A 57,671-nucleotide genomic window follows, 5' to 3' on the forward strand; every position below is an offset into this window, starting at 1 on the left:
CAACGGGCTTCACGGCGATGGTCCTTTTTCTCCTGAAAGAGCAGGTACAGTGCCGGCCGGTGATTTAATCTCCATGTGCTACTCAGGACAGTACTATCGAAATGAGATGATGAAAAAACTGGTTGGTCAAGGGGGATTAATGGCTTATCTTGATACGAATGATGCGATAGAAGTAGAAAAGATGATCAAACACGGAGATCAGAAAGCCAAGGTGATCTATGATGCTATGGCTTATCAGGTTGCTAAAGAAATAGGCAGCATGAGTGCTGTGCTTGAAGGCCACATTGATGCCATTTCGTTGACCGGCGGATTGGCTTATGGGAAAAAGTTTGTAGAAGAAATTAAGAAAAGAGTAAGCTGGATTGCAGATGTGCTCGTCTACCCTGGCGAAAATGAGCTTGAAGCTCTTAACGAGGGGACACTTCGAGTATTAAATAAAGAAGAGCTGCCAAAGAACTATCCTAATTTTGCAGAATAAAAAGGAGTCGTGAACGATGCCTGATGAATATGATTTAGTCGTACTTGGCGGGGGGACTGGCGGTTATGTAGCAGCCATTCGCGCGTCAAAGCTCGGGTTAAAAGTTGCAATAGTCGAAAAGAGAGAAATGGGAGGCACTTGTCTTCATAGAGGCTGTATACCTTCTAAAGCGCTGTTAAGAAGTGCGGAAGTTTTTCGACAAACGAAAGAAGCGGATGCATTTGGCATAACGGTAGAAACTCCAATACTTAATTTTTCTAAAGTGCAGGAACGGAAGCAGGCAATCGTTGATACGTTACATAAAGGCGTGCAAGGATTGATGAAGAAAGGAAAGATCGATATGTTTGAAGGCTTTGGAAGGATCCTTGGCCCTTCGATCTTTTCTCCATCGGCAGGAACCATTTCTGTTGAATTAAACAGCGGTGAAGAAAATGAAATGATAGTGCCAAAAAATGTCCTTATAGCTACAGGTTCCAGCCCAAAAACACTTCCGGGATTGGAAATAGACGGTGAGTATATTATGACTTCCGATGAGGCCCTTCATATGAAAGAATTGCCCGACACTATGATTATCGTGGGTGGCGGTGTTATCGGAATTGAATGGGCATCAATGTTGGCAGATTTTGGGGTTGACGTAACGGTGCTGGAGTATCTTCCAGGTATTCTTCCGACAGAAGATGAAGAAATTGCCAAGGAAATGCGAAAGCAGATAAGCAAAAAAGGAGTCAACATTGTAACAGACGCAAAAGTGCTCACAGACACACTTAAAAAGGATGGACAAGTATCTATCGAGGCAGAAGTAAACGGGGAAAACAAGCTATTTCAGGCGGACCGCATGCTCGTTTCTGTAGGACGTTCTGCAAATGTGTCAAACATTGGACTTGAAAATACCGATATAGAAGTAGAAAATGGTGTTATTAAGACCAACCAATATTACCAGACAAAAGAATCCCATATTTATGCGATCGGTGATGTTATCGGAGGAATGCAGCTGGCTCACGTAGCATCACATGAAGGCATAACAGCTGTAGAACATATGGCAGATAAAAATCCTCATCCTATGGATTATGACCAGGTACCAACTTGTATTTATTCAAGCCCGGAAGTTGCGAGTGTAGGATTAACACAAAAGCAGGCCGAAGAACAAGGATATGAAGTAAAGGTTGGCAAGTTTCCATTTAAAGCCATAGGTAAAGCTTTAGTTTTTGGAGAAACAGATGGTTTTGTTAAGATTATAGCCGATAAAAAGAGCGATGATTTGCTGGGTGTTCATATGGTCGGTCCGCATGTGACAGATATGATTTCAGAAGCAGGTCTGGCTAAAGTACTAGATGCTACACCTTGGGAAATTGCAGAAAGCATACATCCACATCCAACGCTTTCAGAAGCCATTGGAGAAGCTGCAATGGCAGTAGACGGCAATCAAATACATGGTTAATTAATGAAGGAGGGATTCCTGTGGCTGAGAACCGCCATAAATCATTAGGCTTAAGTGATGAAAGAGTATTAGAAATGTTTCGAACGATGCTGCTTGCAAGAAAAATAGATGAACGTATGTGGCTTCTGAACCGTTCGGGAAAGATTCCGTTTGTCATCTCTTGTCAGGGTCAGGAAGCTGCCCAGGTTGGCGCATCTTTTGCATTAGATCTTGAAAAGGATTATGCTCTGCCCTACTACCGGGATATGGGGGTAGTCCTTGCTTTTGGAATGACGGCAAAAGATTTAATGCTGTCAGGATTTGCGAAAGCAGAAGATCCTAACTCAGGAGGACGCCAAATGCCTGGACACTTCGGCCAGAAGGAGAACCGGATTGTAACAGGATCCTCGCCAGTTACTACTCAAGTTCCACATGCGGTGGGAATTGCTCTCGCAGGCAAAATGGAGAAAAAAGATTTTGTAACTTTTGTCACTTTTGGTGAAGGTTCTTCCAACCAGGGAGACTTTCATGAAGGTGCGAACTTCGCAGGTGTTCACAAGCTGCCTGTCATATTTATGGTAGAAAACAATAAATATGCTATTTCTGTTCCGGTATCCAAGCAGCTGGCCTGTGAAAAAGTATCAGACCGTGCTATAGGATATGGAATGCCTGGCCATACAGTAGATGGAAATGACCCTCTTGCTGTTTACGCAGTTGTAAAAGAAGCAGCAGACAGGGGACGCAGGGGTGAGGGACCGACTTTAATTGAAGCCGTTTCTTACCGTCTTACTCCTCATTCCAGTGATGATGATGACCGCACATACCGTGAACGTGACGAAGTTGCTGAGGCTAAGAAAAAGGATTCTATTGTAACTTTTGCCAACTACTTAAGAGAGCAGAAGATTCTTACAGAGGAAAAAGAGGCAGAATTAAATAAAGAATTGGATGACTTAGTAAATGAGGCAACAGAATATGCGGAAAATGCAGCATACGCTGAAGCTGAATCTGCAATGAATTATGTATATGAAGAGTAAGGAGGGGACTTTTGCATGGCTGTAATTTCTTATATTCAAGCTGTTACCCAAGCATTAAAGGAAGAAATGGAGCGAGATGAGAAAGTATTCGTACTTGGAGAAGATGTAGGAAAAAGAGGCGGGGTTTTCCGTGCCACAGATGGATTATATGACCAGTTTGGTGAAGATCGTGTGTTAGATACACCATTGGCTGAATCAGCGATTGCCGGAGTAGGTATTGGTGCAGCAATGTATGGCATGCGTCCGGTAGCTGAGATGCAGTTTGCCGACTTTATTCTGCCTGCAGTGAACCAAATTATCTCTGAAGCTGCGAAAATTAGATACCGCTCCAACAATGACTGGTCTGTGCCAATGACCATACGTGCTCCTTATGGAGGAGGAGTTCATGGGGCTCTTTACCATTCTCAGTCCGTTGAAGCTATATTTGCCAGCCAGCCTGGACTTAAAATTGTCATGCCTTCCACACCATATGATGTTAAAGGACTGCTGAAAGCATCGATACGGGATAATGATCCTGTTCTGTTTTTTGAACATAAGCGGGCTTATCGCTTAATTAAGGGTGAAGTTCCTGATGAGGATTATACACTTCCTATAGGTAAAGCTGATGTGAAAAGAGAAGGCTCTGATATAACGGTTATTACCTACGGTTTATGTGTGCATTTTGCTCTGCAGGCAGCTGAAAAGCTAGCAGAAGAAGGTATTGATGCTCATATCTTAGATTTAAGAACGGTGTATCCTCTTGATAAAGAAGCGATCATTGAGGCGGCTTCAAAAACTGGGAAAGTACTCCTTGTCACAGAAGATAATAAAGAAGGCGGGATAATCTCAGAAGTATCAGCGATTATCAGTGAAAACTGCCTGTTTGACCTGGATGCACCTGTAAAACGTCTTGCCGGACCTGATGTACCTTCAATGCCTTATGCTCCAACAATGGAAAAATATTTCATGATGAATCCTGATAAAGTAGAAAAAGCTATGCGAGAACTTGCGGAATTTTAATAGAAGGAGGAGCTGCCCGTGGGATTAGAAAAAATCAATATGCCTCAGCTTGGTGAAAGTGTAACCGAAGGAACTATAAGTTCCTGGCTCGTTCAGCCCGGCGATCAAGTAAAGAAGTATGATCCAATTGCAGAGGTAATGACAGATAAAGTAAATGCAGAAGTTCCGTCTTCATTTACAGGGACGATCAAAGAAATTATAGCTAAAGAAGATGAAACTATCGCTGTCGGAGAACTAATGTGTTATATCGAAGTTGAAGGGGCAGGCTCGGAAAAACAGGAAGACAAGGAATCAAAAGCCGAACCCGTAACGGAAGACCCTGTCTCTGAACCGAAAGAGCAGAAGGATAAGAAAAAACAGCCGGCAGCAAGTAAAGACAGTAAAAAGAGATATTCTCCAGCGGTTATGACACTTGCCCAGGATCATGATATCGATCTGCAGCAGGTGGAAGGATCGGGACGCGACGGGAGAATAACGAGAAAAGATATTGAAAAAATAATCGCCAGCGGTGAAATGCCTAAATCCGAAGCTCAACCGGCCCAGCATCAACCTGAAGAAGTAAGTGAACCTTCTGCACCTGTAGAAAAAACTTCTGCTGGTGTTCAGACTGAGAATGGAGACATCGAAATCCCGGTAACGGGTGTACGAAAAGCGATTGCCAACAATATGGTGAAGTCCAAAACTGAAATCCCTCACGCCTGGATGATGGTTGAAGCGGATGTGACAGGTCTTGTAGAGCTTAGGAATTCACTCAAAAATGAATTTAAACAAAAAGAAGGCTTCAGCCTGACATTTTTCTCGTTTTTCGTCAAAGCTGTGTCTCAAGCTTTAAAAGAATATCCACAGTTAAACAGCATGTGGGCGGGAGATAAGATTATCCAGCGAAAAGCAATTAATTTAAACATTGCTGTAGCAAAGGAAAATGAATTGTTTGTTCCAGTTATTAAAAACGCGGATGAGAAGAGCATTAAAGGAATTGCAAAAGATATTACCGATCTGGCTGCTAAGGCACGCCAGGGCAAGCTTACTTCTAAGGACATGGAAGGTGGAACGTTTACCGTTAATAATACGGGGTCCTTCGGTTCGGTTCAGTCCATGGGGGTTATTAATCACCCGCAAGCTGCCATTCTTCAGGTAGAATCCATCGTGAAGAAACCTGTCTACCAGAACGGTATGTTTGGAGCAAGAGATATGGTTAACCTCTGTCTTTCACTTGATCACCGAATACTTGACGGTTTAGTTGCAGGGAACTTCCTGGCAAGGGTTAAAGAGATACTGGAGAATATGAGTAAAGAGAATATATCAGTTTATTAAGAGGCTGGAATAGAAGCCCGACTGATTAAAACACGTGAGATCAGATATGAAAATCTTGATTTCACGTGTTTTTATGTTTATTAGCACAGTAATTGAGATCTTAGGGGTGAGGTCAATTATTTATTTCAAGAAGGAATTTCCTTTCTTTTAAGTTAAGTTAGCTGATTTCCTTTCATAACAAACCTTTTTGCCCTCTATACAAATCATTCCCCTGCCTTTAAACTGAAGCTAATTCATTTTAAAAAAAGGGGGAGTTTTTATGACAGCTGAAAAAAAGCAGAAGAACGAAAAGCCATCTTCATTTAAAACAATGGAGGAAGAAGTGGAATACCTTCGGATGGAGAATGCTTATTTAAAACAGTTAAATGCCATAGTAGAAGAAGAAAAACAAAAGACTTTGAATAATAAGAAATCCAGGTGGCATTTGTAACGGTACTTGGCTTTAAACCAACTGTATTTCCAGATTACTTTAAAAGGAATGTTACAAAAAAGAATTCTCGTATCACTTAAATTGAAAGCCTTAAAAAAACTTGGTAAACTGTGGATAGTACTTAAAGAAAAGGGGCCATTTACATGGATTTTAATATTTATATGAATGATGTTGTAAGTAAAGCCAGAGAAGAAATTACTCAAGCTGGTTATCAGGAATTAACAACACCTGAAGAAGTAGATCAAGCATTAAATAAAGAAGGAACTACGTTAGTTATGATTAATTCAGTTTGCGGCTGTGCTGGTGGAGTTGCGCGTCCGGCAGCAGCACACGCGGTCCATTACGATAAACGACCTGATCAGCTTGTTACTGTTTTTGCGGGACAGGACAGAGAAGCTACAGAGAGAGCGCGTGAGTACTTTGAAGGTTATCCGCCATCATCCCCATCTTTTGCTCTATTAAAAGACGGCAAGATTCAAACTATGGTGGAAAGACATGATATTGAAGGTTTTGAACCTATGGAAGTGATTGGTAAACTACAGCGCAATTTTGAAGAATACTGTGAGGAATTGTAAGAAATAATGAAAATGTGGGGATCTTTGTTCTACACAAAGGTCCTCTTTTCTTTCGTAGACGAGGTGAAAAAATTCATTGAAAATAGGTTATAGAACGGTTAAGACGGCGATCGGAACTCCTCTGGCCATATGGATCGCTCAGCTTTTGGAACTGGAGAATTTTGCTTCAGCTGGGATTTTGACGATTCTATGTATCCAGATTACAAGAAAACGTTCCTTTCTATCCGCATGGCATCGGTTTGCCGCTTGCGTTATCGCCATGGTCTATTCTTTTTTATTTTTTGAACTATTAGGATATAATCCTATATCCATAGGGCTTATGCTATTTTTATTTATTCCTACTACTGTATGGTTAAAGGTGACTCCGGGTATTGTTACGAGCTCGGTTATTATCCTGCATCTATATTCAGCACAGGCGATTGGCCTGTCTATTATATGGAATGAACTGCTTTTGATCACTGTTGGGATCGGAACAGCTTTATTATTAAATGTATATATGCCGAGTCTTGAAAGCAAGCTTGAAAGTTACCAAAAGGACATCGAGGAAAATTTCTCTGTCATCCTAAAAGAAATCGCAAGCTTCCTTCGGGATGGAAACGAAGGATGGACAGGAAAAGAAATTACCGAAACAGCAGCATTAATAGAAGAAGCGAAGTCTATGTCCTTTCGTGACGTAGAGAACCATTTGTTAAGAAGCCATAATCCTTATTATCATTACTTTCATATGAGAACAAAGCAATTTGAGCTGCTTGAGCGCATGCTTCCTTTAGTCACCCGGATTTCTGGCACTCATGAGAATTCAGTGAAAATTGCCGAATTTTTTGAAGAGCTGTCTGAAGGAGTAAATCCAGGAAATACGGCATTAATTTACTTAAGGAAACTAAAAGAATTAAGAGAATCATTTAGAGATAAGGATCTGCCGGCAACGAGAGAAGAGTTTGAAATTCGGGCAAGTTTGTTCCATCTGCTCAATGAAATTGAACAATATTTAATTATAAAACGCTCATTTAAAAAGAGTGATGTATAGGAGCCGATCGAAAGAGGGATACTTTGAAAAAAGGATGACCCGCTCATGCTTCTGCTCCAGACAATGATGTTGTTTTTCTCTTTGTTTGTACCTCCTGTCGTCACAGGAGAAACGCTTACGATCGTAAATAAATCGACCCATGAACTGGTGGTTTATCAGTATGGAGAACAAATCTATAAAGCTGAAGTATCCACAGGCAAGACGGAGGAACTGACACCGGAAGGGGAATTTACGTTCAAAGTAAAAGCTGTCGATCCATATTATCGAAAAAAGGATATCCCGGGAGGCCATCCTGATAACCCGTTAGGCAGCCGCTGGATAGGGTTTGATGCTAAAGGCTCAGACGGCAGGATTTATGGTGTACATGGAACGAATCGGCCATCATCGATCGGCAAGTCTGTTTCCGCTGGATGTATTCGTATGAATAATAAGCAGGTAGAAAAGCTCTATACAATTGTAGAAGAAGGTTCAAAAGTAATTATTGTAAAAGATAATTCAAACTATGAAGAGATTTATAACAGCTGGGAAAGAAAACAATGGGACGCTATGTTCTCACAAGTTTTATCGAAAGAAAAACCGAGAGCCTGAAAAAGGCTCTCGGTTTTGTTTTATAAGCGCCGATTTACAAAAAGAAGCTTGCGCCTGCCAGAAGGCTTGATAAAAACATAGACAGAATCATTAAATAAATAATAATTTTCATCCGTTTTTCACGTTTTGATTTTTTCTTAGCCAAGGTATAAAACCTCCTTCGTCACCTACTAACGTTATTTTAAAGGAATTCTAACATTTGGACAAGGGGGAGGAATAGTTTAAAATAAAATTGTGAATTTCAATAATATTTTGAAACGTAAGCGCTTTATATATGTGTTATCCTAGAAATAGACCTTTATTAAGGGGGCAGTATTATGAATGAAGCTACAGGAAAAACAGGCAAAGAAAAATGGAAAGAGGATATTCTAAAAATCACTAAGAGATTTCCGGAAAGAAAAGATAAGTTTCAGACAAGTTCTGAAATCTTAATTGACAGCTTATACAGTCCGGAGGCTCCTGATACAGGTTACGAAGAGAAGCTTGGTTATCCTGGTCAATATCCATATACGAGAGGCATCCAGCCAACGATGTACAGAAGCCGTTACTGGACGATGCGGCAATATGCCGGATTTGGTTCAGCTAAAGAAACGAATAATCGTTTCCGTTACCTGCTTAAGCAGGGCCAGACAGGCTTATCAGTTGCTTTTGACCTGCCAACACAAATTGGTTATGATTCTGATGACCCTATGGCTGAAGGAGAGGTCGGTAAAGTAGGAGTGGCGATAGACTCTCTTGAGGACATGGAAACGCTTTTTAATCAAATTCCGCTTGATCAAGTAAGCACATCGATGACGATTAATGCACCCGCCTCCATATTACTGGCCATGTATATTGCAGTTGGCGAAAAGCAGGGAGTGTCTCCTGAAAAGCTGACAGGAACGATTCAGAACGATATTTTAAAAGAGTATATTGCGAGGGGTACATATATTTATCCGCCAAAACCATCTATGCGCTTAATTACTGATATCTTTGCTTACTGTCAGGAGAACCTGCCAAAATTTAATACGATTAGTATTTCCGGTTATCATATCCGTGAAGCTGGGTCAACGGCCGTTCAGGAAGTGGCATTTACCATTGCTAACGGTATGGCTTATGTAGATGCGGCAATTGAAGCGGGTTTAGAAGTAGACCAGTTTGCTCCTCGTCTCGCTTTCTTCTTCAATGCACACAACCAGTTCTTTGAAGAAGCAGCTAAATTTAGAGCCGCCCGAAGAATTTGGGCAAAAATAATGAAAGAACACTATCAGGCAGCAGATCCTAAGAGCTGGAAGATGCGCTTTCATACTCAGACAGGAGGCAGCACCCTGACAGCTCAGCAGCCAGATAATAATATCGTTCGGGTAACTGTTCAGGCTTTAGCAGCCGTTATGGGAGGCACACAAAGTCTGCATACGAATTCCAGAGATGAAGCTTTAGCGCTTCCAACGGAGGATTCCGCACGTATTGCATTACGCACCCAGCAGATAATCGCCCAGGAAAGCGGTGTAGCTGATACAGTTGATCCCCTTGGTGGCTCCTATTATGTGGAAGCGCTCACAGACAAAATAGAAAAAGAAGCAGGGGAATACATCGATCGAATCCAAAAAATGGGCGGTGCCGTTCAAGCAGTTGAAGAAGGATATATGCAGAGGGAAATCCATCAGGCAGCCTATGATGCTCAAAAGCGAATTGAATCTAAAGAGGATATAGTAGTCGGCTTAAATGAATATAAGCTTGATGAAGAAATTAATCCCGACTTGTTAAGAGTAGACGAACAGTTGGAGCATGAACAAGTTGAAAAGACTAAACAAGTGAGAAACAGCCGTAATCAACAAAAAGTAGATGAATGTTTACGGAATTTAAAGAGAGCTTCAAACAGCCGTGAAAACGTCATGCCACATATTGTGGAAGCCGTAAAAGCATATGCAACTGTTGGTGAAATAGCTAATGTTTTCAGAAATGAGTTTGGAGAATATACGGGGATGTAGGAAGGTGACTAGGGAATGAAGCAACCAATACGGGTACTTATAGCAAAACCAGGACTGGATGGACATGATCGCGGCGCCCTTATTATCGCTCAGGCTTTGCGTGATAATGGAATGGAAGTTATTTATACGGGGCTGAGACAATCTCCTGTTCAAATCGCGAGGGCGGCTGTTCAGGAAGACGTCGATGTCGTTGGGCTGTCATCACTTTCAGGAGCCCATAAGTCTCTCTTTCCTAAAGTGGTGGACGCCCTTTCTAAAGAAAATGCATCAGATATTCCTGTCATTGGGGGAGGAGTAATTCCGGCAGAGGATATTCCCTTCCTGGAGGAGAGCGGGGTCCAGAAAGTCTTTACGAGCGGGACACCGACGGATGCGATTGCTGTTTATATCAAACAATTAATTCATAAGGAAACACCAGTGCCACCCAAAAAAATCTCTCATATTGGGATAGCGGTAAAACAAATTGAAACCGCATTGCCTTTTTATCAGCATACGCTCGGCCTGCAGCTTGAAGCGGTAGAAGAAGTTTCATCTGAGCAGGTAAGGGTTGCCTTTTTAAAAATTGGAGAAAGCAGGTTCGAGCTTCTCGAGCCGACGAGTGAAGAATCGCCGATACAAAGATTTATTGATAAAAGAGGAGAAGGAATTCATCACATCGCGCTAGAAGTGGATGATATTACTCTAAGGCTTAATCAATATGAAGAAGAAGGGGTTCCTCTCATTCATAAGGAACCTAAAAAAGGAGCACACGACAGCCAGGTGGCCTTTCTGCACCCCTCAGCTGCAGGAGGCGTTTTGTTTGAACTGTGTCAGCCAAAGCAGGAGGATTAGTTGAATGGATATTTATGATAAAATCAGCGAGTTATATGACAAAAGAAGACAGATCCAGCTCGGAGGTGGCGATGATCGGATTGACAAGCAGCATGAAAAAGGAAAGTGGACAGCCCGGGAACGGATTGAATATTTACTTGATGAAGAAACATTTATTGAATTAAATCCGTTTATCGAACACCGTCATGATGACTTCGGCATGAATGGCAAGCAGGCCCCAGGGGAAGGAGTGGTCACAGGGTTCGGTAAAATAAACGGGCGTCCTGTTTATTTATTTGCTCAGGACTTTACGGTTTTTGGCGGAGCGCTTGGTGAAATGCATGCGAAAAAAATCGCCGCGGTTATGGACTTAGCTGTAAAAAATGGCACCCCATTTATTGGTTTAAATGATTCAGGTGGAGCTAGAATCCAGGAAGGGGTTTCTTCTTTAGACGGTTATGGACAAGTCTTCTATCGTAATTCGATTTATTCTGGAGTCATTCCGCAGATAAGCGTTATAATGGGTCCCTGTGCGGGTGGAGCCGTATACTCTCCAGCTATTACAGACTTCGTAATTATGGTAGAAAAGACATCTCAAATGTTTATTACGGGACCTAAAGTTATCGAAACAGTAACCGGAGAAAAAATAAGCTCTGAAGATTTAGGCGGCGCACACATTCATAACACGTTAAGCGGGAATGCCCATATTAAAGCTGAAGATGAAGCTGCTGCTCTTGATGCTGTAAGAAACTTAGTGGGTTATCTTCCGTCAAACAGCAAAGAAAAACCTCCGCTTGCGGAAGTTCAAGAGGGCGAGGATTTGCGGCCTAATCTCGCAGATAAAGTTCCGTTTGATTCGATCCGCCCTTATGATGTCAGAAAAGTGATTGAAGAAGTAGCGGATGATCATTCATTTTTTGAAATTCATAAAGATTTCGCTAAAAATATCGTCGTCGGGTTTGCCAGGTTAAAAGGGCAGACAGTTGGGCTTGTAGCGAATCAGCCGAAATATATGGCTGGCGGCCTCGATATTAATTCAAGTGATAAAGCGGCCAGATTTATTAGATTCTGTGATTCCTTTAACATTCCGTTGATTACTTTTGAAGATGTCACCGGTTTTTTCCCTGGCATAAAACAGGAGCACGGAGGAATTATCCGGCATGGCGCTAAGATTTTATACGCTTATTCAGAAGCTACAGTACCAAAGCTGACCGTCATTACTCGTAAAGCTTACGGTGGAGCTTACGTAGCTTTAAATAGTAAATCTATCGGAGCAGACCTTGTGTTTGCATGGCCGAATGCAGAAATTGCGGTTATGGGTCCTGAAGGTGCAGCAAATATTATTTTTGCTAAGGAAATTGCCGAGAGCGATAAACCTGAAGAGACAAGACATGAGAAGATCAATGAATACAGAGAAAGATTCGCCAATCCTTATGTAGCCGCAGGACTTGGAATGGTCGATGACGTGATCGATCCGCGGGAAACAAGAGTGAAGCTTATCCAGGCCCTTGATATGCTCAAGGACAAACATGAAGAGCGTCCATATAAAAAACACGGAAATATTCCACTCTAATTGACAGGTCACAAACATTTAAGCTAACGTACTTAATGGAGTGATATTGAAAGGGGCCTTACTTTAATGGTGGAAATTAATAAAAAAAGAGTCTTAGAAGAATTTTTAGAGCTCGTACAAATTGATTCAGAGACAAAAGATGAAGGTAACATAGCGAAAGTATTAACGAAAAAGTTTGAAGACCTGGGTTTAGAAGTGCTCGAGGACGACGCTGAATCTGTCACAGAACATGGGGCAGGGAACTTGATTTGCAGTCTTAAAGGCAGTAAAGAAGGTGTAGACACCATCTATTTTACTTCCCATATGGATACAGTAGTACCGGGAAAAGGTGTAAAGCCTTCTGTGAAAGACGGGTATGTTGTAACTGATGGTACTACAATCCTCGGTGCGGATGATAAAGCAGGGATTGCTGCAATTCTTGAAGCCATTCGTACGCTAAAAGAGCAGAAAATTGAACATGGCGACCTGCAGTTCGTGATTACCGTGGGAGAAGAAAGTGGTCTTGTGGGTGCAAAAGCACTTGATCGTAAAAACTTAACAGCCAAGTACGGTTATGCCATCGACAGTGATGGGAAAGTTGGTAATATTATCGTTGCTGCACCGACACAGGCGAAGATTAAAGCGATTGTTAAAGGTAAAACAGCCCATGCAGGAGTTGCGCCTGAAAAAGGAATCTCCGCTATTACTCTTGCCTCAAAAGCCATTGCAAAAATGCCTTTAGGCCGTATTGATAAGGAAACTACAGCTAATATCGGGAGATTTGAAGGCGGACAGCAGACAAATATCGTTTGTGACCAAGTGGAAATTATTGCCGAAGCACGCTCTCTCGTAACAGAAAAAATGGAAGCACAAGTAGAAAAAATGAAAGAAGCCTTTACGGAAACTGCTGAAGAAATGGGTGGAGAAGTAGAGCTGGACATTCAAGTCATGTATCCCGGATTTAAGCATCAGGCTGGGGACCAGGTTGTTGAAGTAGCAAGAAACGCGGCTGGAAAAATCGGAAGAGACAGTGAACTTCTGACAAGCGGCGGAGGAAGCGATGCGAATATTATTGCTGGATTTGGTATCCCGACCGTTAACCTGGCCGTTGGATATGAAGAAATTCACACGACCAATGAAAGAATGCCCATTGAAGAGTTGGAAAAAGCGGCTGAGCTTGTAACTTCGATCATTGAGGAAGCAGCAAATCAGTAAAATCAAAAGAATTTCGCACCCCTCGGAAAAGGTTTATCCTCCGAGGGGTTATTTTTTCCCTGCTAGCCACATGCCTTTATGAACTGAAATATATATATGGTATAATTTAAGAACGAACGTTCGAAAAAAGGAAGGATTGCCATGACAAAGTGGTACCCGAAGAATGGACGGGTTATCTTTCACGTCGATATGAATAGTTTCTACGCTTCTGTTGAAATGGCGTACGATCCCTCTCTCAAAGGAAAACCGCTGGCCATTGCAGGTAATCCCGAGGAGCGGAGGGGGATAGTGGTTACGAGCAGCTATGAGGCGAGAAAATATGGTGTAAAAACCACAATGCCTGTTGGGGAAGCAAGGCGTCTTTGTCCGAGCTTAATTGTACGAAGGCCTAATTTTGAAAGATATAGAGCCGCCTCAAAGGAAATGTTTAAAATTTTATCCGAAGTGACAGAGATCATACAGCCGGTTTCCATTGATGAAGGCTATATGGATATAACAGACTGTCATGAAAAGGGATCGCCGCCTGAACTCGCCCAATATATACAGAACCGCATACATGATGAACTTGACCTTCCATGCAGCATTGGAATAGCTCCAAATAAATTCCTTGCTAAAATGGCATCAGATATGAAAAAACCAATGGGCATAACGATTTTAAGAAAAAGGGACCTCCGAGAAAAACTATGGGTGCTTCCAATTGAAGAAATGTATGGAGTTGGGGAAAAAACAGCAGAAAAGCTAAGAAAAATTAAAATAAACACTATTGGCAGTCTGGCTGAACATCCGGTGTTTGAACTAAAGCAGCTGCTCGGAATAAATGGAGAGCGCCTTAGAAACCGGGCAAATGGTATCGACAACCGGCCGGTAGACCCTGAAGCGGTCCACGAGTTTAAAAGTATTGGCACTTCCACAACCCTGGCAGAGGACACAAGTGATGACAACGAAATTCGCCAGGTGTTTAACAGGCTTTGTGCAAAAGTAGAAGCCCGGATGAAAAATAAGAAAGTTTTTGCAAGAAATGTGCAGATTACGATTCGTTACTATGACCGCCAGACAATAACTAGAAGCCGTCAGCTTACAGATTACATTAATACAAGAGAAAATCTTTTCCGAATGGCTCTTCAGCTATTTGATGAACATTGGAACCAGTCACCAGTACGATTGCTTGGAATTACTGCTCAGGATCTCGCCGAACAGACAGAAATCAGTCAGCAGCTTAACCTTTTCAGTTACGAAGAACATGCCAGGAAAGAGAAATTGTATAAGGCAGTTGATGACCTGAGTGAGAAGTTTGGGCCAGAAACGTTTAAAAAGCTGGCTGACAAAGCAGATACCAATATAACTACCAGCTTTCAAAAGGATTTTCTAGACGATTACAGAAAATAATAAGATAAGGGCTGTATTCTCATCCTCTTTGACTATGATAAAAAGAGAGGAGGCGGCCCCATGAAAACTATGATCCTAATTAAAAAGGCGCGAAATCATGAGATTCTGATTTCGCGCCTTTTTCATATGGAGAGAGTTATTATTCCAGCCTTTAATTTTAGCTGCGTTTAACGGCAGCGCGGACTTTATGGGCCGGTTTGTAAGTCTGATTAAACGATTCAAACAATTTTTCAAACTGCCTTAGGATATCTAATGCGAGTAAACCGTTTCCTTCTGCTGATTTAGGATAGCCAATCGGAACAGTACGCTTTACAAGCTGTGCAAACAATTCAGCTTCGGTGAATTTTCGTTTAAACTGTTTTTCTGAGATATTGGCCACTAAAGCTAAAGCTCCGGATATGTGTGGGGTAGCCATCGAAGTACCAGATAACTTTGCATATTTACTATCTAAATAGGTCGATAAAATATTTACTCCTGGAGCGACAATATCGATTTCATTATTAGTATTGCTGAAAGGAGCGATCTCTTTATCGAAATTAATGGCGCCAACCTGTATAACTTCATTATAAGCACCTGGATATGCTAATTCATCTGTGTCATGACGACCATCACCCTCATTCCCTGCTGCGCAGACAACGGAAATATTCTCATCAGTCGCCCTCTTTATAGCTTCATACAACTCTGGTATATCAGACGGTCCACCTAGAGACATGGAAATAGCCCGTACCTTTTCACCATTTTCGCCCTGCCAGTCAATCGCATAGTGAATTCCATCAATAATCCATTGATATTCTCCGCTGCCTTCTTCGCTCAATACTTTTATAATCAACAAGTCTGCAGAAGGAGCGACACCATAAACCCCGTTATCCTGCATAGGCGAAGCGGCGATTGTACCCGCTACATGCGTCCCGTGACCGTTATTATCTTCGTAATTGTTTGCATCTCCGTTATGATCATCTGTAAAATTTCTGCCGCCAATAATTCTCTCTTTTAGATCAGGGTGATCTGTCTGACACCCTGTATCAATAATCGCTATAACATTTCCTTTCCCTTGTTCTGCCTCTTTCCATACATCGGGAGCCTGAATTAAGTGGACACCTTCTGGAACTTCTGTAGTCGTTTCAAAGATTTCATCAATCTCATAAGGAATTAGTCTGATCTTACTCATTCATCTGCCTCCTTTTTAATTATCCCCATTGGACATAAATGGATGAAATGGGAGAACCCCGTAATTCTATTATAATTTAAGGAAAAGGCGAACACATGGTCTGAAAGAATGAATTTTCAAAAAAACATAAAAAAAGAGAAAACTTTTATGTGCGAGGATTGTAATGATTCTTTACATCCTTGTTAGGAATAATGAATGTTTGTGTTAGGTTTTCTGACATATGCGCTGACATTGTTAAAAAAATCCTTTATGATGTAATTAACCCAGATAGACGACGTAAGGCTGCACCCCTGATAGAAATTACTGATAAAGAGGAGGTATCTTATGGAAGATAATAGACAGACAAATCAGGTAGAAGAAAGCAGCTGGTTAATGGAAATTACGGAGCCTAACAAGCTGCGGAACGCCGTATATAAAATGAAACATTACTATATTACATCATTGATTGAAGCCGGTATCTTACAGCCTTCTAAGAATCACTACACTTCTTTTACTCTCAGTCAACTTAAATACATGGCAGAAAAAATGGAGCACCGGTCACCTCATGAATAAAATTCGTCAGGTAAAAGGAGTAAACTATGTCTTCTTATAAAGATAAAAAAGTCATAACCATTGGAATTGTAAATGAACTGACAGGGCTTTCCGCCCGAATGATTCGTTACTATGAGACTAGAGGATTGATTTTTCCTGACCGAACACCACGTGGTACAAGAAAGTATTCGTTTACAGATGTAGAACTTTTAATGGAGATAGCAGATAAGCGTGAAGAAGGTGTACAGACATATGAAATCAAGCAAGAGCTTAGGAATAGAAAGAAAGGAGTAAGGGATCATATGATCCGAGGCCAGTTAAATGCCCAGTTTAATATGAGAAAACATTAATAAAAGTACAATTCCTTTTAAGGAGTTGTGCTTTTGTTTTTAACCTGAGAGGGCGTTTTACTTAGCAAAGGTAATTTAAACGTTTATTTATTGTGTCTCTGACACAAAATTCAGGTCTAAAGATTGGTACGCCGACACGTTGCAGATAATCGACATTAATCGTTATAATTTTCTTAAGATTAAATAATCTACTTTCATAAAAAAGCCCTCATTGGTAATTGATTAGAAAGGGTGTGATGATCTTGGAAGCCATAAGTAAAAATTTCTTCTTGTTTCTCTCCAATAATAAGTTTTTAGATAAGTTTGCCAAACGTTTTGGAGCAAGATTTGGGGCTGACAAGATTGTAGGAGGAGAAACATTCTCCCATGCAATTCCAGTGATACAACAACTCAACCGTGACGGGCTTCATGTAACGGTAGATCACCTTGGTGAATTTGTAACTTCTGAAGTAGAAGCCAGAGAGCGGACTCATGGATGCATTGAATCTATTCATTCAATTGCTCATCATGAGCTTAACTCGGAGGTCTCTTTAAAACTGACCTCTCTTGGTCTGGATATCAATCGCGCACTTGTTATGGAAAATATGAAGCTTATTCTGGATGAGGCGAAAAAGTACAACATAACGGTAACCATTGATATGGAGGATTCAAGCCGTTGTGGAGATACGATAGAAATCTATAAAGAATTAAAACAGGATTATGAAAACTTAGGAACCGTTATCCAATCTTATCTGTATCGTTCTGAAGAAGATCTGGAAGCGCTTAATAGCTGCCAGCCTTATTTAAGGCTCGTAAAAGGTGCCTATAAAGAAACTGGAAAAGTCGCTTTTCTTGAAAAAGATCATGTCGATAAGAACCTTAGAAAACTGATAAAAGCAAATCTGCTAGGTGGACATTACACAGCAATAGGAAGCCATGATGATGCAATTATTGCTTATACTAAAGAATTTGCAGAGAAAAACGACATTTCAAAAGAGCAGTTTGAATTCCAAATGCTGTATGGGATGAGAAACGAAACTCAAAAGCAGCTAGTAAAAGAAGGATATAAAGTTCGTGTCTATCTGCCTTATGGGGAAGACTGGTACGGCTATTTTATGAGACGTTTAGCTGAAAGGCCGGCTAATGTGGCCTTTGCAATAAAAGGAATTTTTAGTAAATAACGAAAAGGAGAGATTTAATATGGTAACACCTTACAAGCATGAGCCGTTTACAGATTTCACAGTAGAGGAAAATAAAAAAGCATTCGAGGATGCTTTAAAGAAAGTAAAAGAAGAGCTGGGTCAAACTCATGATCTGCTCGTGAATGGAGAAAGAATTCGTACAGACGAAACCATTGTTTCCACAAATCCTGCAGATACCAGCCAGGTTGTTGGTACGGTTTCAAAAGCAAATCAGGAGATTGCAGAAAAAGCCATTCAGGCAGCAGCCACAGCATTTGAAGACTGGAGAAAATGGGATGAGCGGGCAAGGGCTGAAATTCTATTCCGTGCAGCCAGCATTATTAGAAGAAGAAAACACGAATTCTCTGCATACCTTGTATATGAAGTAGGTAAGCCGTGGAAAGAAGCGGATGCAGATACAGCAGAAGCCATTGACTTCCTTGAGTATTACGCCAGACAAATGATTGAGCTTAAAGATGGGAAGCCGATTGAGAGCCGTCCTGGTGAACAGAACCGTTATATCTATACACCGACTGGGGTCGCTGTTGTAATTCCACCATGGAACTTGGCATTTGCGATTATGGCAGGAACAACTATAGCTCCTATCGTAACGGGAAGTACTGTTGTTTTGAAACCTGCCAGCAACAGTCCTGTTGTTGCCGCAAAATTTGTAGAAGTGCTTGAAGAAGCCGGCCTTCCTAAAGGTGTTCTTAACTTCGTGCCTGGAAGCGGGGGAGAAGTAGGAGACTATCTTGTAGATCATCCGAAAACATCCCTTATTTCCTTTACAGGTTCCCGTGAAGTTGGAGTACGGATTCTCGAGAGAGCTGCAAAAATTCAGAAAGGTCAAAACCACATCAAACAGGTTATTGCAGAAATGGGTGGTAAAGATACCGTTGTAGTCGACAATAAAGCCAATCTTGAAACGGCCGCAGAAGCTATTATTGTATCAGCCTTTGGATTCTCTGGACAGAAATGCTCTTCCGGTTCACGTGCTGTTGTCCATGAAGAGGTTTATGATGAACTTCTTGAAATGGTAAAAGAGAAGACAGAGAAGCTTACACTGGGAAATGCAGCAGAAGAGAATGTTTATATGGGGCCTGTCGTCGATCAGGGAGCCTATGATAAGGTGATGAGCTATATTGAAATTGGAAAAGAGGAAGGACGCCTTGTGACAGGAGGTAAAGGAGATGACTCTAAAGGTTACTTCATAGAGCCGACCGTTTTTGCTGATTTGGCACCGAATTCCCGCATGCAGCTGGAAGAAATCTTTGGACCTGTTGTCTGTTTTACAAAAGCAAGTAACTTTGATGAAGCCATTGAAATAGCGAATAATACAGAATACGGCTTAACAGGTGCTGTCATATCTGATAATCGGGACCATCTAGAAAAAGCGAAAAGAGATTTCCACGTCGGCAACCTTTACTTTAACCGTAACTGTACTGGAGCAATTGTAGGATATCAGCCGTTTGGCGGCTTTAAGATGTCTGGTACAGATTCTAAAGCAGGCGGACCTGACTACTTAGCTTTGCATATGAATGCTAAAACAATTTCAGAAATGTACTAGTAATACAAAGGAGTTTTCCATATCGGAAAACTCCTTTCATCGTATTTAGTGAAAAAACCATCTGTGACTCACACTCTGTATTAATTATTCCATTGGCAGAGAAACAGGAGTCTCACAATTTTCCTAAAAGGCTTTTCCGTTTATTGATGTGTGAAGAAAAGCGGCTGGGAAATAGCTCGCTTTCCGCGGGGGGCCGGTGAGCTAGCTTGCTGCACTCGAGGATCTCACCCTGTTTCTATCTCCCTGCAGGAGTTTTGCCATTTCTCTTGATCTCTCTTTAAGAGGAGGAAGAAGGCTGTTCCGTTTATGAGGTGTGAAAAAGCGGCTGGGAAATAGCTCGCTTTCCACGGGGAGCCGGTGAGCTAGCTCGTTACACTCGAGGATCTCACCTTGGCTCTTCTCCCTGCAGGAGTCTCGCCATTTCCCAGCCTCTTTACCGGCGATGGTATGAACGGAACGCAGTAGTTTCAGTAACTACTCTAGAAAATAGTTTTCTCTTACTAATTGTTCCATTACTTCTAATAAACGCGAAGGGCCGGGGGAAAGGGCGAGACTCCTAGGGGAGGATAGAACAGGGTGAGATCCCGGAGGGCTAAAAGCCCGAGGAAGCTCAGCGTTCGCCCATGGAAAGCGAGTCGTTTCCCCAGGCCCTTTTTTCTAACACATAGTAAACGGAAATCTCTTCCCGTTTAAGGGAGAATTAAAGAAGCCTCCTTAGAAGAGAAGAACAGAGAAATCCCGGAAGCCTGAGGAAGCTCTGCGTTCGAGGACTCATAGAATGGAATATTGCTGGTCAACCGCATAAAGAGATTTTTTCAAAAACTGCAAGGAGTTTCCTCAATAGGGAGCCTCCTTTTTCTTTTTCTTTATTGAATAACCCTATATAATAATAGAAGATAAGGTGAGCGAAAACTGCTCGAAAGGTATGGGGTTTGTTTATGGAAATAAAGGATTTAATTCTTCAAGCAGAGGATATTCATAAAGCAACAGAATTGATCAGTTCAAAACTTGGAAAACCCGTGATTGTTGAAAATAAAAATTTCGAATTAATTTCGTACAGTTCTTCGTTTGAGGAATTTGATCAGACACAGCAGAAAACAATACTTTCTAAAAAGTGCCCGATTTTTATTATAGACCGTTTAAAAAAGGAAGGGATCGTACAAAAACTGGAAAAACAAACAGACCCAATCAGGGTTCATCCCATCGAAGAATTTGGATTTCACCAGCGGATTGTCATAGCCGCGAAGCATCTCGGTCATACGATGGGTTACATATGGGTGCAGGAATCTGATCAACTCCTGGAAGTTGACGAACTGAGCTTCTTAGAGGAGATTACCCCACACCTAGGAAAGCTGATATATGATGTATATGCCCGAACGAGTGCACAGGATGGTCAGAAAGAGGAGATTCTTTGGAAGCTGCTTCACCACGAATATGGGAGTGAAAGCCAAATTCGACATGAGGCTTCTCTGGCAAAATTGAGGCTGCCTGATCGCTTCTCCATAGTTGTTTTTTCTGTTACGGATCCTAAAAATAAATATTTGCTTGATTATCTCGAAGAGTCTGTCCAGTCCTTTACCCGTCACCATACGGTCAACTATTTAAAAACTGAATTTCAAATGATATTACTTCTTCATGGAGAAGCTAAGGAAGAATTTGATTCGAGAGACCTTTCGAGAAGTTTCATTCAGGAGATAAAAAATACATTTGGTGAAGAAAAATTTTATTCCTTTTTCATCGGGATAGGGAAAGAATATACCTCTTTATATTACTTAAGAAAGAGTTTCCTTGAAGCATTGGAGGTCATTGAAACCGCCAACTTTATAACCCCCCGTCCTGAAACAATGCCACGAGAATTTGCGAAATTAGGAATTTATCGTTATGTCGCAGCTCTTTATGAGAAAAACAGCTCAGAAGATTATTATAGTGAAGACCTTCTCAACCTGATGGCGAATGATTTAAAGAAACAAACCAACCTCTTACAGACGCTTGAAGTTTACCTGGCTAATAATGGGAAAGCGAAGCTTACGGCTAATGCTCTTTTTATTCATCCTAATACATTAAACTATCGAATTAAGCAAATTCAGGAATTAACGAATATAGATTTTAATGATTTTAATATGAAAAGCTATTTATATACAGAACTTCTGCTGTTAAATAATGTGGATGCTTACTACAAACGTTACACGGAAGCATTAAAAGTAAATTAATTAATGGATATTAAAAGTTATTCCAGCTTATGAATGGGAGAAGAGGCTGGGAAATGGTTCATTTTTAGCTGGGCGATTTCCCAGCCTTTAAATTTCAAAAAGCTGAGCTCAAAAAGAAAAAGCCCGGGAAATCCCGGGCTTTAGCTGTATCAACCTGTATTTCGAAGACCAGCAGCAATACCGCTTATTGTAAGCAGTACTTCTGTCAGCAATTCGTCATGTCCGTTTTCATGGTTTCTTAAATTTTTTATTAACTCTACTTGCAGGAAATTCAATGGATCGACATAGGGATTACGGAGCTTAACAGATTCCTGGATCGTAGGTTGATGATCCAATAATTCATTGTCACCCGTAATTTTCAGCAAAATATCTTTAGTCTTTTCATATTCTTCTGCAATGTTATTAAAGATTCTTTCACCCATATCCTTATCTCCTGCAAGCTCAGTGTACTCTTTTGCTGTAAATAGATCTGCTTTCGTCAGCGCCATCTGCAGGTTATCAATCGTTGAGCGGAAGAACGGCCAATTATTATACATGTTCTGCAGGTGTGTAAGGTTTTTCTCATCCTGATCAGCAAACTCCTTAAGTCCAGTTCCTGACGCATACCAGGCAGGAATGAGCTGGCGATTCTGTGTCCAGGCAAACACCCATGGGATCGCTCTTAAGTTTTCAAATTTTGTACTGTCTTTTCTCTTCATTGGACGCGAACCGATATTCAATTCGCTGATTTCCTGAAGTGGTGTGACGTCATTGAAATAAGTTAAGAAATCTTCATCTTTAAAGACGAGAGATTGATACTTTTCAAGCGATACATTAGCTGCAGTTTCCATTACATCTTCCCATAGGTCATCCCAACTATTCGCTTGTTCTGTTTCTTTAGAGATGTTTGCAGCACCTTCCAGCAGGGTGGAAATACCTTGCTCAAGACTGCGATAAGCAATTTCTCTAATTAGATAGCGGGAGGATAAAACTTCTCCCTGCTCAGTAATTTTCACACCATCTCCGAGAGTGTCAAGCGGTTGGGAAGCGATGCTGCGGTTTAAAGGGCCGCCGCCTCGTCCAAGAGATCCTCCGCGGCCGTGGAAGAATTTTAATCCGACATTATATTCTTTTGCCATGTCATGGATTTCCTGCTGAGCTTTATAAAGCCTCCAGTTGGCAGTCAGTGTGCCTCCATCTTTACTTCCATCCGAATATCCAAGCATGATTTCCTGATTACTGCCTAGATTATTAAGGTGTTTGCGATATACGTCCATTTCAAATAACGACTTTAATATTTCAGGCCCGGCTTTTAAATCATCAACTGTCTCAAGAAGGGGAGCCACGTTCAAACTGCTTTCAATTTCGCCGTTTGTATGAAGCCGGTAAATTCCTGCCTCTTTCGCAAGAACGAGGACTTCCAGAAGATCGCTTGCAGATTCTGTCATACTAATTAAGTAAACCTGTATGGATCGTTCTCCAAATTCCTTGTGTGCTTCGCGAATAAGATGAAAGACTTTCAGCATTTCTTGGGTTTCTTCAGAATAATCTTCATTTAACAATGTGATTGGACGTGGATCCTTCAGCACATTTTCCAGAAGCTTCACTTTTTCATTTTCAGGAAGTTGAGAATAGTCTTCGGTAATTCCGACATTTTTAAGGAGCTCATCAATTGCTGATTCATGTTCGCCGCTATGGTTTCTTATATCAAGTGTAGCTAAGTGGAACCCAAATAATTTAACCTGGCGGACAAGCTTTTGAAGCATTTTTAATTCATGTTTTGTCGGGTGATGTTCTTTAACCGAGTTTTGAATTTCATAAAGATCATCAAGCAGCTCCTCTGCTGTATCGTATCCATGTTCCGACTTTCCGACTTGTCTAATTTTTTCTAAAATAATGGCAAACTTGCGACGATAGATTTCACTTTCTGCTCGCCACACTTTGTCTTTAGGAAGATGTTTCTCATCTTCCGTCACCGACTGGATGAAGCTTTCACTTATATGGATTCGGTTAGTAGAATGGCTGAACCGCTTCATTAATTCAATAAGAACGGCTTCATACTTTTTCAGTACGAGCTGGCGCTGCTTTTTTAATGTGTCCCAAGTAATATCAGGTGTTACATTTGGGTTGCCATCACGGTCGCCGCCGATCCAGGATCCGAAATGGAGAATATTCGGTACTTGCCAATTTTCTTCTGGATAGACTTCTGACAGACGGTTTTCTAATTCCTGATGAATGTCAGGAAGTACATCGAATAAAGTCTGATCAAAATAATAAAGCCCGTTGCGAACTTCATCCATTACTGTAGGTTTCCTCTCACGGAGCTCGTCCGTCTGCCAGAGTACAGTCACTTCATTAAACAGGCTTTCTTCCAGGTTTTCTTTTTCACCCTTCGTAAGCTGTGCGCTGTCCAGTTCTTTCAATATACCGGCAATTCGTTTCTGAATTTCAAGTACGGTCCGTTTTGTTGCTTCTGTAGGGTGTGCCGTAATAATCAATTCCAGTGATAAGGTATTTAATACGTCTTGAATTACAGTCTTATCGATATTATTTTCTTTAAGGTTTAATACGGCACTTTCAAGTGAATATGGCTGTGCTCCGTGGTCTTCCCGAAGCTGATACTCTCTGCGTCGGCGAATACGGTGATTTTGCTCAGCGATGTTTACGAGGTGAAAGTAAATGGAGAATGCCCGAATGACCTGAGAACGAAGAGGAGGCTTTAAATCTTTGATTTCCTCTTTTAATTGGGTGTATGCTTCATAATTCTGATTGCTTCGAATTTCTTTCGTCAGTTTTCTGATGTTTTCTACTTTGTTAAGTAATTTTTCTCCCCCATGATGGACAAGAATATCTCCGAGTATACTGCCGAGTAAATTGACATCACGCCTTAATGGCGTGGTATGGTCACTTTTTTGCTGCTGTAATTTCATGATTTCACCATCCTGTATGTTCTTGTTATTTAGCGTGGCATTGATAAACCATCGCTTATATTCACATAATGTTATCAGAATTTTTTGGATAGTCAAATGAAGTGTATAGCTGAACCCCTTGGTGTAAGCGCTTTTATGTTTAAGAGTGGCTTATATATTCTGATACGGTAAAAGAAAGATCATCATTTCCAAAGAGTGAAAGTACTTCAATCAATACACTGCTTGAAATAGGGTCAGCATCTTTTTTGGGAATTGTTTCTTCTAACGCTTTTAGCAGTTTTTTATTCTCCCCTTGCTGCGGATAAGCTTTTTTGTATAGCCTCAAAGGATCGAGATCATTATTGATGCACCATTGTGCAAAAATAAGAATCATTGTTTCTTCATCCTTCACGTATTGCTGAATGACTTTTTCATCTATTTCTTTACGATCCATTTTCTCTCTCCTTTCATTTGATATCACGAGGAAATACCAGGTTTCAAAGAAAGCCGCCGGATAAGGGCGACTTTCGTAATCTTTAACCTAATACTTTTTTGATGACTTTTAAGCCTATTTGAGAGCCGGGATAACGAAAATTCTGGTCAAATTTAGTAGTCTGCTTAGTAATGCCCTTTTCATGAGTAAAAGTATCAAAACTTGCCTTTCCATGATAGCTTCCAATTCCAGAGCTTCCCACCCCGCCAAAAGGCAGGTGGGGATTTAATATATGATAGAGCGTGTCATTGATACATCCACCGCCAAAAGAAAGAGATTCGGTTACTTTTCTTTGGTCTTTTTCATTTTCCCCAAAGTAGTAGAGGGCAAGAGGTTTGGGCTGACTGCCGATCTGGTCGATTACTTCATCTAAGTCATCATAGGTTAGGACGGGAAGAACAGGACCGAAAATTTCATCCGCCATTATTTTGTCCGTCCAAGTTACCTGATCAATAACCGTGGGTTCAATTTTTAGATTTTTAGAATCTATACGTCCGCCGACCAGGATGTTACCATCATCAAGCAAGCTGGAAAGCCGGTCAAAATGAGCCTTGTTGACTATTTTTACATAATCCTCGTTGAGAAGAGACTGCTCTCCGTAAAATTCATAAATATATTTCTTAACAGCTTCTATTAAATCTTCTTTGATTTCATGGTGTACATAAAGGTAATCAGGAGCTATGCACGTCTGGCCAGCATTCAAAAATTTGCCCCATACGATTCGCTTGGCTGCTAAATTTACAGATGCATCTTTATGAACAATCGCCGGACTCTTTCCACCGAGTTCAAGAGTAATTGGAATCAGCTGTTCACCGGCCTTTTTCATAATTTCTTTGCCTACTGGTACACTTCCTGTAAAAAAAACGTAATCTAATGGCTGTTCCATCAATTCCTGGGTTACTTCTTTTCCACCTTCAACTACTGCAATTAAGTGACTTGGGAAGTATTGCTCAACCATTCTTTTTATTACCCAGGAAACAGTAGGAGTGAGCTCGGAAGGCTTAATAATTACTGTATTTCCACTAGCAATCGCACCAATTACGGGCGCAAGGGCCAACTGGAATGGATAATTCCATGGGGCGATGACTAAGACAGTTCCATACGGCTCTTTCACAATATAGTTCTTTGAGCCTGTGTGGGTTAAGGGTGTTTTAACATTCGTTGGTGCCATCCATGATTTCAGATTTTTTAAATGATCTTTGATTTCCATTTTTAAAAACGCGATCTCTGCCGTATAAGCCTCATAATCTGACTTATTAAGGTCAAATTTTAGAGCTTTTAATATCGGTTCTTCAAAAGTCTCAAGCATTTTTCTAAGTTTGATTAACTGTTCTTTGCGAAACTCGTAACTTTTCGTATGACCTTCTTTAAACCAATCTTTTTGCAGCTTAACAAGCGATTGCATTAAAATTCCTCCTTAATTTTGATAAGTGGATGCTGGTAAAAGTCATATGCGATAATGGTATTTGGAAAGATCTTTTTTGCCTCTTCCTCCAGCTGCCTGATGCCGTCTCCATGGTAACGGGAGGAAATGTGTGTAAGGAGCAGCTGGCCTACATGAGACTCTTTCGCCAGAGTAGCAGCCTGTTCTACTGTAGAATGGAAATAATCGTGGGCCATAGCTTCTTCATTACTGGCAAATGTACCTTCATGAACAAGCAGGTCAAACCCATACAGCGGCTCTTTAAGCTTGGATAAGAAGCGAGTATCCCCTAAAATCGCCAGTCTTCTTCCTCTTTTGGGAGGACCCGTCACTTCTGCCCGGTAAATCGTAGTACCATCGTCCAAAACTGTCTTATCCTGCTGTTTGATCTTCTGATAGAGCGGACCCGGCTGAATGCCCAGCTCTTTAAGCATATCCGGCAATAGCTCACCTAGTTTATCTTTTTCTTTAATGAAATAGCCGTAACTGTCCAGACCGTGAAGGAGACGAACAGCTTCTACTTGAAAATCATCATCTTCAAAAAGGATTCCTTCCTCAATTTCGAGGATATGGAGAGGGTATTTCAAGCGGGTGCCACTGATTCTGAGACTTACCTCAATGTATTCTTTTATACCCTTAGGTCCGTAAACAGTAACAGGGGTTTCCCCGCCCTGGAAAGAGCGGCTGCTTAATAAACCTGGCAGCCCATATAAGTGGTCGCCGTGCAGGTGGGTGATAAATATTTTTTCAATTCTCCGCGGACGGATATTTGTTTTGAGGATTTGGTGCTGGGTGGCTTCTCCACAATCGAACACCCAAGTGGTGCCGCGTTCTTCTAACAGTCGAAGTACAAGGGAAGAAACGTTCCGTTCTTTAGAGGGTACACCTGATCCTGTACCAAGAAAATATAATTCCATATATGTATCCTCCTTCCTAACTATAATACCACCTAAGGGCAGCGGGTACACATAAAATACTATTCGTTAGGGAAATCTAACTCGCCAGTAAACTGCCATAAATAAAAGAAAAACTGACGCTTTTTAGCGCCAGTTAAAAGCAAGTCCGCAAATTGTTTGTCTTTTCTATGTTCCTATAATGGCTTCTTTGATTTTCAAAATTGAGGATTCCGTTCCGTTTACCTGAATATGTAGAAGCCGACATGGGGAACCATGGACGAACGGTAAGCTTCCATACGCTAAAGCCTTTTGCGATCTTACCCTGTTCTTTTCTCCCATAGAAATACCAGCCGCATGGCTTTTACTCCATTAAACGAAACTGTCATTATTTCTTCCATTTTCCTGATCAAATGAGTGATAGAGGAGAGAACTTATCAGCTCAAAGGGTTCTGCTGTTTTGGATTTTATCCCTGTAGGCGACAGCTTGATGAGGTACATCTGTAAAAATACCATCACAGCCAAGTCTGAAACATTTGGCCATATAACTATAGCGATTAATCGTGTAAACCCGCAGCGGCATTTTTTCTTTTTGACACTGATCTAATAGCTTTCGATCAAGGAGACGATATTTCACATGAAGATCTGAAGCGCCGTGCTCCTGAGCAAAGTTTGGAAGGTTTCTCCGGGCCGTAGAAGTTAAAAAGGCAGTAGGGACTTTTTTATTAAGCTCATGAACTCTGGTCACACTGTTTAAGTTGAAACTGGATATGACCGTGCGATAGAGCACATCATACTTTTTAAGCAAATCCAGCACGATTTCTTCAATTTTTTTATACTCAATGACATTTGTTTTTAATTCTACATTTAATACCATAGGAAGAGGTTTAAACCAGCAAAGAAATTCTTCCAATGTTAAAATGGAACAGTCAGAATATTTTGTAGAAAACCAGCTGCCGGCATCTAGTTTTTTTATCTGCTCACCCGTATAATCCTGCACAAATCCGGTACCATTTGTAGTACGGCGAACTGTTTCATCATGGATCAGCACAGGTATATTATCTTTAGTAAGCTGAACATCAATCTCAAGACCGTCTGCACCAGCATCACTTGCCAGCTGATAAGCCGCCATTGTATTTTCAGGGGCCATCCGGCTGGCTCCCCTATGGGCATAAATTAAAGTTTTCGCCATACGGTTTCACCTCTTTGGACTATTAATAAGATATGATTTTGAAGGATGAATCTCAAAAAGTCAATGTAAGGGAGTTTATGTGTAATGGATAAATGGCAAACGAAGCAGCAATTAACAGATCTGCTGTGTTCTTTAGTGGAATACCCAAGTGTAACAGGCACAAACGCAGAAATCGCTATCTTTGAATACTTATATTATATTTTAGAGGACAGGGATTATTATAAAAAGCAGCCTTCCCATTTAAAACTGCATCCGTTAAATGATGGTCGTCAGTTCCTTTCAGCATTGGTAAAAAACGGAGATTCACAAGAGACGCTGGTCCTCATCGCTCACGCCGATGTAGTTTCTGTTCAGGATTACGGATCATTAATCAACCTTGCATTCTACCCGAAGGAACTTACACAAGAATTGCAAAAACATACGGAGAATCTGCCCGATGATGCTTTAAAAGACCTTCAGTCAGGAAACTGGATATTCGGGCGGGGGACGATGGATATGAAAGCAGGCTTAACGGTCCATTTATCACTGTTAGAGAAAGCGATGAATGGAGAGTTTCAAGGAAATCTGCTGCTAATAGCTGTACCGGATGAAGAAGCCAATTCAGAAGGCATGCTTGCATCGCTGCCAGTCCTTGACGAACTTCAGAAAGAACATGGGCTAACATATAAAGCTGCTGTAAATACAGAGCCGATGTTCAGTAAGTATCCTGGAGATCCTGCCTATTATATGTATACCGGCTCTATTGGAAAAGCACTTCCTGGATTTCTGTGCTACGGAAAAGAAACACACGCAGGGGAGCCTTTTGGTGGATTAAATGCAAATTTAATGATCAGTTATCTTGCTAAAGAATTAGAATTGAATGAAGCATTTATAGAAGAAGTGGATGGGGACAGAACGCCGCCGCCTATCAGCCTCATGCAAAAAGACTTAAAGGAAGAGTATTCAGTACAGACTCCGCAGGCAGCCGTTGCAATGTACAATGTACTGTTTATGAAACAATCCGTTTATGAAATGAATGATAAGCTATTAAATGCCGCCCAACGTGCGAAGAAGAAAATCATTGATCATTACTATAAAAAAGCAGGTTATTACTTAAAAGCAGAACAGAAGTCTGCCTTCGAACCTGACATCCAGGTTATTACTTATAAGGAACTTTATAAAGAAGCCGTAAAGCGTCATGGGGAAGAGGAAGTGAAAAGAAGAATTAACCTGCTCATTAAGCAGCGATCTCAAGGAGACAGGGATTTTTCCACTACTTTAGTTAATACACTGGCTTCATTGTGCAAAGACCTTTCACCGATGATGGTGCTTTTTTACAGCCCGCCGTTCTATCCAGCGGTTTCCTCTCATCATGACCCGCTAATTAAGAAAATTGCAGGCTTTGCCAGAGACTATGCAAAAAAAGAATATAATGTCGACGTTCTCACTCAGGAATACTTTCCTGGATTGTCCGATTTAAGCTTTATAGGGCCTGTTACAACTTCTTCATCCATTGAACAGCTTGTCGAGCAAATGCCTATCCAGGATAAAGGATTCAGCCTGCCTTCAAATTTAATGGATTCTGTCACTATGCCGATCATTAATATTGGTCCATTAGGGAAAGATCCTCACCAGTGGACAGAACGACTCGAGTTAACCTACAGTTTTGAAAAACTGCCTGTTATTCTTACACAGTGCTGCCATCAGTTATTAAAATCATAATCTTAAAAAGCTGTCGAAACTTCGACGGCTTTTTAATTATATTCTAAGGCTGTTTTTATAGGATAGCCCAGAAAATCATGCTACAATGAGAAAAATGAACAATCATTCATTATTGGAGGCTTTAGTATTGAGAACCATTAAAGATATAATTCAACCGATAACTGTTCCGACTCCATATGCAGTAGGCGATGTCCATGCCTACTTACTGCGAAGTGACACCGTCACCTTAATTGATGCGGGGGTAAAAACAACAGCTGCATGGGAAGCTATGAAGTCCCAGCTCAAAGAATATAACACGGGTCCGGAAGATGTGGAGCAAATTGTGCTCACCCATCATCATCCTGACCATACCGGTTTGTTAGAACGATTCCCGAATGCAAAATTATTAGGGCATGAGAAGGTTAAGCCATGGATTGAAAAAGATGAAGTCTTTATTCAAAAATACGAGAACTTTTTTAAAGAATTATATAAGGAAGCAGGAGTTCCAGAGCAATACATGGCTGCTTTGGAAGAATCAAAAAAGACTTTAAAATACATTGGTGATGGTATACTTTCTGCGCGCTTAGAGGAAGGTGACTTGATTCCTTCACACGAGGAGTGGGAGGTCATTGAAACCCCCGGTCATGCCCAAAGTCACATATCTTTATTTAGAGAAGCAGACGGTTCTTTAATTGCGGGTGATCATTTGTTATTTCACATATCTTCAAACCCACTTCTAGAACCACCTTATCTTGATGAAAATAGACGTCCACTACCTCAGGTCCAATATAGGGAGTCCCTGAAGAAGTTGTTAAATTATGAAGTAGGAGACATTTACCCAGGACATGGCAAAACCTTTAAAGAAGCACATCAGTTAATTAGGCGACGCCTAAATAAACAAGAAGAAAGAGCAAAGCAGGTAAGAAATATGCTTATCGAAAAACCGCTGACAGCTTTTGAGGTCTGTAAGAAGCTCTTTCCAAAACATATGGAAAGCCAGTTCGGATTAACGATATCTGAAACAATGGGGCAGCTTGATTACTTAGATTTTACTTCTCAAGTTCAATATCAATTTGATAGTGGACAGAAATTTTATTATGTAAACAGGTGATTATATGAATGACAATTTAAAAGACAAAAAAATATTAATTACAGGAGCTACGAGCGGAATTGGTTTATACTTATCGATTCATTTAGCCGGAAAAGGGGCTCAATTAATTTTAATAGCCCGTTCTACGGAAAAACTGGAGATCATTTGTCATACTTTAAGAAAAACGTATGGAGGCAAAGTTCAAGGTTATACAGCTGACTTATCAAGTGACAGAGACTGGGAAAAAGTGCTGAAGCAAATTAATGAAGAAATCGGTGTAATAGATGTGTTAATAAATAATGCGGGGATGGGGATATTTGAGAATGTTGCTGATAGCAATTGGAAAGATATTGATCAAATGATCCAAATTAACTTCAGTGCATTAGTTAGAGCATCCCATTTTTGGATGCCGCATTTTGTGCAACGGAAAAGTGGTCATATAGTAAATATAAGTTCACAGTCAGCGAAAATGGCGACCCCTAAATCAGCTGTTTATTCGGCTACGAAGCATGCTGTTCTTGGTTTTTCTAATGCTTTAAGGATGGAAGGAGCGAAAGACGGAGTGCTAGTAACGACCGTTAATTTAGGTCCTGTAAAAACGAACTTTTTTAAACAGGCGGATCCATCAGGAAATTATGAGAAAGCAATAGCTTCCTTAATGCTTAGTCCAAACAGTGTAGCGAGAATGATAACAAATCATTTATTTACTTCGAAACGGGAAATAAACCTGCCCATTTGGATGGAAGCTGGAAGTAAAGTGTATCAAATTATGCCTTCCCTTATAGAAAGATTGTTTGCCAGGCAGTTTGCCAGTAAATAATTTTTGCATGGATGAGCCTTATTTTCTAATATGGAAACAGGAGGGGATATAAGATGAAGCTGACGATTACAGAAGATGCATTGAAAGAGCTAAAACAGGTAAAAACCAGCAACCATACCGCTCTTCGTCTCTATTACGATACGGCAGGCATGGGCTGTGGGGTCAATGGACAGCCGACTATTCGGTTTACGGATCTTGTAAGAGAAGAGAAGGATGAAACAGTGGAAAATGAAGATTTTCATGTGATTATAGATAAGCAGCAGGCTGTTTTCTTTCAAAAAGACATGAAGCTTGCTTTTACAAAGGGAACATTCAGGCTTTCCAGCCCTGAAGGAATTCTAACTCCGATCATCCCTGTGGCCAGTGTGACAAAAGAGGTATATCTATGAGTAATAGGAAGCGAAAAGAAGAAGAGTTACTGAGACAATCTATTAGTGAGGATATTGCGGAGAAGCTTCAAAATAAAAAGAAGCAGTTAAAGCAGCAGGAAGAAGAACGTGCGGAAAAAGAAAAGAAAAAGAGAATCCAGCAGAGAAAAAAACAGGAAGAGAATAAAAGCTTTGAGGACCTTTTCAATGAAAGTGAAATGGACTGGAAATCTTTCAAATAAAACATGAACAGTACCATTTAATAAATTTATTAATAAAGAAGGAACCCTATGGTTTTACACCGAGGGTTCCTTCTTTATTAGCACTCTATATTATACATTTCACTCCACAAGGTTATTCGGTAATGCCTACTTGATTGAGGCCGTCTTCAGTAGCCTTGGCTTCTTCGCTGCCTTCCCCGTAGATATCAACAGCAGATTGAATCAGAACTTCTCGTGCATGGCTGAAATCAGAATTCGGTGTTAAATACTCATTTAAGGCACGGTAGTAAATTTGTCCAAGCTTTTCTTTTCCAATCTGTTCCCCTGTAATATAAGCGGCATGGTTAATAATAGAGGAGTTAATATGAACGCCTCCATTATCCAGGTTTAGTGGAAGGTCATAATATTCATCCATGTGTGAAGGATACATACCGCTGCCATCGCCGTAAGGCACATAGGCTGCATTAACTGGATATTTGCTTGGATCGCTTAAACTGCGAAGAGAAGTTCTTCCGGAAGATTTTGCATCTTCTCCCATAATATCTTCACCAACCTCCCAATCTTCATCATCCACTAGTGCTCCGAAAATATCTGAAAAAGCTTCATTAAGGGCGCCTGACTGGTTACGGTATCTTAAATTAGCCGTATGTGTAGTGACACCATGGGTCATCTCATGGGCCGCAACATCCAATCCAGCCGATAACGGTACCATAAATTCTCCATCACCGTCTCCATAAGTCATATAACTGCCGTTCCAAAAGGCGTTATTATAATCTTCACCAAAATGGACAACAGACATAATGGCCATTCCTTCATCATCGATAGAATTGCGGCCATGTTCTTCTAAATAGTAATCGTACACTTCTTCTGAGTTGTAGTGTGCGTCTACTGCAGGTCTATCGTAGTCGTCCTTAAAGGAAGCACTATTATTCTTATAAAGCTCTGCAGAACCACTAAATTGATTTTTCATATCATATGTCATGATACCTTCTAGTCCATTATGAGTTGTATCATAAAGGTAGAATTCTGTACCCTTTGAATTTCTATCATTTTTATGACTGATATGTAAATTTCTATGTTCACCTAGTACCCCTAAACCGGCACCGTTAGCGGACTTATATTCGTCTGCATGCATGAGAGCGTTGTATTGGTCAACAATCTCACCTGATTTAGCATCGACATACACAAACCAGTTGCCTGGATCTTCTCCCATGAAGTTTACATTTACCTTGTAGGTAAGGTAGTTCTTATCATTAAATGGATAAATTACGAGCTCTGAAGAAGGGCTTTCCACTAGATCATTCGTCGCTTTTACAGACTGTTTTGCAATGGAAATACTTTCAACTTTTGATAGGGAAGCTTTTGTAGATATATTATCCTCTTCTACAGAGTCACTAAATTGTCCGTTTACAGATTGGATCTTGTTTTCCTTGTCATAAGTAACAGCTATTTCATGTCCTTCAACGGGAACTCCATTCTTTATCTGCTGTAATTTAACATGCTTCATTTTCAAGTCATCGGTTTTTACTTCTTTAGATTTCAAGTTCTTTTCCGGCACATTTATTTTATATTTATTACTATTTTCTTTTAAGAAATTTAAAGCATTTTGGGCATTAGCTTCATTTTGTTTCTTAGCTTGTTTTTCTTTAACGAAGAAAGGTTTACCTGTATCTGCTTTCTCTTTATTAGCCTGTGAGTATGAGGGGACGGATTGAGTACTTACTGCGTCCGACTGCAAAGGGGAAACCATGCCCATTAGAAGTGCAGAAGAAAGGACAGCTGCTGGCAATACATGTTTCTTTTTCATAAAATTCCTCCTAAGATATAATAAAACAATTATAGAAAAATATAGAAAATAACTATAGAGTATTTTGAACTGTTTATTAATTTAGAAAATTATTAATATTTCCAACTATTGTAGGTTGATCGTTAGTTTAAGAGATCTTAAGTTTGAAAAATCATTTCAGAGAAAAAAAGTAAATAATCTTTAAGTAGGAAATTTCGTATTACGAAATTTTATATAAAAATAAAAAAACCTTAAAGATTAATTTAATCTTTAAGGTTTTTTACTCTTAACGGTGCTTATCATATTTAAGAGGTTTCGTCATGGATTGTACTTCACCGAATATTTGATCAGTGATTGGGGTGGCAGAAAGGTAGGTCAGGTTTTTCTCAAGCTGCTCAACTGAACTGGCACCAAAGACGGCAGTAGCTACAGAAGAGTGGTACAGGATATATTGCAGGGCCAGGGCTTCAGCCGTACGATCTTCACTCTGGTAGTCCCGCCACTTTTTCTCAATGGCCAGCAGTTCTTCATAACTGTATTCAAGAAAACCTTCTTTTCCTTTTTCATTTACCTTTTCTTCAGCATTAGAGGAAAGCATTCCTTTAGCCATCGGCCCCCGGGCCAAAACGCTGATGTTGTTCTCTGTTAGGAGATTGAGAATTTCTTCCTCTGGTCTTCTGTCAAGAAGGTTGTACTGCATCATGACACTAACAATTGAAGAATTTCTCACAAATTCCCTAATAACATTAGGACGGATCGAAGAGATTCCATACTCTCGAATCAATCCTTCCTTTTTCAGTTCTTCAAAAGCTTCAATCGTTTCGTCTATAGGATCTTCAATCGTTCCTCCATGAAGCTGGTACAAGTCTATATAGTCAGTCCCCAGCCGCTGTAGGCTGTCTTTTACACCGCTTTTTATATGTTTTTTTGAAGGATCCCATGTCCAGCCTTCTTGACCCGGCGTGAAATTATTGCCGACTTTTGTTCCGAGAATGACTTCTTCCCTGCGGTCTTTTATCGCTTCACCGACAATGCGTTCATTTTCACCAAAGTCATATAAGTCGGCAGTATCCAAATAATTAATCCCCGCATCGAGCGCACGGTCTATGATTTCTTTGGCCTTGTTATAGTCTGAACCCAGCGACATACAGCCAAGACCTATTTCAGAAACATGCAGATCAGAATTTCCAATTTGTCTTTTATTCATAAAGTTGAACTTCCTTTCACTTGAGAGTTTTAAAACGGATAATTTACCATCTTTAGCTTTATATAAGGTTATAGTTCAAGTCTTTTCTCTCCCTATGATAAACTATTTATAGACTTTAAGAGAGGATGAAGCATGTGCGTAAATTTGAAGAAGTCACCACAGAATCTGAGGAGATCTATAAAGGGAGAATCGTCCATTTAAAGGTTGACAGTGTTACTTTACCCGATGGGAATACATCTAAACGAGAGATCATTAAGCATCCGGGAGCGGTAGCGATAATTGCTCAAAAGGAAGATGGCAAAATTATATTTGTAGAGCAGTATCGTAAAGCGATGGAAAAAAGTATGGTAGAGATTCCCGCCGGCAAGCTTGAAGAAGGTGAGGAGCCTATTGTAACAGCTAAGCGTGAGCTGGAGGAAGAAACGGGATATACTTCTGATAATTTAAAGTTGATCCGTACATTTTATACTTCCCCCGGGTTTGCCGATGAACTCGTCCATGTTTATTATACGAATGATCTTACAAAGCTTGAAGAAAAAGTAGACGGAGATGAAGATGAGTTCGTGGAGCTTATGGAACTGACTCTAACTGAAGCCGAGAAGCTGGAGGAAGAAGAGAGAATACATGATGCTAAAACTTCCTACGCCCTTCTATATTTAAAATTGAGGGAGCAAAAGTGACTGCTCATTTCTTTGCCGACCTTCATGTTCACATAGGCAGAGACTGGCAAGGACACCCTGTAAAGATTACTGGATCAAAAAACTTAACACTTACTGAAATTTTGAAAACGGCAAGCAGAAGAAAAGGAATTGACTTAGTCGGAGTGATAGATGCTCAGGCTCCGCGAGTACAGGAGGAACTGATCGATCTAATCAAACGAGGAATGGCTTCAGAATTAACCAGGGGAGGGGTACTGTTCGAAAAAACGCTGCTAATTCTCGGTAGTGAGATAGAAATCTATGATTCAAGATGCAGCGGACCAATCCATGTTCTCTGTTATCTTCCGACTTTGGAAAAAATGAAAGTATTCAGCTCGTGGCTTGCAGAACGAATGACTAATATTCATCTTAGTTCCCAAAGGTTCTATGGGAAAGGTATTGAGCTTCAGGAAAAAGTTCGGCAATTAGGCGGATTGTTTATTCCCGCTCATATTTTCACTCCTTATAAGAGTCTTTACGGTAAAGGTGTAAAAAAGAGCCTGAGTGAAGTATTTGAGTATCATTTAATAGATGCAGTAGAACTTGGCTTAAGTTCAGATACAGGAATGGCTGACGGTATTTCAGAGCTTCATGATTTTCCACTTCTTACGAATTCTGATGCGCACTCCTCTGGAAAGATAGCGAGAGAATACCAGAAGCTGCAGCTAAACCGGTTGTCGTTTGAGGAATTTGCAAAAGCTCTGAAGAGTGAGGATGAATGCGGAATTATTTCTAACTATGGGATGAACCCAAAACTCGGGAAATATCATCAGTCTGTTTGTGCCATGTGCTATTGGCATGCGAAAAGTTCTCAAGTTCATTGCGAAAACTGCGGATCAAATAAAATAGTTAAAGGTGTATCTGATCGTATAGAAGAGTTGAGTAACGGTTTTTCACCCCCAAGAAGGCCGCCTTACATCTATCAAGTGCCTCTTGACTATCTTCCCGGGGTAGGGAAAAAAACCTATGAAAAGCTGCTGGATGCTTTTGGCACGGAAATGGCGGTTTTGCATGAGGCTTCTTATAGCAATCTATGTGAAGTAGTTACTAAACAGGTAGCCGAGTCGATAACATTGATGCGAGCAGGGAAGCTTAAGATTGAATCCGGAGGGGGAGGACATTACGGAAAAGTAGCAAAAAATCTCTCTTAAATTTGGTCTATTTTTTATTCTTTCTTCATAGAGTAGTCGTAGTAGAGGAGAAAGGATGAAGCTTCCATGCATCGAAATGTTAAGTTAGTGAAAAAAGATATTCATAACCATATGAGCATATTTGTCTTTATTTTTGTACTTTTTATTATGGGTATGATTTTTGGAGCTATCATTGTTAATAGTATGAACTTTGTTCAAAAAGAAGATTTATTCTTTTATTTAAAACAGTTTTTTGAACAGATGACACTTTCTGAAGATACTTCACGTTCAAGTCTGTTAAAAGAAAGCATGTTTTACCATATAAAATATATGCTTTTGCTGTTTTTTCTTGGAATTTCGATAATTGGCATGCCGGTCATCACTGTCTTATTGTTTATAAAAGGCCTTGTTGTTGGATTCTCTGTCGGCTTTTTAGTTAATCAGATGGGCTGGTATGGACTGCTGCTTTCATCAGCATCCATCGCCCCTCAAAACATTCTAATTATACCGATCTACTTATTTGCCGGGGCTTTAGCACTTCTGTTTTCCTTAACATTGTGTAAACAGCTATTTATTAAGCGGGTTCACCAGCCAATCATGCAGGCATTTGCTAAATACAGTGCTCTGTTCGGCCTATTGACAGCTTGTCTAATGGTAGCATCGGTCATTGAAGTATTTATAGCCCAGCCGCTGCTTGATGCCGCTGTTACTTGGTTATTTAAATAAACATCTTTTTAATAATGATTATCATTAACATTTTATAATAATTATAATTTGACACTCCTTCTGTCACTGCTTATAATAAAATTGGTATTACGCGGGAGGGGCGATTGACATGGAACATCGCATTGAGCGAATAAAAAAACAACTGCATTCACAGAGCTATAAGCTGACTCCACAGCGGGAGGCGACAGTTCGCGTTCTCTTAGAAAATGAAGCTGATCATTTAAGTGCTGAAGATGTATACCTCCTCGTAAAAGAGAAAGCACCTGAAATTGGATTAGCGACCGTTTACCGAACACTTGAACTGCTCTCTGAATTAAAAGTTGTGGACAAAATTAATTTTGGTGACGGCGTTTCAAGGTATGACCTTCGTAAAGAAGGGGCCGAGCATTTTCACCATCATCTCGTCTGTATTGAGTGCGGATCCGTTGAGGAAATTGAGGAAGATCTGCTTGGAGATGTTGAGAAACTTATTGAAGGACAATGGGGATTTGAAGTAAAAGACCACCGCCTGACCTTTCACGGTATATGCCGTGTCTGTCAGAAAGCAGCGGTTTCCAATTCATCATCTTAATATTTACGTAATACCCGTGAGAGAATAAGTGTCTCACGGGTATTTTAATTTTAAAGGAGCCTTCTGATTTTTTAGAAAGCCCTTTAATCATTTCTATTTACAAAAATAATAAAATCGTGTAGTTTAATCTTGTATGAGCAAATAAAGTATATTTCATCGCAAAATAGGCATATCCTTTATAAATAAATGTTTTATGGAGGGCCTATGAATAAAAGTAATCATCAACTTAACGAATTGATTAAAGTGCTCATCATTTTTACGGTTTGTACGAGCTTATTCTATATGGCTTTGCGAGTCATTCACGATCAGCATGAAAGAAGCCATAGATACGATCCGCCAGGCGGGGCGGCAGTTAAGGTATCAACTTCTGTAGATCCTGAATGGACCGATAGATTATTCATATTCTTTCAGCTAGGAGAATAAAAGATGAAGTTTGCTTTAGAGGATTTCTTTCACTATCTGACAGTAGAGCGGGGGCTCTCATCAAATACTATCCAATCATATAAGCGAGACTTGACACAGTACCTTTTGTTTTTACACGAGTCAGAAAAAATTGAGGACTGGGAACACGTTTCCCGTGCTCATATTATGAAATACCTATATGTATTGAATGATAAAGGCCGTTCACCTGCAACAGTAGCAAGGCTTTTATCTTCTATACGGCTTTTTCACCAGTTTCTGATACGTGAAAAATTATCCAATCAGGACCCCAGCTTACATATAGAAACACCCAAAAAGGATCGCACCCTTCCAAAAGTTCTTTCTTCCGATGATGTCGAGAAATTATTAAGTCTTCCGGTAAAAGATGCGTTGAGTGCCAGAAATAAAGCCATGCTTGAGATCCTGTATGCCACAGGTCTTAGAGTAACAGAACTCATTTCTTTAAAAGTAAGCGACTTGCACTTAATGATGGGATTCGTCAGGTGTATGGGTAAAGGTTCAAAAGAACGGATCATTCCTTTAGGGGAAATGGCGAAAGAGGCGCTGGAAAAATATCTGGAAGGTCCGCGGGGCCAGCTCGTTAAGAATAAGCGGACAGAGCAGCTGTTTGTTAATCACCATGGTTCCCCGATATCCAGACAGGGATTCTGGAAAGTGTTGAAAGCGGTTGCCCTGGAGGCCGGTATTACTAAAGAAATAACGCCGCATACACTGCGTCACTCGTTCGCCACTCATTTACTGGAAAATGGGGCTGATTTAAGGGCCGTTCAGGAAATGTTAGGGCATGCAGATATTTCTACAACACAAATATACACACATGTGACAAAATCGCGTTTAAAAGATGTTTATCGCTCTTATCATCCAAGAGCGTAATTTCTTTTTTATTTTAAGTTGTCTGACATCCTACAACCTAGAATCAAGCGTAGTTTTATGCAGCTGGGGAAAAGTATTATTTAGGAGGTTATTAAAATGAATTCATTTAAAAGAGTGTTTTTAATAGTTATGGACTCTGTAGGTATAGGAGAAGCTCCGGATGCTGAAAAGTTTAATGATAAAGGTGCTAATACACTTGGCCATATCGCTGAGCATATGGGCGGTTTAAAAATGCCGCATATGGGATCGCTGGGCTTAAGCAACATCCGTCAAATCAAAGGAATTGAAGAAGTGAAAAAGCCTAAAGCACATTACACAACAATGGTAGAGGCTTCAAATGGTAAAGATACAATGACTGGACACTGGGAAATAATGGGTCTACACATTCCACAGCCGTTCCGGACATTTCCAGACGGCTTTCCTGATGAGCTATTAGACAAAATAAAGGAAAAGTCAGGACGCGGCATTGTAGGTAACAAACCTGCTTCGGGTACTGAGATTCTTGTGGAGCTTGGAGATCATCATATGAAAACGGGTGATTTAATTGTATATACTTCAGCAGACTCAGTGCTGCAAATTGCCGCTCATGAGGATATAGTTCCACTTGAGGAATTATATGAAATTTGTGAATATGCCCGTGAATTAACGAAAGATGAAAAATATATGGTAGGACGAATCATTGCCCGCCCATTTGTCGGCAATCCGGGAGCTTTTGAGAGAACATCCAACCGTCACGACTATGCGTTAAAACCGTTTGGACAAACAGTGATGAATTATTTGGAGGATTCTGGAAAAGATGTCATTGCATTAGGGAAAATCTCCGATATTTATGATGGGGAAGGCGTAACCGAAGCTATTCGGACAACAGACAACATGGACGGAATGGATCAACTTGTAGCTTCCATGGAGAAAGACTTTGAAGGAGTAAGCTTTTTAAATCTGGTTGACTTCGATGCAAAATTCGGTCATCGCCGTGATCCTCAAGGTTATGGGGACGCTCTGGAAGCTTATGATGCACGATTGCCGGAAGTGCTTGAAAAAATGACAGATGAAGACCTGCTGATTATTACAGCAGACCATGGGAACGATCCTATCCATCATGGGACAGACCACACGAGAGAACTTGTTCCTTTAATTGTTTACCATAATGGAATTGCGGAAGGAAAAGAACTCCCCCAACGTCTAACATTTGCTGATATTGGAGCAACTATTGCAGATAATTTCTCCGCACACATGCCAGAGCATGGCACAAGCTTTTTAAAGGATATAAAATAGGAGGCTGAGTATTATGAAAATGAACACAAAAGAAGCTGCTGCTTTTATTAGAGAAAATTTAACTACAACACCTGCTGTAGGATTGATTTTAGGCTCAGGTCTAGGGGTGCTTGCAGAAGAAATACAAAATCCTATTCAGATCAGCTATAAAGATATCCCGCATTTTCCTGAATCCACAGTGTCAGGTCATAAAGGTCAGCTTGTTATTGGAGAACTGGAAGGACGCCAGGTGATCGCAATGCAAGGGCGTTTCCATTATTATGAAGGCTATGATATGAAACAGGTGACATTCCCTGTTCGAGTTATGAAAGAACTGGGTGTGGAAACATTGTTTGTAACAAATGCAGCAGGCGGGATAAATGAGTCGTTCAATGCCGGTGACTTAATGGTCATTACAGATCATATCAACAATATGGGCGATAATCCTTTAATCGGTGCAAATGACGATGATTTAGGGCCGCGTTTTCCGGATATGTCAGAAGCTTATGATCGCCGTTTAATTGACCATGCGATGAAGAGTGCTGATCGTCTGGGCCTGAAGATTCAAAGAGGGGTATATATCGGAAACAAAGGACCTGTTTATGAAACAGGAGCCGAAGTTAGAATGTTAAGAACATGGGGTGGAGATGCTGTAGGGATGTCTACAGTCCCGGAAGTAACCGTGGCCAACCATGCCGGGATTCGAGTGCTTGGAATTTCTTGTATTTCCAATATGGCTGCCGGAATTCTAGATCAGCCCCTGACTCATGAGGAAGTTATCGAGACAACAGCCCACGTAAGAGAAGACTTTTTAAGTTTTGTCAAAGATCTGCTAAAAACTCTGCCGGCATAGGCTTGTAATAGGAGTGGAAACCAATGAGAATGTATGATGTTATTGTTAAAAAGAGAGATGGACATGAACTGACCAAAGAAGAAATTGAGTTCTTTGTAGAAGGATATACAAAGGGAGAAATCCCAGACTATCAGGCATCTGCTTTTACAATGGCCATTTACTTTCAGAGTATGACTGAAAAAGAAACGGCGATTTTAACTCAAGCTATGGTAGACTCTGGTGAAATTATTGATCTTTCAGGAATTGAAGGACATATTGTAGACAAGCATTCAACCGGAGGTGTAGGGGATAAAGTAACATTTATTGTCGGCCCGCTCGTTGCTTCAGCAGGCATACCTGTAGCCAAAATGTCAGGCCGCGGTCTAGGGCATACAGGGGGAACACTCGACAAGCTTGAAGCTGTCCCTGGATTGGAAATAGAAATGTCCAAAGAAGATTTTATTTATAATGTTAATAAACATAAGCTTGCCGTTGCAGGTCAGACAGGCAACCTTGCTCCAGCGGATAAGAAGCTCTATGCTCTAAGGGATGTAACAGGTACTGTTAATTCAATGCCCCTGATTGCAGGATCAATTATGAGTAAAAAATTAGCTTCAGGAGCAGACAGCATTGTTCTTGACGTGAAGACTGGCAGTGGAGCCTTTATGAAAACTCTTGAAGATTCAGAAGCGCTTGCTCGTGAAATGGTTAATATCGGGAATAACCTGGGAAGAAAAACAGTAGCCGTTATTAGCGATATGAATCAGCCGCTTGGTTTTGAAGTAGGTAACGCCAATGAAATTAAAGAAGCAGCTGAAATCTTACAAGGAAAAAAAGTAGAAGATTTAAGAAAACTCTCTTTGGAAATTGCCTCTCATATGACCGTACTTGCAGGAGCATTTGAAAGTTATGAAGAAGCTTATCACACATTGGAGCAGAATTTAGAGAATGGAAAAGCATTCAAAGCCTTCCGTACTTTTATTGAAGCACAGCACGGCGATGTGAGTGTCATTGATGATCTTTCCAAGCTGCCTGCAGCAAAGCATGTAATTGAAGTACTTGCAGAAGAGAATGGATACGTTACAGCAATAGACGCAGAATCCATTGGAGTAGCGGCGATGTATTTAGGTGCAGGTCGAGCAACGAAAGAAGATAGAATCAACCACGGAGTAGGCATTACTTTAAATAAGAAAATCGGCGATTCTGTAACTGTAGGTGAACCACTGGTTATCCTACACAGTGATAATAAAGACGCAGCTGACTCAGTAGAAAAAGTTAAAGAAGCTTATACCATTTCTTCTGAAAAAGTTGAAGCTCCTTCATTAATTCACAAAATCATTAAATAGTTTTTCCTTTTTTATAAGGATGAACAGATATTCTATTAGCTGAAAGAAAACTGCACTTGAAAAGTTCGTGCAGTTTTCTTTTTTTTTGGCTCTCCTATAAAAACTTCTTTGATCTCAGAAATATGAGAAACCTGTTCCGTATGTCGAATAAAGAGAAACGGACCTGGGGAAACGACTCGCTTTCCATGGGTGAACGCTGAGTTTCCTCGGGCTTTTAGCCCTCCGGGATCTCCCCCTGTTCTATCCTCCCCTAGGAGTCTCGCCCTTTCCCCCGGCCCTTCGCGTTTATTAGGAGTAACGGAACATTTAGTAAGAGAAAACTATTTTCTAGAGTAGTTACTGAAACTACTGCGTTCCGTTCATACCATCGCCGGTAAAGAGGCTGGGAAATGGCGAGACTCCTGCAGGGAGAAGAGCCAAGGTGAGATCCGCGAGTGTAACGAGCTAGCTCACCGGCTCCCCGCGGAAAGCGAGCTATTTCCCAGCCTCTTTTCTCCGTACTTGATAAACGGAACAGGTCTTTCTCTGAGAAGAATGAATATGAAGCAATAAAGAGACCCCTGCAGGGAGATAGAGCCATGGTGAGATCCGCGAGTGCGAGCTAGCTCACCGGCTCCCCGCGGAAAGCGAGCTATTTCCCAGCCGCTTTTCTCCGTAACTTGATAAACGGGACAGGTCTTTCTCTGAGAAGAAGCAATAAAGAGACTCCTGCAGGGAGATAGAGCCATGGTGAGATCCACGAGTGCAGCGAGCTAGCTCACCGGCTCCCCGTGGAAAGCGAGTTATTTCCCAGCCACTATTCTCTTATTACAGAAACGGAACAGGCTTTAAAATTTCGGAAAACCTTCAGCATGGACCTTAACCTCATAATACTAGAGAAAATAAAATCATTGAAAAACTGCATCCGATTAGGGATGCAGTTTTTTTTTACCTTCTGCATAGAAGTAACCGAACAGGGAAAAATAGGAACACTTAAAAAGCAGGAGGTAACATAATGAAACGACTACTAAACTTATTATTAATAACATGTATTGTTTTTACGCTCATTCCTACGACTTTAGTTCACGCTCAGGATACAAAAAAATCCCTGGCTTCGAACGCATCATCAGCTATTCTTATGGAAAAAAACAGTGGAATGACTCTTTTTGATAAAAATGCCAATAAAGAGCTTCCCCCGGCCAGTATGACAAAAATCATGACAATGCTGCTGATCATGGAAGCGTTAGAAAAAGGCAGATTACAACTTGACGATATGGTCCGTGTCAGTGAGCATGCGGCTTCTATGGGAGGATCACAGATTTTTCTTGAAGCAGGAGAAGAAATGGCTGTTGAAGATTTATTAAAAGGAATTGCTGTTGCCTCTGGAAATGATGCGAGTGTAGCTATGGCAGAACACCTTGCCGGAAGTGAAGAAGAATTTGTTGATCGTATGAATCAAAAGGTGAAGGATTTAGGGTTAAAGCACACAAATTTTAAAAACCCTACAGGGCTTCCTGCCGATGATCACTACAGTACCGCTCATGATATGGCCGTTATGGCTCGCGAACTGCTGCTGCATGATGGTATTACGAAATACACGAGTCTTTATGAAGATTATTTACGCAAAGGAACTGAAGATGAGTTCTGGTTAGTTAATACAAATAAATTACTTAAAACCTACCCGGGAATGGATGGGTTAAAAACAGGATTTACTCAGAAAGCGAAATACTGCTTAACTGCAAGTGCCAAAAAAGATGATTTGCATATGATAGCCGTCGTCATGGGAGCAGAGAAACCTAATGAGCGGAATCAAGCCGTTGCCAGTCTTCTTGATTATGGGTTTAGTCAGTATGAAGGTGTCAAACTTCATAGTAAAGACGATGTAATGAAGGTAAGAAAAAATATTAGAGGAACACCTATGGAACTTAAACTTGTTCCTGAAAAAGATGTTGTCGTACTAAAAAGAAAAAATGAAGAAAAGTCTAAATATGAAGCTAAAGTAACGGGAGTAAAAGACGCTGAACTTCCTATTAATAAGGGAGATCACTTAGGGTGGTTGACAGTTACTAAAGGAAATGAAGAAGTAACACGTGTGCGGCTTGAAGCCCAGGAACCCGTAAAACAGGCTTCTTTTATACAATTATGGGAACGCACGTTTAGAAATTTGACAGGTATTGAGAAGTTTTAGCGAATGACCACTAGTATTGTTAACGAGCAGGAAACATAGGGATTAAAGGCGAAAAGTCTAAGTGACTCTATTTAATAAGGAGGAGCTGTACTTGAGTCTTTCCGTAGAATTTATCACAAAAGAATCGATTTTACTCGTACGTCTGGAAGGCGAGCTTGATCATCACGAAGCAACCAACCTTCGTGAAGAATGGCAGGCTCAGCTGGCTCAGAACGAGGTCGATCATGTCATTGTTAATTTAGAAAAATTAAACTTTATGGACAGTTCAGGTTTAGGGGTAATGCTTGGAAGATATAAAGAGATCCAGGCGGCTGATGGAGAAATGATGATTTGTTCGGTTTCCCCTGATGTTAAGAGATTATTTGACCTTTCAGGGATGTTTAAAATTGTTCGGTTAGTTGATAATGAAGACTTTGCTCTGCAAATGCTGGGGGTGGCGTCATGAAAAACCATATGAGAATTGAATTTTCGAGCATAAGTCAGAATGAATCACTGGCCAGGCTAGCCGTCGCTTCCTTTATAAGCCCGCTGAATCCGTCTATGGATGAGCTGACTGATATTAAGACAGTCGTTTCTGAAGCTGTAACAAATGCCATCATTCACGGATACGAAGAAAATCCGGAAGAAAAAGTAATTTTGGAATGCTCCATTAACGATGATCAAATTGAAATCATTATTAAGGATAATGGTGTCGGGATAGAAGATATAGAAGAAGCACGAGAACCGCTCTATACCTCAAAACCTGATTGGGAGCGTTCAGGCATGGGCTTTACAATAATGGAAAACTTCATGGATCAGGTAGATGTAAAGTCTGCAAAAGATGAAGGTACCATTATTACTTTAGCAAAGCAGTTAACTTCAACAAAGGCTATTTATAATTAGGACGGGCGCCTATGAAGACAGATACTAAAGAAAAGCGCTTATCCGACGCAGAAGTCAGGGAACTTATTAAAAAGAGCCAGGCAGGCGATCAGGAAGCAAGGCATTTTCTTATTGAGAAAAATACCCGGCTTGTCTGGTCGGTAGTTCAGCGTTACTTAAGGCGAGGTTACGATCCAGATGATTTATATCAAATCGGCTGTATTGGACTATTAAAATCTGTCGACAAGTTTGACTTAAGCTTTGATGTCAAATTTTCCACTTATGCAGTTCCCATGATCATCGGTGAAATTCAAAGGTTCATCCGTGATGATGGCAGTGTAAAAGTAAGCCGGAGTCTTAAAGAAACTTACCATAAGATACGAGTGAAAAAAGAAGAGCTGTTAAAAGAATACGGACGTTCACCAACAATAAATGAACTGGCTGAGTCTCTTCAGCTAAGTAATGAAGAAATAATTCAGGCTGAGGAAGCTGGGCGGTCTCCTCAATCGATATATGAGACGGTTTACGAAAGTGAAGGAGACCCTATTACCCTTGTTGATCAAATAGCTGAAGAAGATTCCAGATGGTTTGAACATCTTTCCCTTCACGACGTGATCGAAACTCTCGAAAAAAGGGAAAAGCTGATTATTTATTTAAGATATTTTAAGGATAAAACACAGTCCGAAGTGGCCGAAAGGATTGGCATTTCTCAAGTACAGGTTTCCAGGCTTGAAAAGAAAATACTCGAACAAATGAAACACTTAATGAGTGATACGAGCTAAGAAAAAGCGGCGCAAAAAGCGCGGCTTTTTCTTTTTGTATGATTTTGTAAATGATCCACATACTAACTAAGAGATTCTTAAGCAGGAGGCGATTGTGGATAATGAGACCGGTTTATGTGCGCTTGAAGCAGTCGATTCGTATTCCTGTTCAAGAAATAATCCGTATAAAAGACATTGCCATGATTACCGGTGTGGATAAGGAAAAGTCTGTAATTGAAGATATGCCTATCCACAGGGTAACCGCTGAAGATCGAAATGTGATTGTAGTGGACAGTTTAACCATTATTGAACAGGTTATCAGCAGGTATCCTGATCACCAGCTGGAGATTATCGGACCCAATTATTGTGTCGTTCATCTGGAAAAAAACCGTAAAAAACCTACGCTTCTAATTGTATCAGGCATCTGGCTATTGTTATTTATAGGTGCAGCGATGGCTATTATGAATTTTCACTATGATGTCAGCATGGAATTGGTGCAGCAGAAACTGCATTTTATGCTGACAGGCGAGGAAGTAAAGCACCCTTTATGGATTCAAGTTCCTTATTCCATTGGACTTGGCCTTGGGATGATCTTATTTTTTAACCACTGGTTTCATAAGCGTTTTAATGATGAACCTAATCCAATGGAAATAGAAGTATTTAAGTACCAGGAAGACTTAGATCATTATGCAGCTATTCACGATAATAAGGTGGAGAAAAATGATAAGGATCATTGAAGCAGTCATTGGTTTAGCTTCTGGTTTAGCTGTCGGCACTGGTTTTGTTGCTTTTATTACTGTGCTTGGAATTGTACCGCGGCTAATGCAGCTAAGCCAGACTGTGTCCAAGATAATATGGTATGAGATTTCCATTATTCTGGGAGTCTTTGCAGGGATTTATTTATCGTTTGGCGACTATCCCCTTCATCTGACAATTCCTTTACTTATCATCTGGGGACTTTTTCACGGTGCTTTTGTAGGCATGCTAGCTGCAGCCTTAACCGAAGTTCTTAATGTCTTCCCCTTACTGTTTAAAAGAATAGGGATCGAAGGTTATTTATTTACTTTATTAATGGCATTATCTCTAGGTAAAATTGCAGGATCTCTTTTTCAGTGGGTTATTTTTGTTAAATAATGGAGGATTTGAACTATGAAAAAATTTAATGCAAAAGATTATAAGAAACAAAGCCAGACATATCAGCCGAAACCACCATATGTGTGGAACTGTATAAAAGCTTTTATTATTGGTGGTCTTATTTGTACCTTTGGTGAACTTCTCACTCAAATGTATATACACTGGTTTAACTTTAGTGAAGAAAATGCAGGAAACCCTACAGTAGCGACATTGATCCTGCTCGCGGCTCTGGCTACAGGCTTTGGTGTATACGATAAACTGGGACAGTTTGCAGGAGCAGGTTCTGCCGTTCCTGTCACTGGTTTTGCGAATTCCATTACTGCAGCAGCCCTCGAACACAAAAGTGAAGGACTTGTTCTCGGAGTGGCAACCAACCTTTTTAAAGTAGCAGGATCTGTAATTGTGTTTGGCGTTGTAGCGGCTTATGTACTTGGAATTATCCGTTTCGCATTTAGTGCAATATTTTAGAGGAAGTGACAACTATGGGAAAAACAGGAAAACAAACGTGGACATTTACAAAGCCCGTCTATATCCAGTCCACTGGTACCGCAGTTGGCCCACTCGAAGGAGAAGGGCCGCTTAAAGATTCGTTTGATAAAGTCTACGATACATTACATTGTGATGAAGACAACTGGGAACTCGCCGAGCGAAGGCTGATGACTGACGCTGTTCATACGTGCCTGCAAAAATCAGGTGTTGATAAAAGTAATATCGACTTATTTCTAGCGGGAGACCTGCTTAATCAGAATGTTACCGGAAACTATGTAGCCCGCCAACTGGGCATACCGTTGCTTGGGATGTTCGGCGCCTGTTCTACTTCAATGGAAACTTTAGCTACAGCTTCAGCTCTTATTGAAAGTGGATATTCAAAGCAGGCTATTGCAGCAGTAAGCTCTCATAATGCTACGGCCGAGCGGCAATTCCGCTACCCGACAGAATATGGAGGTCAGAAACCGAAGACCGCGACATATACAGTGACTGGAAGTGGAGCAGCTCTCATTTCAACAAATCCATCTCCTATTAGAATTGAAGCAGCTACCATTGGAAAAGTTATGGATTACGGTATTACCGATCCCTTTGATATGGGATCCGCTATGGCCCCGGCTGCCTGGGATACGATCAAAATTCACCTTCAGGATATGGGAAGAGTACCATCAGATTACGATATCATCGCAACAGGAGACCTTTCCGGAGTTGGTACACCTATTGTAAGAGATATGCTGAAGAGTGACGGGTTTAATGTAAATGAAGTTCATGAAGATTGCGGACTGCTGATATACCACAGCGACCAGCCTGTATTCAGCGGCGGCAGCGGTTGTGCCTGTTCGGCAGTAGTTACTTATGGAAAACTTTTAGAAGACTTAAAGCAGGGAGTTTATAATCGAATTCTTGTCGTCGCTACTGGGGCTTTAATGAGTCCAATGATGCTGCAGCAGAAAGAATCGATTCCAGGAATTGCTCACGGGGTTGTGTTTACAAGGGAGGAGGTCACGTCATGACATTTTTATGGGCTTTTCTCGTAGGAGGGGGAATATGTGTCGTCGGTCAATTGCTTCTAGACGTAGCAAAACTGACTCCCGCTCATGTAATGACATCTTTCGTAGTCCTTGGGGCTTTACTCGATGCCTTCGATTTATATGATAATTTAATTGAATTTGCCGGCGGCGGAGCGACTGTGCCCATTACAAGTTTTGGCCATAATTTGCTGCACGGAGCGATGGAACAGGCGGAGGAGCACGGAATTATTGGTGTGGCCGTCGGTATGTTTGAGCTGACCTCTGCCGGCATCGCTTCTGCAATATTATTTGGTTTCATAATCGCGGTAATCTTTAAGCCAAAAGGTTAATAGATGGATTATGGCAAAGGAAGGAGGCGGAGATATGGCGGAAGAGAAGATACCTATCGTAATGAAAATGGAACAAAATATGAAGATCATGAAAGATCGTCTTGGAATTGGAAAGTCCTTTGATGCGGGTGTCCGCACGCTCAGGATTTTAGATAAAGAAGTCAACATTTTTTATATAAATGGGCTATGTGAAACTCCGGTTATTGTTGAATTAATGAGACAGCTTTTTGAACTTAATGAAGGAGTTAAAGATAAAAAATCTGCATTTCAGCTTATCCATAACAGTCTGGCTCATCAGCAGGTTGAAAAAGTAGATAACATTGAGAAATGTGTCACACAGGTGCTTTCAGGACTAATCGCAATATTAGTAGACGGCTCAACAGAAGCATTCATTGTTGATGTCAGGTCATATCCTGGACGAACACCGGAAGAGCCGGATACTGAAAAAGTTGTCCGTGGATCACGTGATGGATATACGGAGAACATTATAGAAAATACGGCGTTGACCCGCAGAAGAATCCGTGATGAAAGACTAAGAAATGAACTGATTCAAATCGGAAAAAGATCACATACTGATATATGCATATCTTATATTGAAGACGTGGCAGACCCGGGCATGGTCAGGAGAATTAAGAAAGAACTTAAAAAAATTAATATCGACGGACTGGCCATGGCAGATAAAACGGTCGAGGAATTTATTGTGCAGCAGGGAGCAAATCCTTTTCCGCTCGTTCGTTATACAGAGCGGCCGGATGTCGCTTCCGCCCACCTACTTGAAGGACATGTCCTTGTCATGGTGGATACGTCTCCAAGTATGATCATTACTCCAACGACATATTTTCATCATGTCCAGCATGCAGAAGAGTTCAGACAGTCACCTGCCGTAGGTTCATTTGTAAGGTGGGTAAGGTTTTTTGGATTGTTTGCTTCTGTATTTCTCCTGCCGTTTTGGATGCTTTTCGTCCTGCAGCCTGACCTTTTACCGGATTCCCTCGCCTTTATAGGACCAAACGAGGAAAGCACTTTGCCTATAATCGCCCAGCTGTTAATTGCTGACTTAGGAATTGAGATGCTGAGAATCGCTGCCATACACACTCCAACCCCCCTTTCCACAGCCATGGGGCTAATTGCTGCCGTGCTAATTGGGGAAATTGCTATTAATGTTGGTCTTTTTGTGCCAGAAGTTATTTTATATGTAGCTGTCAGTGCCATTGGTTCATATGCAACACCTAGCTATGAACTTGCAATCGCCAATAAAATGAGCCGGATTGTAATTTTAATATTCAGCGCAATTTTTGGTGTGAAAGGCTTCATTATTGCTGCTACATTGTATGTTTTGTTCTTAGCAAGAACGAAGTCATTTAACACTCCTTATCTTTGGCCATTAATCCCATTCAACGGAAAAGCCTTTTTACAGATACTGATTAGAATGTCAATTCCGATTGGGAAAATCCGTCCTAGCATCGTGCACCCGCAAAATAATCACAGGCAGAGATAAGATGATTGCCCGCTGCGGGTTGTTGTGATAAATTAAAGATAATTTTAAAAAATGTTCCTTTTAAAAGGAGCATTTTTGTTTATTAGAAGGGGAGAAAGGCGGAAGTATTATGGATCGTGAAGTCAATAACCAAGGTCAGCTGTTGATCGGCGGAGTTCCAGCAGAAGAAATAGCAGAAGCATATGGAACGCCTGTTTATGTATATGATGTAAATCGAATAAGAAAAAATGCAAGAGCATTTGTTGAGACGTTCAAAAAGCATAACGTACCCGCCCAGGTAGCATATGCAAGTAAAGCCTTCTCTTCAATTGCTATGCTGCAAGTAGCTAAAGAAGAAAATTTAAGTCTCGATGTTGTGTCTGAAGGGGAGCTTCATACCGCTCTACAGGCCGGTTTTCCAGTAGAGAAAATTCACATGCACGGAAACAATAAGAGCCTGGCAGAACTAGAGATGGCAGTTCAATATAAAATAGGCTGTATTGTTGTAGATAACTTTTATGAGATTGCCCTATTAACAGATCTTTTAAAAGAAAAGAAAGTAAAAATGGATGTTTTGCTTCGTGTGACGCCTGGAATAGAGGCTCACACTCATGACTATATTTTAACAGGACAGGAAGATTCGAAATTTGGTTTTGATTTATCAAGCGGACAGGCTCAAAAAGCATTTGAGTTGCTTTTAGATAATGAATATACTCGTGTAAAAGGCTTGCACTGCCATATTGGATCACAGATCTTTGAAACAAGCGGATTCACACTTGCCACAGTTAAGCTGTTTGAAACAATGAAAAAATGGAGAGATGAGTACTCCTACCAGGCAGAAGTATTAAATCTGGGGGGCGGTTTTGGCATCCAATATACGGAGGAAGATGATCCTCTTGCTTTAGACCAGTATGCTATTGCATTAATTAACGAAGTGAAAAGTCAGTCTAAACAATTGGATTATCCAATGCCAGAGATTTGGATTGAGCCGGGACGTGCGATAGTAGGAGATGCGGGCGTCACCTTGTACCGAATGGGGTCTATTAAAGAGGTGCCAGGCGTTAGAACATATGCTTCTGTAGATGGAGGGATGACTGATAATATCAGGCCGGCCCTGTATCAGGCGAAATACGATGCGGTTCTTGCCAATAAGATGCACCTTCCAAACTTTAAAGAATATGCTATAGCTGGGAAGTGCTGTGAATCAGGAGATATGCTATTATGGGATGTGAAGCTGCCAGAAGTAGAGCCTAATGATTTAATGGCTGTTTTTAGTACCGGAGCCTACGGTTATGCGATGGCCAATAACTATAACCGTTTCGGAAAAGCGGGTGTAGTTTTTATCGAAAATGGAAAGCATCAATTAGTCGTCCGCCGCGAGAAATATGAAGATATTACACGGTTGGACTTATCTTACAATAAGCAGGAGGAAATGGAATATGAAACAAGCAACGATTGAATTTGAAAATGGAGAAAAAATGACGGTTGAATTATTTAATGAAGCTGCACCTAACACAGTGGATAACTTCGAGAAATTAGCAAACAGCGAATTCTATGATGGATTAACCTTCCACCGGGTCATTCCGGATTTCGTTATTCAAGGCGGCGATCCAAACGGAAATGGTACTGGAGGACCTGGATATACGATTAAATGTGAAACGGAAGGCAACCCGCACAAGCATCAACGCGGATCATTATCGATGGCTCATGCAGGAAAAGATACAGGAGGAAGCCAGTTCTTTATCTGTCATTCTCCACAGCCTCACTTAGATGGCCGTCATACTGTTTTCGGCCGTGTCACTGACGGGGTAGAAATTGTTGATCGTGTCCGTCCTGGTGATGTTATGCAGCGTGTACGTGTGGAAGATAAATAAGAAGAGCAGTACTGCCGCCCTTCAAGTGTAAAAAGAATCATTAAAACGATGCTGAGATCTCCTCCTATGGGTAATTAGCCGTAGATTAATTATTATATTTATAAAGCGGGTTGAATCTTAGTAAGAAATCCAGTATGCTATTGCCTAGACAAGTTGAAGCAGTGGAGGCGGGCAATGAAAAAGAAGAATTGGTTCCTTTTTACAATCCTGCTTGTAATGGGTTTAGCGTGGGGCATATATTACTGGCTTGTAATTGTCTTTTAACTAAATCCGCGGTTAAAAAATATAATTAGTTATACGAGGGGTTATTTATGTTAATACGATTTAAAAAATCATTTGAAAAAATAGCCATGGGCCTTCTTTCCTTTATGCCAGAGTGTAAAGATGTGAAGAAGCTGCAGGATATTATTCTGGAATATGAAAATAATGATACGTGGCACCTTTTTTTATGGAAAGAGGAGGATATCCTCGGTACGATAGGTGTGCGTACAGAAGGTAATACAGCTTATATCCAGCATGTGTCCGTGAATCCTTCCCATCGGAACATGGGTATAGGAAAGCAGATGATTCAGTCTGTCTGCCATCAGCTTGGAAAAGAATATGATGTAAGAGCGGATCGGGTGACTGAACAGTTTTTTGAAAAATGCGAGGCAGAAAGTCCATCCTCTCCAGTATAAAAAAGGTGTCCGTTTAGGGACACCTTTTTTTATTCAGCGGTTTTTATGCTTATGCACAAGCTTAGTATCTTTGAGATTACTTTGGTTCCAAAAGGAAACGTTCCATTTCTTGCATAAATCCTTTGTTTCCTGGAGCAGCGCCTGGTCTGTCAGCGGCAGGTAAAGGCTAATATAATTTGAATTATTCTCTATTCTCTTTTTAGTTAAGAGAGTAAGGCGTTCCAGTTCATGGGGATCTATTCCTAATTCCTTCAGCTGATCTTCATTGCGGCTGATTTTACTGATGGTTTTATTCACTAGAATCCCCGCGCCTTTGTAGTTCTTTCTTCGGAAGTGATAGAGTGAAACGGCTAATTGAATCAGCAGCACCCAGACAGAGTCTCTATTATGAGGCTCTGTTTCTTTCCAATGCTCTTCAAGTACTTCATGACATTCAAAATAGTCGCGTGTTCCATGAAAATGAGCCAAATATTCTACATAGCGATAAGGAAACATAACAACGCACCTTTCTTCTTCCATCATATCTGCCTTAAAGTCCCTCGTAAAGCTATATGGATTAGACGAAGACTATTAACGGTATAGTTTTTTTCTGATACTATTAATCAGGAGGCTTTTATTAAAAGGCAAGTTTTCGCTGCTGAAGCTGGAAGGATGCAGTTAATGAGGCCAATCAGCAAGATATCTAATGATAAAAGGAAGATAAAAAATGACCGATCGTTATCACGTGAAATTGGATGGCTTTGAAGGTCCACTTGATTTATTGTTACATCTCGTTAATCGGTATGAAATCGATATTTATGATATTCCGGTATCCACGATTACTGAACAATACATGACTTATATCCATACGATGCAGGAACTTGAATTGAATATTGCTAGTGAATACCTGGTCATGGCCGCCAGTCTGCTGGCAATGAAAAGTCAGATGCTTCTTCCTGCTCAGCAAATTGACGATGATTTTTCTGACGAAGAGGAAGAGGATCCGAGGGAAGAATTGATGCAACGCTTGATCGAATATAAAAAATTCAAAAGTGCTGCCGAAAGTTTGAAGCAAAAAGAAGTAAAAGTTAATCGTGTTTATACACGGCCTAAGGCAGAGCCGCCGGAGGAGAACGGATCTGCTATCGAACCTTTAGATCCTGATGAGGTTTCTATGCTGGATATGATCGATGCTGTTAACCGCCTCTTAAAACAAGCGAAAAGCCGTTCGTCACAGGGTACTAAAATTAAGAGAGATGAAATTTCCATTCAAATGCGGATGGGTGAAATCCTGGACAAAATAAATGTGGACCGTAAAGGGACACCCTTTAACGATTTGTTTAAAGAGAAGACTAAACCCCATATCGTTGTAACATTTATAGCAGTATTGGAATTGATGAAAAATAAAAATATTACATGTGTACAACCGAATCATTTTGATGAATTAGTTGTTTATAAAATGGAGGAACAAGCATGAACAAAGAAGAGAAACGAGCCTTGACTGAAGGCCTGCTCTTTGCATCTGGAGAAGAAGGAATTGTGAAAAGAAAATTAATGGAAGCTCTCAATTGTACGAAACAAGAGTTGGATGAATTATTAATAGAGATGCAGGAAGATTATGATCACCCCCAACGTGGAATTAGAATGATGGAATCCAATGAAACTCTTCATTTAACTACTAAACCAGAGCATGCTTCTTTCTATCAAGAGGTCTTGAATTCTAAATCGGCCACCCGATTGTCTCAAGCTGCACTTGAAGCACTTGCTATTATCGCTTACAGGCAGCCGATTACCCGTATTGAGATTGATGACCTCCGGGGTGTAAAAAGTGACCGTGCCGTTCAGACGTTAGTCAATCGGAATTTAATAGAAGAAAAGGGAAGAAAGGAAGCTGTAGGGCGCCCGGTTTTATTTGGGACAACGACTGATTTTCTTACGTACTTTGGTTTGTCTTCCATTGAGGAGCTCCCTCCATTAAAAGCTCTTGAGGGGCCAAATGATATTGAAGATGAAGCTGATCTTTTTTTCGAACGTTTTGAAGAGACAGGACAGGGCAGTTATGAAGATACCTAATGTTTATGAAAGGAGCACATGTAATGAACCTATTGAAGGTAGATCACCCACATGAACAGGGAGCGGCTACGTTGATTGTTTACGAAGATAAAGGCAGCACAAGCTCTGTAGCGATCAACTATGAGCCAGCCAAAGATTCCCTCAACAGCGAGCAGTGGAAAACCCCCATTTTAGCACTGGCTTATTTTATTAAACACCCTGAAGCAAAGCATAGACCTTCCGTGACTATTTCAAAAGAAGACGCTGAACAAGTTGTAAGCGAAATGAATCTGAATGCTGTACAGAGAGCTTTTGACGATATCGAGTCAAAAGGGAACTTTGAGCTTACTTCCACCCTCGAATTTTATAACTAGTAAAAAAGCCTGCGATTGTGCAGGCTTTTTTTTCTGCTCTCATAAGCTTGTACCTGAAAGCATAGGTTTAATTAAAAGAACAAGATAGGAGGAAGACCTCTATTGAAGCGCATGTTTTTCAAACTTATAATGATCATATTTCTTTTGTCCGTACTGTTTCCAGGGGTAACAAAAGCTCAGCCAAACATAAATGTATCGGCAGAACACGCCGTATTAATTGATGCTAAATCAGGAAGAGTGTTGTTTGAGAAAGATGCTTATACACCCTCATTAATTGCCAGTACTACTAAAATAATGACTGCCATACTTGCAATTGAGTCAGGAAAGCTTGAAGAAGATGTGGTAGTCAGTGATCAGGCGATTCGTTCAGAAGGTTCTTCTATTTACCTGACGAAAGGTGAAAAAATAAAATTAATTGATCTTGTTTATGGACTTATGTTGAGGTCAGGTAATGATTCTGCTGTAGCAATAGCTGAACACGTAGGGGGAAGTGTAGAAGGCTTTGCCATGCTGATGAATGAGAAAGCAGATTGGCTGGGTATGGAAGCCTCAAATTTTGAAAATCCCCATGGACTAGATGGGGAGAATCACGTTTCTAGCGCATATGATTTGGCTCTACTTATGGCCTATTCGATGAAAAACGAAACCTTTCGTGAAGTGACAGGAAGTACATCCTACAAATCAGAAAATCGTACGTACCCGTGGATGAATAAAAATAAGCTTCTGACCAAGCTTTATGAGAACACAACGGGAGGA

General features: G+C 40.7%; 60 protein-coding genes (2 of these 60 cut by a window edge). 50 read left to right on the top strand and 10 right to left on the bottom strand.

The genetic code is table 11. The features are described from left to right. From buk to B7E06_RS10330, 9 genes are all read left to right on the top strand, one after another. Window positions 1-478: the end of a butyrate kinase gene (gene buk / locus B7E06_RS10295; protein ID WP_179134037.1), read on the top strand. The gene continues 608 nt to the left of window position 1, outside the view; 478 of the gene's 1,086 nt are visible here — the last part of the coding sequence; its start codon lies off the left edge, out of view; its stop codon occupies window positions 476-478. Window positions 479-494: 16 nt separating this feature from the next. Continuing rightward, on the top strand, window positions 495-1,916 hold the full coding sequence (gene lpdA / locus B7E06_RS10300; protein WP_082233898.1) for a dihydrolipoyl dehydrogenase: 1,422 nt from the start codon (window positions 495-497) through the stop codon (window positions 1,914-1,916). 74 nt (window positions 1,917-1,990) lie between these two features. Then, complete coding sequence (locus B7E06_RS10305) at window positions 1,991-2,929, top strand: thiamine pyrophosphate-dependent dehydrogenase E1 component subunit alpha (protein WP_082235975.1); 939 nt, start codon at window positions 1,991-1,993, stop codon at window positions 2,927-2,929. Window positions 2,930-2,944: 15 nt separating this feature from the next. Then, the gene (locus tag B7E06_RS10310; protein WP_082233899.1) at window positions 2,945-3,928 is read left to right on the top strand and encodes an alpha-ketoacid dehydrogenase subunit beta; all 984 of its coding nucleotides are present in this window, start codon (window positions 2,945-2,947) and stop codon (window positions 3,926-3,928) included. 18 nt (window positions 3,929-3,946) lie between these two features. Beyond that, a complete protein-coding gene (locus B7E06_RS10315) occupies window positions 3,947-5,242 on the top strand; it encodes a dihydrolipoamide acetyltransferase family protein (protein WP_082233900.1) in 1,296 nt (431 codons plus the stop codon). Between the two features lie 259 nt (window positions 5,243-5,501). Then, a complete protein-coding gene (locus B7E06_RS21555; RefSeq protein WP_143414482.1) occupies window positions 5,502-5,672 on the top strand; it encodes a transposase in 171 nt (56 codons plus the stop codon). A gap of 137 nt (window positions 5,673-5,809) precedes the next feature. After that, on the top strand, window positions 5,810-6,247 hold the full coding sequence (locus B7E06_RS10320; RefSeq protein ID WP_143414483.1) for a BrxA/BrxB family bacilliredoxin: 438 nt from the start codon (window positions 5,810-5,812) through the stop codon (window positions 6,245-6,247). 76 nt (window positions 6,248-6,323) lie between these two features. Further along, entirely contained in the window at window positions 6,324-7,274 is a 951-nt protein-coding gene (locus B7E06_RS10325; RefSeq protein ID WP_082233902.1) for an aromatic acid exporter family protein, read from the top strand. A 45-nt stretch (window positions 7,275-7,319) separates the two neighbouring features. Continuing rightward, a complete protein-coding gene (locus B7E06_RS10330; protein WP_082233903.1) occupies window positions 7,320-7,862 on the top strand; it encodes a L,D-transpeptidase in 543 nt (180 codons plus the stop codon). A 34-nt stretch (window positions 7,863-7,896) separates the two neighbouring features. On the opposite strand, the gene prli42 is transcribed toward B7E06_RS10330, so the two are convergent. After that, complete coding sequence (gene prli42 / locus B7E06_RS21870; RefSeq protein WP_245807718.1) at window positions 7,897-8,007, bottom strand: stressosome-associated protein Prli42; 111 nt, start codon at window positions 8,005-8,007, stop codon at window positions 7,897-7,899. 172 nt (window positions 8,008-8,179) lie between these two features. Here prli42 and B7E06_RS10335 point away from each other — a divergent pair, with 172 nt between their 5' ends. From B7E06_RS10335 to B7E06_RS10355, 5 genes are all read left to right on the top strand, one after another. After that, window positions 8,180-9,832: an acyl-CoA mutase large subunit family protein gene (locus tag B7E06_RS10335; RefSeq protein WP_082233904.1), complete on the top strand. Its 1,653-nt coding sequence runs from the start codon at window positions 8,180-8,182 to the stop codon at window positions 9,830-9,832. Window positions 9,833-9,847: 15 nt separating this feature from the next. After that, window positions 9,848-10,663 carry a methylmalonyl-CoA epimerase gene (gene mce / locus B7E06_RS10340; protein WP_082233905.1) on the top strand — a complete coding sequence of 272 codons (816 nt, stop codon included), beginning with the start codon at window positions 9,848-9,850 and terminating at the stop codon, window positions 10,661-10,663. 4 nt (window positions 10,664-10,667) lie between these two features. After that, window positions 10,668-12,215 (top strand): acyl-CoA carboxylase subunit beta, encoded by a 1,548-nt coding sequence (locus tag B7E06_RS10345; RefSeq protein WP_082233906.1) that lies wholly within the window; start codon window positions 10,668-10,670, stop codon window positions 12,213-12,215. Between the two features lie 66 nt (window positions 12,216-12,281). Beyond that, on the top strand, window positions 12,282-13,409 hold the full coding sequence (locus B7E06_RS10350; protein ID WP_082233907.1) for a M20/M25/M40 family metallo-hydrolase: 1,128 nt from the start codon (window positions 12,282-12,284) through the stop codon (window positions 13,407-13,409). A 141-nt stretch (window positions 13,410-13,550) separates the two neighbouring features. Beyond that, the gene (locus tag B7E06_RS10355) at window positions 13,551-14,795 is read left to right on the top strand and encodes a DNA polymerase IV (RefSeq protein ID WP_082233908.1); all 1,245 of its coding nucleotides are present in this window, start codon (window positions 13,551-13,553) and stop codon (window positions 14,793-14,795) included. 157 nt (window positions 14,796-14,952) lie between these two features. Here B7E06_RS10355 and B7E06_RS10360 read toward each other — a convergent pair whose 3' ends face one another. After that, window positions 14,953-15,963, bottom strand: a complete 1,011-nt coding sequence (locus B7E06_RS10360) for a S8 family peptidase (protein WP_082233909.1) — start codon at window positions 15,961-15,963, stop codon at window positions 14,953-14,955. Between the two features lie 324 nt (window positions 15,964-16,287). Between B7E06_RS10360 and B7E06_RS10365 the strand changes: the two genes are divergently transcribed. The 5 genes from B7E06_RS10365 to B7E06_RS10385 all read left to right on the top strand — a co-directional run bounded on the left by B7E06_RS10365 (window position 16,288) and on the right by B7E06_RS10385 (window position 21,781). After that, complete coding sequence (locus B7E06_RS10365; RefSeq protein WP_082233910.1) at window positions 16,288-16,515, top strand: hypothetical protein; 228 nt, start codon at window positions 16,288-16,290, stop codon at window positions 16,513-16,515. A gap of 26 nt (window positions 16,516-16,541) precedes the next feature. Beyond that, entirely contained in the window at window positions 16,542-16,844 is a 303-nt protein-coding gene (locus B7E06_RS10370) for a MerR family transcriptional regulator (protein ID WP_082233911.1), read from the top strand. 242 nt (window positions 16,845-17,086) lie between these two features. Further along, entirely contained in the window at window positions 17,087-18,004 is a 918-nt protein-coding gene (locus tag B7E06_RS10375; RefSeq protein WP_082233912.1) for a proline dehydrogenase family protein, read from the top strand. 19 nt (window positions 18,005-18,023) lie between these two features. Further along, a complete protein-coding gene (pruA, locus tag B7E06_RS10380) occupies window positions 18,024-19,571 on the top strand; it encodes an L-glutamate gamma-semialdehyde dehydrogenase (RefSeq protein ID WP_082233913.1) in 1,548 nt (515 codons plus the stop codon). Between the two features lie 938 nt (window positions 19,572-20,509). Next, window positions 20,510-21,781 (top strand): PucR family transcriptional regulator, encoded by a 1,272-nt coding sequence (locus tag B7E06_RS10385; protein ID WP_082233914.1) that lies wholly within the window; start codon window positions 20,510-20,512, stop codon window positions 21,779-21,781. Between the two features lie 149 nt (window positions 21,782-21,930). On the opposite strand, the gene ppc is transcribed toward B7E06_RS10385, so the two are convergent. The 5 genes from ppc to B7E06_RS10410 form a co-directional block, all read right to left on the bottom strand. Further along, complete coding sequence (gene ppc, locus B7E06_RS10390; RefSeq protein WP_082233915.1) at window positions 21,931-24,690, bottom strand: phosphoenolpyruvate carboxylase; 2,760 nt, start codon at window positions 24,688-24,690, stop codon at window positions 21,931-21,933. Between the two features lie 139 nt (window positions 24,691-24,829). Then, window positions 24,830-25,123, bottom strand: a complete 294-nt coding sequence (locus B7E06_RS10395; RefSeq protein WP_082233916.1) for a hypothetical protein — start codon at window positions 25,121-25,123, stop codon at window positions 24,830-24,832. An 82-nt stretch (window positions 25,124-25,205) separates the two neighbouring features. Continuing rightward, complete coding sequence (locus B7E06_RS10400; RefSeq protein WP_082233917.1) at window positions 25,206-26,567, bottom strand: aldehyde dehydrogenase; 1,362 nt, start codon at window positions 26,565-26,567, stop codon at window positions 25,206-25,208. Next, window positions 26,567-27,502 carry a ribonuclease Z gene (gene rnz / locus B7E06_RS10405; RefSeq protein ID WP_082233918.1) on the bottom strand — a complete coding sequence of 312 codons (936 nt, stop codon included), beginning with the start codon at window positions 27,500-27,502 and terminating at the stop codon, window positions 26,567-26,569. The genes B7E06_RS10400 and rnz overlap by 1 nt, the downstream gene beginning before the upstream one ends. Before the next feature lie 418 nt (window positions 27,503-27,920). Beyond that, window positions 27,921-28,670, bottom strand: a complete 750-nt coding sequence (locus B7E06_RS10410) for a glycerophosphodiester phosphodiesterase (RefSeq protein ID WP_082233919.1) — start codon at window positions 28,668-28,670, stop codon at window positions 27,921-27,923. Window positions 28,671-28,754: 84 nt separating this feature from the next. Here B7E06_RS10410 and B7E06_RS10415 point away from each other — a divergent pair, with 84 nt between their 5' ends. The 5 genes from B7E06_RS10415 to B7E06_RS10435 all read left to right on the top strand — a co-directional run bounded on the left by B7E06_RS10415 (window position 28,755) and on the right by B7E06_RS10435 (window position 32,870). Then, window positions 28,755-30,371: a M20/M25/M40 family metallo-hydrolase gene (locus B7E06_RS10415; RefSeq protein WP_082233920.1), complete on the top strand. Its 1,617-nt coding sequence runs from the start codon at window positions 28,755-28,757 to the stop codon at window positions 30,369-30,371. Between the two features lie 127 nt (window positions 30,372-30,498). Further along, window positions 30,499-31,461 (top strand): MBL fold metallo-hydrolase, encoded by a 963-nt coding sequence (locus B7E06_RS10420; RefSeq protein WP_082233921.1) that lies wholly within the window; start codon window positions 30,499-30,501, stop codon window positions 31,459-31,461. Between the two features lie 4 nt (window positions 31,462-31,465). Then, window positions 31,466-32,260 carry an SDR family NAD(P)-dependent oxidoreductase gene (locus tag B7E06_RS10425; RefSeq protein ID WP_082233922.1) on the top strand — a complete coding sequence of 265 codons (795 nt, stop codon included), beginning with the start codon at window positions 31,466-31,468 and terminating at the stop codon, window positions 32,258-32,260. A gap of 53 nt (window positions 32,261-32,313) precedes the next feature. Then, entirely contained in the window at window positions 32,314-32,649 is a 336-nt protein-coding gene (locus B7E06_RS10430) for an iron-sulfur cluster biosynthesis family protein (RefSeq protein ID WP_082233923.1), read from the top strand. Beyond that, on the top strand, window positions 32,646-32,870 hold the full coding sequence (locus B7E06_RS10435) for a DUF3886 domain-containing protein (protein ID WP_082233924.1): 225 nt from the start codon (window positions 32,646-32,648) through the stop codon (window positions 32,868-32,870). The genes B7E06_RS10430 and B7E06_RS10435 overlap by 4 nt, the downstream gene beginning before the upstream one ends. A 112-nt stretch (window positions 32,871-32,982) precedes the next feature. Here B7E06_RS10435 and B7E06_RS10440 read toward each other — a convergent pair whose 3' ends face one another. Beyond that, the gene (locus B7E06_RS10440; RefSeq protein ID WP_082233925.1) at window positions 32,983-34,656 is read right to left on the bottom strand and encodes a M4 family metallopeptidase; all 1,674 of its coding nucleotides are present in this window, start codon (window positions 34,654-34,656) and stop codon (window positions 32,983-32,985) included. Window positions 34,657-34,921: 265 nt separating this feature from the next. Next, the gene (locus tag B7E06_RS10445; protein WP_082233926.1) at window positions 34,922-35,842 is read right to left on the bottom strand and encodes an aldo/keto reductase; all 921 of its coding nucleotides are present in this window, start codon (window positions 35,840-35,842) and stop codon (window positions 34,922-34,924) included. Window positions 35,843-35,976: 134 nt separating this feature from the next. Between B7E06_RS10445 and B7E06_RS10450 the strand changes: the two genes are divergently transcribed. From B7E06_RS10450 to B7E06_RS10555, 22 genes are all read left to right on the top strand, one after another. Continuing rightward, the gene (locus B7E06_RS10450) at window positions 35,977-36,522 is read left to right on the top strand and encodes an NUDIX domain-containing protein (RefSeq protein ID WP_082233927.1); all 546 of its coding nucleotides are present in this window, start codon (window positions 35,977-35,979) and stop codon (window positions 36,520-36,522) included. Beyond that, entirely contained in the window at window positions 36,519-37,691 is a 1,173-nt protein-coding gene (locus B7E06_RS10455; RefSeq protein WP_082233928.1) for a TIGR00375 family protein, read from the top strand. The genes B7E06_RS10450 and B7E06_RS10455 overlap by 4 nt, the downstream gene beginning before the upstream one ends. Before the next feature lie 66 nt (window positions 37,692-37,757). Beyond that, on the top strand, window positions 37,758-38,396 hold the full coding sequence (spoIIM, locus tag B7E06_RS10460) for a stage II sporulation protein M (protein WP_082233929.1): 639 nt from the start codon (window positions 37,758-37,760) through the stop codon (window positions 38,394-38,396). Between the two features lie 109 nt (window positions 38,397-38,505). After that, the gene (gene fur / locus B7E06_RS10465) at window positions 38,506-38,967 is read left to right on the top strand and encodes a ferric iron uptake transcriptional regulator (RefSeq protein WP_082233930.1); all 462 of its coding nucleotides are present in this window, start codon (window positions 38,506-38,508) and stop codon (window positions 38,965-38,967) included. Window positions 38,968-39,171: 204 nt separating this feature from the next. After that, a complete protein-coding gene (locus tag B7E06_RS10470) occupies window positions 39,172-39,390 on the top strand; it encodes a DUF4227 family protein (RefSeq protein WP_082233931.1) in 219 nt (72 codons plus the stop codon). Window positions 39,391-39,393: 3 nt separating this feature from the next. Further along, on the top strand, window positions 39,394-40,281 hold the full coding sequence (gene xerD / locus B7E06_RS10475) for a site-specific tyrosine recombinase XerD (RefSeq protein WP_082233932.1): 888 nt from the start codon (window positions 39,394-39,396) through the stop codon (window positions 40,279-40,281). Window positions 40,282-40,377: 96 nt separating this feature from the next. Continuing rightward, the gene (gene deoB, locus B7E06_RS10480; RefSeq protein ID WP_082233933.1) at window positions 40,378-41,556 is read left to right on the top strand and encodes a phosphopentomutase; all 1,179 of its coding nucleotides are present in this window, start codon (window positions 40,378-40,380) and stop codon (window positions 41,554-41,556) included. 19 nt (window positions 41,557-41,575) lie between these two features. After that, window positions 41,576-42,388, top strand: a complete 813-nt coding sequence (locus B7E06_RS10485; RefSeq protein ID WP_082235976.1) for a purine-nucleoside phosphorylase — start codon at window positions 41,576-41,578, stop codon at window positions 42,386-42,388. A 23-nt stretch (window positions 42,389-42,411) separates the two neighbouring features. Further along, entirely contained in the window at window positions 42,412-43,713 is a 1,302-nt protein-coding gene (locus B7E06_RS10490) for a pyrimidine-nucleoside phosphorylase (RefSeq protein ID WP_082233934.1), read from the top strand. A 994-nt stretch (window positions 43,714-44,707) separates the two neighbouring features. Then, window positions 44,708-45,880, top strand: a complete 1,173-nt coding sequence (locus tag B7E06_RS10495; protein ID WP_082233935.1) for a D-alanyl-D-alanine carboxypeptidase family protein — start codon at window positions 44,708-44,710, stop codon at window positions 45,878-45,880. A 91-nt stretch (window positions 45,881-45,971) separates the two neighbouring features. Continuing rightward, on the top strand, window positions 45,972-46,325 hold the full coding sequence (spoIIAA, locus tag B7E06_RS10500; RefSeq protein ID WP_082233936.1) for an anti-sigma F factor antagonist: 354 nt from the start codon (window positions 45,972-45,974) through the stop codon (window positions 46,323-46,325). Beyond that, the gene (spoIIAB, locus tag B7E06_RS10505; RefSeq protein WP_082233937.1) at window positions 46,322-46,762 is read left to right on the top strand and encodes an anti-sigma F factor; all 441 of its coding nucleotides are present in this window, start codon (window positions 46,322-46,324) and stop codon (window positions 46,760-46,762) included. Before spoIIAA ends, spoIIAB begins: the two co-directional genes overlap by 4 nt. A gap of 11 nt (window positions 46,763-46,773) precedes the next feature. Then, on the top strand, window positions 46,774-47,523 hold the full coding sequence (gene sigF / locus B7E06_RS10510; protein ID WP_082233938.1) for an RNA polymerase sporulation sigma factor SigF: 750 nt from the start codon (window positions 46,774-46,776) through the stop codon (window positions 47,521-47,523). 101 nt (window positions 47,524-47,624) lie between these two features. Then, entirely contained in the window at window positions 47,625-48,239 is a 615-nt protein-coding gene (locus B7E06_RS10515) for a stage V sporulation protein AA (protein WP_082233939.1), read from the top strand. After that, window positions 48,223-48,636, top strand: coding sequence for a stage V sporulation protein AB (locus B7E06_RS10520; protein ID WP_281249067.1), 414 nt, complete (start codon window positions 48,223-48,225; stop codon window positions 48,634-48,636). The genes B7E06_RS10515 and B7E06_RS10520 overlap by 17 nt, the downstream gene beginning before the upstream one ends. Before the next feature lie 15 nt (window positions 48,637-48,651). Continuing rightward, window positions 48,652-49,104: a stage V sporulation protein AC gene (gene spoVAC, locus B7E06_RS10525; protein WP_082233940.1), complete on the top strand. Its 453-nt coding sequence runs from the start codon at window positions 48,652-48,654 to the stop codon at window positions 49,102-49,104. Between the two features lie 14 nt (window positions 49,105-49,118). Further along, window positions 49,119-50,135: a stage V sporulation protein AD gene (gene spoVAD / locus B7E06_RS10530; RefSeq protein WP_082233941.1), complete on the top strand. Its 1,017-nt coding sequence runs from the start codon at window positions 49,119-49,121 to the stop codon at window positions 50,133-50,135. Next, window positions 50,132-50,482: a stage V sporulation protein AE gene (gene spoVAE, locus B7E06_RS10535; protein WP_082233942.1), complete on the top strand. Its 351-nt coding sequence runs from the start codon at window positions 50,132-50,134 to the stop codon at window positions 50,480-50,482. The genes spoVAD and spoVAE overlap by 4 nt, the downstream gene beginning before the upstream one ends. A gap of 34 nt (window positions 50,483-50,516) precedes the next feature. Then, window positions 50,517-51,980, top strand: a complete 1,464-nt coding sequence (locus tag B7E06_RS10540) for a spore germination protein (RefSeq protein ID WP_082233943.1) — start codon at window positions 50,517-50,519, stop codon at window positions 51,978-51,980. Between the two features lie 109 nt (window positions 51,981-52,089). Further along, window positions 52,090-53,418 carry a diaminopimelate decarboxylase gene (gene lysA / locus B7E06_RS10545; RefSeq protein WP_082233944.1) on the top strand — a complete coding sequence of 443 codons (1,329 nt, stop codon included), beginning with the start codon at window positions 52,090-52,092 and terminating at the stop codon, window positions 53,416-53,418. Next, window positions 53,399-53,833: a peptidylprolyl isomerase gene (locus tag B7E06_RS10550; protein WP_082233945.1), complete on the top strand. Its 435-nt coding sequence runs from the start codon at window positions 53,399-53,401 to the stop codon at window positions 53,831-53,833. Before lysA ends, B7E06_RS10550 begins: the two co-directional genes overlap by 20 nt. Window positions 53,834-54,144: 311 nt before the next feature. Continuing rightward, window positions 54,145-54,510 (top strand): GNAT family N-acetyltransferase, encoded by a 366-nt coding sequence (locus B7E06_RS10555; protein ID WP_082233946.1) that lies wholly within the window; start codon window positions 54,145-54,147, stop codon window positions 54,508-54,510. A 33-nt stretch (window positions 54,511-54,543) separates the two neighbouring features. Here B7E06_RS10555 and B7E06_RS10560 read toward each other — a convergent pair whose 3' ends face one another. Then, window positions 54,544-55,005, bottom strand: a complete 462-nt coding sequence (locus B7E06_RS10560; protein ID WP_082233947.1) for a DUF309 domain-containing protein — start codon at window positions 55,003-55,005, stop codon at window positions 54,544-54,546. Window positions 55,006-55,216: 211 nt separating this feature from the next. On the opposite strand from B7E06_RS10560, the gene B7E06_RS10565 reads away from it, so the two are divergent. From B7E06_RS10565 to B7E06_RS10580, 4 genes are all read left to right on the top strand, one after another. Beyond that, a complete protein-coding gene (locus B7E06_RS10565) occupies window positions 55,217-55,966 on the top strand; it encodes a segregation/condensation protein A (protein ID WP_082233948.1) in 750 nt (249 codons plus the stop codon). Continuing rightward, the gene (scpB, locus tag B7E06_RS10570) at window positions 55,963-56,562 is read left to right on the top strand and encodes an SMC-Scp complex subunit ScpB (RefSeq protein ID WP_082233949.1); all 600 of its coding nucleotides are present in this window, start codon (window positions 55,963-55,965) and stop codon (window positions 56,560-56,562) included. Before B7E06_RS10565 ends, scpB begins: the two co-directional genes overlap by 4 nt. 23 nt (window positions 56,563-56,585) lie before the next feature. Further along, the gene (locus B7E06_RS10575) at window positions 56,586-56,915 is read left to right on the top strand and encodes a hypothetical protein (RefSeq protein WP_143414484.1); all 330 of its coding nucleotides are present in this window, start codon (window positions 56,586-56,588) and stop codon (window positions 56,913-56,915) included. Window positions 56,916-57,026: 111 nt separating this feature from the next. After that, window positions 57,027-57,671, top strand: the 5' portion of a protein-coding gene (locus tag B7E06_RS10580) for a D-alanyl-D-alanine carboxypeptidase family protein (RefSeq protein WP_082235978.1). The gene runs 432 nt beyond the window's last position; only the first 645 of its 1,077 coding nucleotides appear in the window; it begins with the start codon at window positions 57,027-57,029; its stop codon lies beyond the right edge, outside the window.

Source organism: Halobacillus massiliensis, from assembly GCF_900166625.1.
Classification (GTDB): domain Bacteria; phylum Bacillota; class Bacilli; order Bacillales; family Halobacillaceae; genus Halobacillus_A; species Halobacillus_A massiliensis.

What these genes read in the sequence shown, in the direction of transcription:
- spoIIAB (WP_082233937.1), top strand. Translation starts at nt 46,322, where the DNA reads ATGAAAAACCATATGAGAATTGAATTTTCGAGCATAAGTCAGAATGAA.
- spoVAC (WP_082233940.1), top strand. Translation starts at nt 48,652, where the DNA reads ATGAAAAAATTTAATGCAAAAGATTATAAGAAACAAAGCCAGACATAT.
- B7E06_RS10485 (WP_082235976.1), top strand. Translation starts at nt 41,576, where the DNA reads ATGAACACAAAAGAAGCTGCTGCTTTTATTAGAGAAAATTTAACTACA.
- spoIIM (WP_082233929.1), top strand. Translation starts at nt 37,758, where the DNA reads ATGCATCGAAATGTTAAGTTAGTGAAAAAAGATATTCATAACCATATG.
- B7E06_RS10310 (WP_082233899.1), top strand. Translation starts at nt 2,945, where the DNA reads ATGGCTGTAATTTCTTATATTCAAGCTGTTACCCAAGCATTAAAGGAA.
- B7E06_RS10335 (WP_082233904.1), top strand. Translation starts at nt 8,180, where the DNA reads ATGAATGAAGCTACAGGAAAAACAGGCAAAGAAAAATGGAAAGAGGAT.
- B7E06_RS10430 (WP_082233923.1), top strand. Translation starts at nt 32,314, where the DNA reads ATGAAGCTGACGATTACAGAAGATGCATTGAAAGAGCTAAAACAGGTA.
- B7E06_RS10400 (WP_082233917.1), bottom strand. Translation starts at nt 26,567, where the DNA reads ATGCAATCGCTTGTTAAGCTGCAAAAAGATTGGTTTAAAGAAGGTCAT.
- B7E06_RS10365 (WP_082233910.1), top strand. Translation starts at nt 16,288, where the DNA reads ATGGAAGATAATAGACAGACAAATCAGGTAGAAGAAAGCAGCTGGTTA.
- B7E06_RS10490 (WP_082233934.1), top strand. Translation starts at nt 42,412, where the DNA reads ATGAGAATGTATGATGTTATTGTTAAAAAGAGAGATGGACATGAACTG.
- B7E06_RS10395 (WP_082233916.1), bottom strand. Translation starts at nt 25,123, where the DNA reads ATGGATCGTAAAGAAATAGATGAAAAAGTCATTCAGCAATACGTGAAG.
- B7E06_RS10360 (WP_082233909.1), bottom strand. Translation starts at nt 15,963, where the DNA reads ATGAGTAAGATCAGACTAATTCCTTATGAGATTGATGAAATCTTTGAA.
- B7E06_RS10495 (WP_082233935.1), top strand. Translation starts at nt 44,708, where the DNA reads ATGAAACGACTACTAAACTTATTATTAATAACATGTATTGTTTTTACG.
- B7E06_RS10355 (WP_082233908.1), top strand. Translation starts at nt 13,551, where the DNA reads ATGACAAAGTGGTACCCGAAGAATGGACGGGTTATCTTTCACGTCGAT.
- B7E06_RS10350 (WP_082233907.1), top strand. Translation starts at nt 12,282, where the DNA reads ATGGTGGAAATTAATAAAAAAAGAGTCTTAGAAGAATTTTTAGAGCTC.
- spoVAE (WP_082233942.1), top strand. Translation starts at nt 50,132, where the DNA reads ATGACATTTTTATGGGCTTTTCTCGTAGGAGGGGGAATATGTGTCGTC.
- scpB (WP_082233949.1), top strand. Translation starts at nt 55,963, where the DNA reads ATGAACAAAGAAGAGAAACGAGCCTTGACTGAAGGCCTGCTCTTTGCA.
- mce (WP_082233905.1), top strand. Translation starts at nt 9,848, where the DNA reads ATGAAGCAACCAATACGGGTACTTATAGCAAAACCAGGACTGGATGGA.
- fur (WP_082233930.1), top strand. Translation starts at nt 38,506, where the DNA reads ATGGAACATCGCATTGAGCGAATAAAAAAACAACTGCATTCACAGAGC.
- B7E06_RS10440 (WP_082233925.1), bottom strand. Translation starts at nt 34,656, where the DNA reads ATGAAAAAGAAACATGTATTGCCAGCAGCTGTCCTTTCTTCTGCACTT.
- B7E06_RS10575 (WP_143414484.1), top strand. Translation starts at nt 56,586, where the DNA reads ATGAACCTATTGAAGGTAGATCACCCACATGAACAGGGAGCGGCTACG.
- B7E06_RS10330 (WP_082233903.1), top strand. Translation starts at nt 7,320, where the DNA reads ATGCTTCTGCTCCAGACAATGATGTTGTTTTTCTCTTTGTTTGTACCT.
- B7E06_RS10305 (WP_082235975.1), top strand. Translation starts at nt 1,991, where the DNA reads ATGTTTCGAACGATGCTGCTTGCAAGAAAAATAGATGAACGTATGTGG.
- spoVAD (WP_082233941.1), top strand. Translation starts at nt 49,119, where the DNA reads ATGGGAAAAACAGGAAAACAAACGTGGACATTTACAAAGCCCGTCTAT.
- B7E06_RS10435 (WP_082233924.1), top strand. Translation starts at nt 32,646, where the DNA reads ATGAGTAATAGGAAGCGAAAAGAAGAAGAGTTACTGAGACAATCTATT.
- pruA (WP_082233913.1), top strand. Translation starts at nt 18,024, where the DNA reads ATGGTAACACCTTACAAGCATGAGCCGTTTACAGATTTCACAGTAGAG.
- B7E06_RS10555 (WP_082233946.1), top strand. Translation starts at nt 54,145, where the DNA reads ATGTTAATACGATTTAAAAAATCATTTGAAAAAATAGCCATGGGCCTT.
- B7E06_RS10560 (WP_082233947.1), bottom strand. Translation starts at nt 55,005, where the DNA reads ATGTTTCCTTATCGCTATGTAGAATATTTGGCTCATTTTCATGGAACA.
- B7E06_RS10540 (WP_082233943.1), top strand. Translation starts at nt 50,517, where the DNA reads ATGGCGGAAGAGAAGATACCTATCGTAATGAAAATGGAACAAAATATG.
- B7E06_RS10470 (WP_082233931.1), top strand. Translation starts at nt 39,172, where the DNA reads ATGAATAAAAGTAATCATCAACTTAACGAATTGATTAAAGTGCTCATC.
- B7E06_RS10565 (WP_082233948.1), top strand. Translation starts at nt 55,217, where the DNA reads ATGACCGATCGTTATCACGTGAAATTGGATGGCTTTGAAGGTCCACTT.
- ppc (WP_082233915.1), bottom strand. Translation starts at nt 24,690, where the DNA reads ATGAAATTACAGCAGCAAAAAAGTGACCATACCACGCCATTAAGGCGT.
- B7E06_RS10425 (WP_082233922.1), top strand. Translation starts at nt 31,466, where the DNA reads ATGAATGACAATTTAAAAGACAAAAAAATATTAATTACAGGAGCTACG.
- B7E06_RS10415 (WP_082233920.1), top strand. Translation starts at nt 28,755, where the DNA reads ATGGATAAATGGCAAACGAAGCAGCAATTAACAGATCTGCTGTGTTCT.
- B7E06_RS10345 (WP_082233906.1), top strand. Translation starts at nt 10,668, where the DNA reads ATGGATATTTATGATAAAATCAGCGAGTTATATGACAAAAGAAGACAG.
- sigF (WP_082233938.1), top strand. Translation starts at nt 46,774, where the DNA reads ATGAAGACAGATACTAAAGAAAAGCGCTTATCCGACGCAGAAGTCAGG.
- B7E06_RS10370 (WP_082233911.1), top strand. Translation starts at nt 16,542, where the DNA reads ATGTCTTCTTATAAAGATAAAAAAGTCATAACCATTGGAATTGTAAAT.
- B7E06_RS10410 (WP_082233919.1), bottom strand. Translation starts at nt 28,670, where the DNA reads ATGGCGAAAACTTTAATTTATGCCCATAGGGGAGCCAGCCGGATGGCC.
- lysA (WP_082233944.1), top strand. Translation starts at nt 52,090, where the DNA reads ATGGATCGTGAAGTCAATAACCAAGGTCAGCTGTTGATCGGCGGAGTT.
- lpdA (WP_082233898.1), top strand. Translation starts at nt 495, where the DNA reads ATGCCTGATGAATATGATTTAGTCGTACTTGGCGGGGGGACTGGCGGT.
- B7E06_RS21555 (WP_143414482.1), top strand. Translation starts at nt 5,502, where the DNA reads ATGACAGCTGAAAAAAAGCAGAAGAACGAAAAGCCATCTTCATTTAAA.
- deoB (WP_082233933.1), top strand. Translation starts at nt 40,378, where the DNA reads ATGAATTCATTTAAAAGAGTGTTTTTAATAGTTATGGACTCTGTAGGT.
- B7E06_RS10550 (WP_082233945.1), top strand. Translation starts at nt 53,399, where the DNA reads ATGAAACAAGCAACGATTGAATTTGAAAATGGAGAAAAAATGACGGTT.
- B7E06_RS10515 (WP_082233939.1), top strand. Translation starts at nt 47,625, where the DNA reads ATGAGACCGGTTTATGTGCGCTTGAAGCAGTCGATTCGTATTCCTGTT.
- B7E06_RS10520 (WP_281249067.1), top strand. Translation starts at nt 48,223, where the DNA reads ATGATAAGGATCATTGAAGCAGTCATTGGTTTAGCTTCTGGTTTAGCT.
- rnz (WP_082233918.1), bottom strand. Translation starts at nt 27,502, where the DNA reads ATGGAATTATATTTTCTTGGTACAGGATCAGGTGTACCCTCTAAAGAA.
- B7E06_RS10445 (WP_082233926.1), bottom strand. Translation starts at nt 35,842, where the DNA reads ATGAATAAAAGACAAATTGGAAATTCTGATCTGCATGTTTCTGAAATA.
- xerD (WP_082233932.1), top strand. Translation starts at nt 39,394, where the DNA reads ATGAAGTTTGCTTTAGAGGATTTCTTTCACTATCTGACAGTAGAGCGG.
- B7E06_RS10385 (WP_082233914.1), top strand. Translation starts at nt 20,510, where the DNA reads ATGGAAATAAAGGATTTAATTCTTCAAGCAGAGGATATTCATAAAGCA.